Origin of the sequence: Nocardia sp. 852002-20019_SCH5090214 (assembly GCF_001665865.1) — a bacterium.
GTDB lineage: Bacteria > Actinomycetota > Actinomycetes > Mycobacteriales > Mycobacteriaceae > Nocardia > Nocardia nova.
The window spans coordinates 57672-113533 of sequence record NZ_LZMK01000028.1 but is presented as its reverse complement, the minus strand read 5'-3'; the positions used below and the strand labels follow the sequence as shown (position 1 = coordinate 113533).

Below are 55862 nucleotides of genomic sequence, written 5' to 3'. Positions count from 1 at the left end.
TCGCGGGCGGCGTCCAAAGCCGCTTGGACGTCGGGATGGATTCCACTCATGCGCTACCTCCGGATTGACTCGTGGTCGGGGTTGTCGTGGTGGTGACCGTCGTGGTGGGCGCAACACTCGTGCCGACAGCCTTGGTCTGGGTGGTCGTGGGGGGAGTTGTCGTGGTGCGGGCGGTTGTGGAGGAGGCGCCGGTACCGCTGGGGGTGGTCGTGGTCGGAGTGGCGCTGCCGGTGGTCGCGATGGGAGCGGCGGCGGTCGTCAGCGACGGTGGCGTGAACGTCGGGGAGATGCTCAATTGCAGCCCTTGGTTGGGCGAAATGCCTACGTCGAAGCCGCCTGCCACGCTGATCCCGCATCCGAGCAGGAATCCCGCCACCGCCTGGCCCGAGGTGATCGGATCGCCCTCGACGTTGACCGAGAAATTCCCGGACAGCTGCGCGGCATGCGAGAACGTCATGAGATAGTTCGGCGTCCGGTCACCGGGTGGGTTCACCCCGATGTTGTCCACCGACGCGGTCAGATGGACTCCCGAGCCGGTCACGTCCGTGCCGGGTGGCTGGGCGTGACTCGTTTCGCTTCCGCCGGTCCATAAGATCGACGCGACGGCGGTAACCGCGGCGATACCCGTCGCGGCGGCGATGAGAGGACGTCGCATAGCTAGATCCTGTTCCTCGGTGTCACGGCAGCAGTCCCCGAACAGCTATCGACCGGCAAGCATAATGCGCGAACCCGCACGGACCCCGGATTCGACGCGCGCCACGCCGCCCCCCTCGAGATTTCAAGCGGGGTAGACATGGATTTCGGTCGCCTTGACCGCGGCCCATACCCGCATACCCGGTTGAATGCGCAGGTCGGCCACCGCCGCCGCGGTAATGTCGGCGAGCACAGGTGGAGCTCCGTCGAGGCGGACGCGGGTGAGATTGGCGTGGTGTTCCAGGCCGCCGATGGTCACCGGCCAGGTGTTGCGGGGGCTGCCGCCGGGTTGCTGGGGATGCAGGCTCACCGCGGTAGGCGGGAAGGTGAGGAAGACGCGGCCCGTGGCGGGAGCGGCGACGGTGAGGTGCCCGCCGTTGTCGATCTCGACGCCGGTGCCCGCGGCGGTGCCGCGAAACAGATTGAGCCCCATCAGATCTGCGACATAGTCCGACCGCGGCCGCCGGGCGATCTCGGTCGGCGCGCCCTCCTGGACGATAGCGCCCTGTTCGAGGATGACGAGCCGGTCCGCCAGCACCATCGCGTCGAGCGGATCGTGGGTGACCACCACGGTATGGCCGCGATAGTCGCGCAGGTGGCGGGCCAGGTCGGCGCGCACCTGCACCCGGGTTCCGGCGTCGAGCGCGGCCAGTGGTTCGTCGAGCAGCAGCAGCTGCGGGTCGGTGGCCAGGGCGCGCGCGAGCGCCACTCGCTGCGCCTGTCCGCCGGAGAGTGTGCGCGGTGTAGCGTGTTCGTGCTCGGCGAGACCTACCCGGGCGAGCTGCTCGGCGGCGCGGGCCCGCGCCTGCGCGCGCCGCATGCCGCGGGCCCGCAAGCCGAAGGCGACGTTCTCGAGCGCCGAAAGATGCTGAAACAGCAGGTAATCCTGGAAGACGACGCCGACCTGTCGCTGCTCGGCCGGGACGAAAACTCGCGGCGGTTCGTCCCAGACCCGGTCGGCGACGCTGAGGCGTCCACCGGTGAGCGGTTCGAGTCCGGCCAGCGTACGCAGCGCCGTGGTCTTCCCGGCGCCGTTGGGCCCGAGCAGCGCCACCACCTCACCAGGTTCGACGGTGAGCGCCAGGCCGAGGCGGAAGCGCTCCCGCCGCACCTCGAGTTCGGCCCGCAGCGTCATACCGCTCCTCGAATCCAGCGCTCGCGCAACGACACCAGCACCGCGACCGACACCAGCAGCAGCACCAGGCTGAGCACGATCGCGGCATCGGGATCGGTTTCCAGCGCGAGATACACCGCCAGCGGCATGGTGGTGGTGCGGCCGGGGAAATTCCCGGCGAAGGTGATGGTCGCGCCGAATTCGCCGAGCGCCCGAGCCCAGCACAGTACGCCGCCGGCGAGCACGCCCGGCAGGATCGCGGGCAGGGTGACGCGGCGAAAGGTGTACCAGGGGGTCGCGCCGAGGGTGGCGGCGGCTTCCTCGTAGCGGGTGTCGGTACTGCGCAGCGCGCCCTCCACCGAGATGACCAGAAACGGCATGGCGACGAACGCCTCGGCCACCACCACTCCCGGCGTGGTGAACGGCAGCGAGACGCCGAACCAGTCGTACAGATACTGCCCGAGCAGCCCGCGGCGGCCGAACACCAGCAGCAGTGCCACGCCTCCGACCACCGGCGGCAGGACCAGCGGCACCGTCACCAGCGCGCGGATCACGCCCCGGCCCGGGATGTGCGCCCGCGCCAGCAGCCAGGCCAGCGGGATGCCCAACAGCAGGCAGATCACGGTCGCGCAGCTCGCGCAGATCAGCGAAAGTCGCAGGGCGGTACCGACTTCGGCGCTGAACAGCCGGTCGGTCAGGCTCGCCCACGGGGTGCGCACCAGCAGGCCGATCAGCGGAATCACCAGGAACGCCAGCGCGCCGAGCGCGGGCAGCACCAGCGCGACCGGCCGCCGTCCCGATACCGCCCGTCGCCGCGTTCCCGGCCTGCTCACGGGGTGTCGAATCCCGCGGCGGCGAACACCTTCTTCGCCGCATCGGAGTGCACGTAGCCGACGAAGGCGGCGGCCGCGGCGGCGTGCGGGGCCTTGGCGAGCGGTGCGATCGGATAGGTGTTGACCACCTTCGCCGATTCCGGGAATTCGATGCCCTGCACCTTGTCGCCGGCCGCCTGCACATCGGTGCGGTAGACCAGTGCGGCGTCGACCTCGTCCAGGGTCACCTTGGTGAGCACGGCCTTGACATCCTGCTCGCGGGTGTCGGGCAGCGGGGTGATGCCGGCGATCTGGAAAACCTTCTCCGCGGCCGCACCACACGGCACCTGCACCGCGCACAACGCGATCCGCGGCTCCGGTTTGCCGAAGTCGGCCAGTCCGGTGATCTTGCCCGGATTGCCCTCGGGCACCGCGATTTCCAGCCGATTGCTCACGAACGTCTCCGGTTTCGCGGTGACCTCACCGGCGTCGACCACCTGCTGCATATTGGCCGGGGCCGCGGAGGCGAAGACATCGGCGGGCGCCCCCTGCTGGATCTGCTGGGCGAGTGCCGAACTGCCGCCGAAGCTGTAGACGACCTTCACGCCCGGGTGGGCGGCCTCGAAGTCGTGTCCGAGCTTCGTGAACGTCTCGGTGAGCGAGGCCGCCGCGAAAACCGTGACCGTGCCCGAGAGCTGGTCCGTTCCGGTGGCGGACTTCGCGTCGTCGGAACCGCATCCGGCCAGGCCCGCGGTGACCGCCACGACGGCCGCCGCGGCGCCGATGGTGCGCAAGAGCTGCATTCTCGTCAACTTTCCGGAATTTCGACCACGACGTGGGTCGATTTGACCGAGGCGACGGCGATACTGCCGACCTCGAGACCGAGTTCGTCGACCGATTCCCGGCTGACCAGCGAGACCAGCCGGAACGGGCCGGCCTGCATCTCGACCTGCGCCATGACCGTGTCCTTGACGATGCGGGTGACGATGCCGCGCATCCGGTTGCGGGCCGAGGCGGCGACGGTGACACCGGGTTCGCGCGCCTCGGCGTGCTGACTACGCAGGACCTCGGCCAGATCCGCGCCGCGCACCCCCTTGCGGCCGCTGTCGAGCCGGATCTCCGGCAGCCGCCCCTGATCGATCCAGCGCCGCACGGTGTCGTCGCTGACCCCCAGCAGCGCCGCCGCCTCACTGATCCGCAAATTCGTCACAATGGGAAGCATATTGCCGTGAATGCGGTACACAAGCCCCGCGTGGTTGCGGACCGGTTAATTCTCACCGGGACGGGACGCATTCGTGCGGCCCGGCCCCTGGCGGGAACGCGAGGGCTGATGCATGCTCGGCGATATGGCCTCGCTCGCCGGAATCGTCTCCGCCACGACCCGATTCGCGAACTGCCGCGGCGTCTATGCCGGTCGGCGGGCAACGAAAGTCCATGTGGCGCTGTACCGATGCTCGGGCGGGCGGATCGGCGGGCGCATGCCGGGCCGTCGGCACGCGCGCATACTCCTGCTCGACCACGTGGGTGCGAAATCCGGCATTCCGCGAACCTCACCGCTGATGTACGTCGACGCGGGGGCCGCGGTGGCGATCGCGGCGTCGAAGGCGGGGCAGCCGCACCATCCCGCCTGGTATCACAACCTCCTCGCCCACCCCGACACCACGATCCGGATCGGAAGGCAAGTCCGCTCGGTGCGGGCGCGGGTCGCCACCGCGACCGAATATCGGGACCTGTGGCGTGAATTCGTGGCTATGACACCGGATTACGAGTTCTGTCGGCGCCAGGCGGGCGGGCGCACGATCCCGCTGATCGTTCTCGAACCGCGCTGAGCGTTCAGCAGTACAGGTCGACGAACCGGTCGAGTGAGCGTTCGATATCGCCCCGCAGCGCTCGTGCCACCGTCGCTCCGATCGGGCCGAACAGCGGTCGCCCACCCAGATCGATGTCGACGGTGACCGCCGAACCCGAGGCGTTCGGCGCGACCAGCAGCGCCAGTCCCAGTTTGGTGCCGCCTTTGCCGGCGCCGCTCAGCACGAGCCGGCGCGGTGGTTCGGCGGTGCGCACGGTCCAGCGCACGCGGTTGCGCAGACCCTTCACCGAGGCGATGCCCACCAGTTCGGTACCGGGAGTGAGCTCGTCGGGCACCCGGCCGCGCCACGCCTCGTGCATGATCAGCCACTGGTCGAGCTCGCCCAGATTCGCCGCGTGCGACCACGCCCGATCGGGGGAGATCGGAACGTCCACCGAGACCTTCAGTTTCGCCACGGGTGGATGGTAACCGCCGGTGATTCGGCCATCCGACCGTGGTTACGAGGCGAGTCCGGGGTCGGCGTGGATCGGCCGGTCCGTCGCCGAGAGCGGTTGCCCGGAACCGCCGCGGCGCACCGCCACGATCTCGGCGCCGATCGACACCGCGGTCTCCTCCGGTGTGCGGCCACCGAGTTCCAGTCCGATCGGTGAATGCACCCGGCGCAGCTGATCATCGCTGATGCCGTTGTCGCGCAGGTGTTTCCGTCGCTCTCCATCCGACCGCCGCGAACCCATCGCCCCCACATAGGCCACCGGCAGTCGCAGCGCTGTCGCGAGGACCGGCACATCGAATTTCGGGTCGTGGGTCAGCACGCAGATCACCGTGCGCGAATCGACGTGCGTACCGGCCAGATACCGATCGGGCCGATCGCGCACCACCTCGTCGGCCTCGGGCAGACGCGCCCGGTCGGCGAAGACCGGGCGCGGTTCGCAGACGGTGACGCGGTAGCCGAGCAGCCGCCCGACCCGGCACAGCGCGGTGGTGAAATCGGTGGCGCCGAAGACGATCATGCGCGGTGGCGGGGCGAAGGACGTCACGAAAACGGTGCGTTCACCCTCCGCGCATCCGATGGTGCGGACCGCGCTGGTGGCGGCCTCGAGCATGGCGCGAGCATGTGCGATCACCGCTGGGTCGGCGGGTCCTCCGATCGAGCGATCCGGTCGCACCGCGACGATCGCGCCGGATTCCAGATCGCGGACCAGGGCGACCGGCCGATCCGGATCCAGCGCGACGTCGATCGTCTCGTACTCGGCTGCGGTCACCCGGTGGATGAACACCTCCAGTTCCCCGCCGCAGGTGAGCCCGACCGCGAAGGCGTCGTCGGCGCTGTAGCCGAAGGTGCGCCGGACCGGCTCCCCGGATGCGAGCACCTGCAGGCATTCCTCGTAGACCGCGCCCTCCACGCAGCCGCCGGAGAGGCTGCCCCGCACCTGGCCGGACGCGGAGACCGCCATGGTGGTGCCCAATGTCCTCGGCGCGCTGCCGCGTACGCCGATCACGGTGGCCAAGGCGTATGTCGTTGCGGCGGCATGCCAGTGCCGCAGGTGCTCGCCGAGTTCCCGCACGCCGACCTCCGATGAGAATTACATTCTCCTTCTACTGTAGCGACGTACTCACTTTCGGCATATATTGTTAACCGACCGCGAGGTGCCGGTCCTTGTCCGACGGCGAACAAGAGGGGATCAGTCCGATGACCGCGATGCGAGCCGCCCGATGACCTCGACGACAACAACCGCGAGCGCCTCCGTGGTCGGCGCGCGGATCCCGCGCATAGAGGACGCGCGCCTGGTCACCGGCGCGGGAACCTTCGTCGACGATGTGACCCGCCCGGGCGCGGCGCACGCCTGCTTCGTGCGCAGCCCGCTGCCCCGCGCGACCATCGGCACGATCGACGTGTCGGCGGCGCTGGAACTGGACGGGGTACTCGCCGTCTACACCGCCGCGGACCTCAATCCCGGTGCGCACGAGATCTCCTACGACCTGGACATGGTCGGTATGCCGCCGGTGCCGCGCCCGCCGCTGGCCGAGGAGGAGGTCCGATTCGTCGGCGATCCGGTCGCGCTGGTGATCGCCGCCGACCGCTATATCGCCGAAGACGCCGCCGAACTGGTCGTCATCGACTACGAACCGCTGGACCCGGTGGTCGACTACACCACCGCGGAACAGTCGCCCAATCTGGTGCACGCCGGATTCGCCGGTAATTCGGCCGGGGCGATGGGCGGGCGTCCGGCCGCCGACCTGGCACCGCTGTTCGACTCCGCCGCACATGTGGTGCGCCAGCAGATCTTTCAGCAGGCCTATCTGCCGGTGCCGATGGAAACACGCGGCATCCTCGCCGAATGGTCGGCGTCGACGGCGGAGATGACGATCTGGATCGCCACCCAGTCGCCGCACGAGGTCCGCGCGTTCTGCGCCCGGCTGCTCGGCATCGACGAACACCAGGTCCGGGTGATCGCGCGCGACACCGGCGGCGGTTTCGGGCTCAAGCAACTGCCGCTGCGCGAGGAGACCTGCGTCATGCTCGCCTCGCGTGCGCTCGGCGCCCCGGTGAAGTGGATCGAGGACCGTCAGGAGAATCTGATGGCCTCGGGCCTGGCACGGCACGAGAACGCCGATGTGGCAATGGCATTCGACGCCGACGGCCGGATCGTCGCGGCCTCCATCGACCATGTGCAGAACGTCGGCGCCTACCCGACACCCTCGCCGATCACCGGTGGTGTGGTCGTGGGCATTCTCTTCCCCGGCCCTTACCGCATCACCGACGCCTCGTTCAGTTCGAAGTTTCTCTACTCCAACACCGTCGGGCGGGTCGCCTATCGGGGGCCGTGGCAGTTCGAATCCGTGGCGCGCGAGGTGCTGCTCGACCACGCGGCCCGGCAGATCGGCATCGACCCGATCGAGCTGCGCCGCCGGAACATGCTGCGCCGCGACGAATTACCGTGGGCCAATCCCAACGGCATGTCCTACGACAACATCTCGCCGATGGAGACGCTCGAGCAGGCGGTCCAGAAACTGGACTACGACGCCTTCCGCGCCGAACAGCGCGCCGCCCGCGCGCAGGGCCGCTACCTCGGCGTCGGCACCTGCACGTATGTGGAACCGACCACCGGCGCGAGCCCGTTCCTCAGCACCGAGGGCGCCACCATCCGCATCGAACCGAGCGGCAAGGTCAACGTCTACGTGGCGGGGGGTTCGGCCGGTAACAGCTTGGAGACCACCGTCGTTCAGCTCGCGGCCGACGCGCTCGGGGTCACGCTGTCGGATGTGCGGACCATTCAGGGCGATACCGCGGTGACGCCGTTCGGCGGCGGCACCGGGGGCAGCCGGTCCGGATCGATGACCGCGGGTGCGATCGGGCAGACCGCGGCCGTGTTGCGCGAGCGGATCGTCGCGATCGCCGCCCACCGCCTGGGCGTCGCGCCGGAGGAGATCGAGTTCGCCGACAGTCGAGCGAGCGTGCGCGGAGCTCCCGACAAGGGGCTGACGCTGGCCGAGATCGCCGATATCGCCTATTTTCAGGCCGACAGTCTGCCGCCCGGAGTACCGCCGGGGCTCGAGGCCAACGGCCGGCACAAGACCTCGCAGATGGCGATCTGGGCCAACGCCACCCACATCTGCACCTGCGAGGTCGACATCGAGACCGGAGCGGTGACGCTGCTGCGCTACATCGTCAGCGAGGACGTCGGCCCGATGATCAACCCCAATGTGGTGGAGGGCCAGATCTACGGCGGCACGGTGCAAGGCATCGGCGGCGCGCTCTACGAACATCTCGCCTACGACGAGAGCGGAAATCCGGTCGCGACGACCTTCCTGGACTATCTGCTGCCGACCGCGATGGAGGTTCCGGATATCGAGGTCGGCCACGTCGAGACGCCGAGTCCGGGGCCGGGCAGCTTCAAGGGCGTCGGCGAGGGCGGGGCGATCGGCGCGGCGCCGGCCGTGCTCAACGCCGTCGCGGATGCGTTGTCGCCGTTCGGGATCGAGCTTCGGGAGCTGCCGCTCGCACCCGCACGGATCGTGGAGATGGTGGAGCGGGCACGTGCCGCCGGGAAGGAATTGGCATGAAACCGGCCGCCTTCGACTATCACGCCCCCGGCTCGGCCGAGGAGGCGGTGACGCTGCTGGCCGAACTCGGTGACGAGGCCAAGGTCATCGCCGGCGGCCAGAGCCTGGTGCCGATGCTGGCATTGCGGCTGGCGGTCTTCGACCATCTCGTCGACCTGCGGCGAGTCGACGACCTGCGCGGTATCGAGGCCGGGGCCTCGACTGTGCGGATCGGTGCGGGGAGCACCCACGCGGCGGTCGGCGCCTCCGCGGAGGTCCGCCGGGCGGTACCACTGCTGCACCGGGCGACACCGCTGATCGGGCACTTCCAGATCCGCAACCGCGGCACCATCGGCGGCTCCATCGCCCATGCCGACGCCGCGGCCGAATATCCGGTGGTGGCCCTGACCCTGGACGCCGAGATCGAGGCGTTGTCACCGCGCGGACGGCGCACCCTCGCGGCCGCGGACTTCTTCACCGGCATGTGGACCACCGCGCTCGAACCCGACGAACTGGTCACCGCGATCACCTTCCCGGTCCGGTCCGGGCGCAGCGGCTTCGCGATCGAGGAATTCACCAGGCGCAGCGGCGATTTCGCCATGGCCGGGGCGGCGATAGCGGTCCGGCTGGACGGGGACTCCCGCATCGACCGCTGCGCGATCGGACTGTTCGGCCTCGCGCCGACCCCGGTGCGGGCGCATCGGGCCGAGGCCACACTGCTGGGCCGGCCCGCCGATGCGGTGGCGGCCGAGGAGGTCGGCGCCGCCGCGACCGCGGACCTGACCGCGATCTCGTCGGATGTGCACGGTTCGGCCGAATACCGCCGCCGGCTCGGTGCGGCGATGGTGGCGCGGGCGTGGGGCCGCGCGATAGAGGAGGCGAGCAATGACTGAGGTCGATATCGAGGTGCGTATCAACGGCTTCCGCCGCCGCGACGGCGTTGCGCCCCGGCTGACGCTGGCCGATTATCTGCGCGACCGCTGCGGGCTGACCGGCACCCACCTCGGCTGTGAACACGGCGTGTGCGGCGCCTGCACGGTCCTGCTCGACGGCGCCGCGGTCCGCTCCTGCCTGATCTTCGCGGTCCAGGCCGACGGCGCCGAGATCACCACCGTCGAGGGCATCGCGGGACCCGACGGGAAATTGTCGGCGGTGCAGGAGGCCTTCCGCGCCGAACACGGATTGCAGTGCGGCTTCTGCACGCCCGGCTTCATCGTGTCCGCGACCGCCTTCCTGCGGGAGAATCCCGACCCCACCGACACCGAGATTCGCGAGGCGATCTCGGGAAATCTGTGCCGCTGCACCGGATATCAGGGCATCGTGCGCGCGGTCCGTGCCGCCGCCGATGCGCGCGAGGCCGGTGCCGAATCGTCCACCGGCGACGAGGCGGCGGCCGATATCGCCGCACCCGCCGCGCGGCGGGCCTGATCCGACCGAGGACCTTCATGAAACTCGACAACACGTTCACCATCCCCGTTCCGGCCGCGCAGGCCTGGCCGGTACTGCTCGACATCGAACGCATCGCACCGTGTGTGCCCGGCGCGACCATCACCTCGCGCGAGGGCGACGATTTCCACGGCCGGATCAAGGTCAAACTCGGCCCGGTGGGGTTGAGCTACAACGGGATCATCAAGGTCGTCTCGCAGGACGAACAGGCCGGGGTCGCGGTGCTCGAGGGCCGCGGCCGTGAAGCGCGCGGCAACGGCACGGCGAAGGCGACCATCACCTGCCGATTGGTCGAGAACGACGGCAGCACAGACGTTTTCGTCGATACCGATCTGGCGATCACCGGTAAGCCCGCCCAGTTCGGCCGGGGTGCGCTGGCCGATGTCGCGGGAACGCTGATCGGGCAGTTCGCCACCAATCTCGCCGACGAGATCACCGCCTCGGCACAGCCGGTGGCCGAACCGCTACGCGCCGTCACGGAGTCGCCGGATACGGGCGCGGCCACTGTCACCGCGCCACGGCAGCGCAGCGTCGCCGCCGCGCCGCGGACCCCGGCGGAGCCGCTGGATCTGCTCGCGGCCGCGGGGTCCGGAAATCTGTTGCGCTACGGCGGATTCGCGGCGGCGCTGCTGATCGTGGTGCTGGTGGCCGCGCTCCGGCGGCGAGCACGACAGGGCTGACCGGGCCGCGTCAGCGCTCGAGGTCGCCGGGTTCGTCGATATCGCGGCCGGTGGCCAGATCACCGCATTCCACGGTCTGCGCGGGGACAGTGCGCAGATAGGCGGCGGCGCCGCGGTCACCGGACAGGGTCGGCAGCAGGTCGGCCCAGTGCCGGCGGGCGATCACCACGGGATGGCCGGGGCGTCCGGCGAAACTCGCGCGCGCGATACCGGACGGGTCGGCCGTCGCTCGCTCGATCACCCGGGCGACGACATCCGCGCCGACATCGGGCGTATCCACCACGTGCAGGGCGGCGTAGGCACCGTCGAGGCGCTGCGCCGCACCGATTCCCGTGCGCACCGACGCGCTCATTCCCTCGGCCCACTCCTGCGCCACCACCGTGGTGGTCGCGGGAACGGGTGGGACCTCGGCGGCGCCGAGCACCACCACGACCTCCGCGCAGCCGCCGTCGCGCAGTGCGTTCACCGCGGTGGTCAGCCAGTCGCCGACCGTGGCCTTGGGACGGCCGAATCGCCGTCCCGCCCCGGCGGCGAGGACGACTCCGACGACTCGATCCGACATGGTTGGCCTCTCGGTGGGGAAACTGCTGTGGCGCCAATGTAATAGCGGAAACGCCGGTCCTTTGTGGACTCGGCCAATTCGCCGTCGCAAGCCGCCGAACAGGCGAAATATCGTTCCCGGGCATCCTAGGATGAGCAACCGACCAACAGGCGCGAGATCAGGTAGGAGTGCGTGATGCCGTCCAAGGCGGTCGGTCAGCGTCGACGCCCGACGCAGGAGCGTGCGAAGGAAACCCGCCAGCACATCCTCGACACCGCGGCGCGGTTGTTCGGTGAGCGCGGGATCGAGAACACCTCGACCAACCGGATCGCCGCCGAGGCCGGTCTCAGCATCGGCACCGTCTACCGGTACTTCTCCGACCGCACGGTCATCGTCGAGGAATTGCTGGAACGACTGCTGGTGAGCATCGAACGCCGCTTCACCGAACGGCTCGATCGCGCGGACCGCTCGGTCGAGGATATGACCGCCGACATCCTCGCCGCCATCTGCGACGAACTGGTCGACAACGCGAAACTGGTTCGCGCCCTGGCTGCCGGAGTGCAGTTCTACAACAGCGGCATCCCCGAATTCGAACCCCGCCTGCGCCTGCTGGTGAAGGTCCTGCTGATCCAGATCCTCGGCCCCAGCGACGACCACGAACTCGACGTCATGGCCTTCGTCCTGGTGAACACCGGTTTCTCCGCGGTCCTGCGCGCCTCCGCCCTCGAGGTCGACCCCGAGGAACGCCGCGAAGCCATCGTCATGACCGCCCGCATGATCGGCGCCTGGAGCACCGCGGAAATCGAACGCCGCGCAGCGAATTCGGCCTGAGCGCTCCCTCGCGGCCACTGTCGTTCGACGAGGTGCTGAGCGCGTGCCGGTCCGGGAACACCGTGCCCGGATGACGATGATTCGAGCCGGTCGCGATCTCGCGGCGGATATCCGGGTGCGTTCGCTGTTGTCGGCGGCTGTGGGTGGCGCCTAGGTCCTGCTCACCACGACCTCGCTGGGGGAGAAGTATCCGGGCGTCGAGCGATTCCTGGTTCGCCTGGCAGTAGGTGATGACAGCGACTGACATCGAGGTGTAGCGTGATGGCAGTCGCTGACATCGGCGGCCGCCGTGCGAGAGGCGCGGCGTATTCCTCGCGGGAAGGTCTTTCCATGCGCGTATTCATCACCGGGGCGTCGGGACATGTGGGGTCCGCGGTCGTGCCCGAACTGCTGTCAGCGGGACACGAAGTGATCGGACTGGCACGATCGGATGCCTCGGCCGCGGCGTTGGAGGCCGCGGGAGCGCAGGTGCAGCGCGGAAATCTGGACGAGCCGGAGGTGCTGGCCGAGGCGGCGGCCGCGGCCGACGGCGTGATCCACCTGGCGTTCAAACACGAGAACATGATCGCCGGAGACTTCCTCGGTGCGGCGGATGCCGACCTCCGGGTCGTCCGGGCGTTCGGTGAGGCCCTGGCGGGGTCGGGTAAGCCGCTGGTCGGTACGTCCGGAACGGGTCTGCTCGCGGCTCTGGGCCGAACCGGCACGGAAGCCGACTCGCTGCCGGCCGGGCCGCGCATCGACTCCGAGAACGAGGTGATCGGATCCGCCGAGCGCGGAATCCGATCCAGCGTGGTCCGGCTGCCACCGACCGTGCACAGCACCCTCGACCGCCAGGGTTTCGTCCCCATCCTGATCGCCACCGCCCGCGAGAAGGGCGTGTCCGCCTACGTCGGCGAGGGCGCCAACCGCTGGCCCGCCGGCCACACCCTCGACGCGGCGAACCTGTACCGCCTGGCTCTCGAATCCGCCCCCGCCGGCACCCGCCTGCACGCCGTGGGCGACGAAGGCATCCCGCTGCGCCGCATCGCCGAGGTGATCGGCCGCCACCTCGACGTCCCCGTCGTGAGCATCGCCGCCGAGGATGCCCCCGCTCACTTCGGTTTCCTCGCCCCCATGGTCCAGCTGGACAACCCCACCACGGCCGAGGCGACCACGTCCCTGCTCGGATGGAAACCCTTGCACCCCAACCTCATCGAGGATCTGGAGGAGGGCCACTACTTCACCGGGCGATAACCCGGAAGCACCGGCGGCCCACACGAGCCGCCGGCGCTCACCGCATGCGCCGCTCACACTCCTCGAACGGTGTGCCGGCATTGAAGCAGTCGGCCAAACCGCTTTGGATGTCACCACTGGTCGGCGGCTCGCCGCAGAGAATTCCGCAGCGCTGATAGCCGGGGACGGCGGAACCGTCGGGGAAGTGGCAGCCGTTGTCGTCGCAGGTATAGCCCCGGGTATTGGGGTCGTGGTTGAGGGGTCCTCGCGAGTAGGACCACACGTAGGCGTCCGTGCCTTCGACCTGGGTGCAATAGACGGTGCGGCCGTTCGCGAGGTGGGCGCTGCCACCGTGGTCGTCACAGTAGGCATTGAGCTCGACCTCGGGGCCCGGAGCTGCAGTCGGCGACCCGGATCCGCTGCCGGGTGCAGGGACAGCACCGGCCGGCGCGACCATCAGAATGGTCGCGGCCGCGGCGCTCACGAATCCGACGGCACATCGTCCTGTGCTCCGGAAACGCTTCGATCGGATCATCGGCCCCACCCTTCGGTCCCTGTCTACGACAGGTCCGGACGATACCTATTCGCACCGACAGCTGTCGACGGCGCCCGGACGACCCCGTATCGATGCCGGTGAGGATGACGTCGACCGCGACTGCCCATCCCCGTACTACCCGACAGGGTCCATGCGCAGGGTGGTGTTCTCGGCGGCGGGGGCCAGCATGGGTTCGAGGGCGGTGGGCTGGTCGCGGTACTTCGACTCGTAGGCCTTGCGGACGCGGTCGTTGATGTAGGAGTCGGTGACCGGGTGCAGGGTCACGTCGGTTTCGACGCCGTGGGCGCGGATCCGTGCGCCGCGGGTGTGCATGGCGTGGCGGTACCAGCCGCCGGATCGACCGTAGGCGGAGCGGATGTAGAGATCGTTGTCGACGCGCACCACCCAGATGGTGGTCCAATCCCGCAGTGCGCCACTCTCGTAATAGCTGGTGATCTGCAGTTCCTCGGACGATTCGATCCGATCGAGCTGAGCGGCGGTCCAGGCCATGTCGTTACCTCCATCGATCGCGATGCAGTGGTTCGCCCAGGCTAGGCCGATTCCCGGCGGCGATGGGGCCTGCCTCAGCGCGGTTCGGGGAATCTTTCGGCGACCGCGGCGATCAATGCGCCGGCCCAGCGGTCGAGGATCCGCGCGCCCTCGGCGGCGTCGGCGGTGGTGGGATCGCCGAGTATTCCGTTGGCGCTCACCGCTTTCACCCCGCCGGACCGCAGCCGCGGCATCAACTCGCGCAGCGGCTGGGTGGCGCCGGGTTCGGCGCGGTGCATCGTCACCCGCGCCGGGACCAGGTGGAGCATGACCGAGGTTTCCCCGTGTCCGGCGTGGGTGTCGTCGGCCGGACCGGTCGGCGACCACACCAGCGTCGATCGGCCCTCCGCGGTGAGCAGGCGCTGGGCGGCCCGTAGTGGCTCGAGGTTTCCGCCGTGCCCGTTCACCAGGATCACGCCCGCGAATTCGTCTGCCGAGCGGATCAATTCGACGATCAGCAGTTCCAGGGCGCGGTGCCCGATCGACAACGTCCCCGGGAATCCGGCGTGTTCACCACTCGAGCCGTACGGAATCTCCGGCGCCGCAACGATATCCGGACGCGTGGCGACCAGGCGGCGGCACAGTTCCACCGCCACGGTGGTGTCGGTGCCCAGCGGCAGATGCGGTCCGTGTTGTTCGGTCGCGCCGAGCGGAATCGCCAGCAGCGGCGCGCGGTCGGCCTCGGCGAGGTCCGCCGAGGTCAGATCAGCCAGTCGCATCACTGTCTCCGTCGGTTCGATACAGCAGCGGCACCACCGGCTCGGCGGTCCCCGTCCGCAGACAGCCGGCCCACACTCCCGTCCCGTAGGCGAGATCGTCGGCGATGCGCAACAGTCCGGCCCGCGGATCCCGCCCGGCCGCCACCGCGCGGGCCACCACCGGCAGGTAGGCCGCGAGCAGCAACCGGCGGCCGCGGCGGCTGAACAACGCTGCCGGCCACCAGATTCGGCGCAGCGCATCCGCGAGCTGACGCACCGCGGACACTTCGGCCTCACCGACCACCGTCGCGGCCATCGACGCCGGCAGCCCGACGGTACGCAGCCGCCGCAGCTGCCGCACCGGTTCGACGGCCGTCACGATGCCGAACCACGGGCGGCCCAGCGCGATCGTGGCCCAGCGGAACGCGGTGCTGCGAGGCAGGCGCGCGCAATACAGGTGTCCCGGATGTCGCCGCGCCAGGACAGCGGCCGAGGTGCCGTAGTCGTAGCGCTGCCGCAGCCATGCCCGCAGCGTGGTGCGCGGCTCGTGCCGGACCACCGAATCGGGTTGATACCGAACGACTTTCCCGTCACTCACGAGCCGCCAGACCAGATCGACATCCTCGCCGTAGCGCAGGCTTTCGTCGAATCCGCCCGCTCGTTCCCACGCCGACCGTCGCACGACCAGCGCCGCGGTCGGGACGTAGGAGATGCGCCCGCCCGGCCGCACCACCGCCGGTTCGCCACCCATATCCAGACTCGACCGGTGGGCCTCGTAGCTGCCGAGCACACCGTGCTCGAAGGTCCGCACCCGAGGAGCCACGGCCGCGACCGCGGGATCGTCGAACAGCGGCAGGAGCGGGTCGAGCCAGCCCGGATCGGGCACGATATCCGAATCGAGAAAGGCGATCAGCTCGGTGGCGACCGCGCGGCATCCGCTGTTGCGGGCTGCCGCCGGGCCGCGCGCGGACGCGTGCCGGACGATCGTCACGGTCGGTGTTGCGTGCGTGCGGTCCCCGTCCTCGGCGACACCATCGGTGATCGGCTCGGCCGAACCGTCGTCGACCACGATGCGGGCGCTCACGTCACCGGTCGCGGCGAGCAGCCGGGTGAGTCCAGGGAGGTTGTCCTTGACCGGGATCACGACCGTGACATCGGCCGTGGTGTGGCGGCCCTGCCCGACTGCCGGGTGCGCGACGCCCGCCGCCAGCATCCGCTGCGCCAGCGCCTGCGCGCTCGCATCACTGCCGACCGGCTCGCCCGCGAACCAGGCCCGCACTCGGCGGGCGCCGGCGGGGGAGAGGCGCAGCATTCGTAGCGGACTGCCGCCCAGCAGTACTCGTCCGTCGGGCGAGAACCGCAACCGCGCGTCCGGACGCAGCGTGACGGTCACAACGGCACAACCTCCATCGCACGACCCGGCCGGCACCGGCCGCGTCCGGGAACGAACCAGACCAGGCTACGTGTGCCGCCGGAGGGCGTGGCCGGTGGATCTATTCGATGCCGAGTGTCACCTCGGTCGATTTGATCAGCACCTTGACCGTCGAGCCCTCGGTGAGGCCGAGATCGTCCACGGCATCGCGGGTGATCGACGAGGTGATCTCGTCCCCGCCGGTGAGGCGGACCCGCACGACTGCCATGGCCTCACCGCGAGTGACCGAGACGACGGTGCCGTCGAGTTGATTTCGGGTGCTCAGGCGCATGCGGCGACCATACGCCCGCGACCTGCTGCGGCGAGGGAGGGCGGAGTCGGCGCGTTCAGCCGATCTCGCCGAGGGCCGGCGCGATCGACACCAACTGCTCGATACCGGAGCCGAATTCGGTGCCGATCGGTGGCAGCAGCACCACATGGTCCGCCCCGGCGTCCAGATGGGAGCGGATCGTGGCCGCGATGGATTCCGCGCGGCCGTGGGCGACGAGTGCGTCCACGACCCGGTCACCGAGTTCGTCGATTTCGATTGCCGGATAGCCCAATTCGACGAGTGTGGCGCGAAACGACGGCCGGGCGGCCCACGTTCGCACCACCTCGCGGGCGGTCGCGCGGGCTCGCCCGCGATCATCGTCCACGACCACCGATTGGCCCACCACCAGCAGTTTTCCGGGGCCGAGCGCGTCCCGGGCGCGCGCGGTATGTTCCGCGGGCAGGCCGGCCGGCAGGGCGCCGTCGGCGATATCGGCAGCGAGGGCGAGCATCTTCGGACCGTTCGCGGCGAGAATGCGGGGATAGGACGTCTCGGGCGCGGGTGGCCAGGTTTGTGCGTCCATCCCCGCCACGTAGTCCCGCATGGTCGTCAGTGGGCTGCCGAATTCGCGGCCGACGCTGTCGGCTTGCTGCGGATACCCCACACCCAGGCCGAGCACGAATCGCCCCGCATATGCCTGGGCGAGGTAGGCGGCGGCGCCGTGCGCGGTCTGCGGTGCCCGAGCCCAGATGTTGGCCACGCAGGTTCCGGCCGTCATCCGTTCGGTGGCGGCGAGCAGAACGGCCAGGTGCGCGAAGGCGTCCTTGCCGATCACCTCGTTGGTCCATACCGCCCGGACGCCGGCCTCTTCCAACCGGCGGCCCGCGCTGCGTTGCTCCTGTGCCGAGGGCGTCCGGGTGAACGACACCGGGAGGGTGACGCCGACCGGTCCCAGCGCGCTGCGTGCGGCTTCCACGACGGTGTTGCTTGTCATCGATTGTCCCTCCTGGGATGTACGGAGATTCGTCGAAATGGGTTGTGCTGGTGAGGAATACGTAGGTCTCGACGAGTGTCTCGGGGTCGGCGGCCGGTAGTGCCAACCGGTGTCGCGAACCGGCGGCCGGTGGTGCAACCGGTGCCGCGGACCGGCGGCCGGTAGCGAAAACCGGTGCCGCGGACCAGCGGACGGTAGTGCAACCGGTGCCGTTGACCTGACGGCGCGAGAGCAGTGTCGTGAGGCGTCGGCGCGGGGTGGGTCCCGCTCCTGTCGACGCCGCCGCCGGATCTCCGCCGCCAACTCACTCTCGCACCGGCGACGGGCGCGCTGCCAATGAATCTTTCGTCTGACGCAATACATTTTCCGTATCGCCCCAGGTAGGCGCAGCTGAGTACTCGGGCCCCCGGCTAAGCTGGCGTCATGCCCGAGACGTCGCCCGTGGACCTCGATCTACGGCTGGTGCACTGTTTCACCGTGGTCGCCGATCATCGGCACTTCGGTCGCGCGGCCGAGTCGCTACACGTCACGCAGCCGTCGCTGAGTCGCCAGATCCACCGACTGGAACAGCAACTCGGCGCTCGCCTCCTGGACCGCACTCCGCAGGGAAGCCGGCTCACCGAGGCCGGTGAGGTGTTCCTGCCGCAGGCCCATGCGCTGCTCCGGGCGGCGGCCGCGGCGGTCGCCAAGACCCGCGCCGTCGCCCAGCCGGGGCGCCTCGCGGTCGGCTATACCAGCGGGCTGATCGTCACCCCCGCCGTCCGGGAACTGCGCCGCCGCCATCCCGATGCCGAGGTGCGCGCCCAGCACGTGCCCTGGAACGACGTCCCCGCCGCGCTGCTCGAACATCGCGTGGACGCGCTGGTCACCCGGCTGCCCTTCCCCACCGAGCGGCTGCACGTCACCGTCCTCTACGACGAACCGCGGGTGGTGATCCTGCCGACCTCCCATCGGCTCGCGGGCAAGGAATCGGTCACCCTCGCCGATATCGCCGACGAACCGTTGCCCCGGCTCCGCGATTCCGATCCGGCCTGGAATGCCTACTGGCGCATCGACCCTCGCCCCGACGGACGCTCCGCCCCCGACGGCCCGATCATCGACGCGATGGAGGACAAACTCGAGATCATCGCCGCCGGCGAGGCCGTCGCCATCGCCGCCGGCTTCCGAATTCACACTCTCCGCCCAGACCTCACCGCCGTCCCCCTCACCGACGTCGACCCGGCCCACGTAGTCCTGGCCACCCGCGCCGACGACCGCAGCCGCCTCGTCGCCGCCCTCCGCAAAACCGCGCAAACCGTCCTCACCGGCCCCACCCCGGAGAGCTGATCACGCCGGGATGCCGGTCGAGCGGCGCCGACGAGAAACGGTCGCTCTCAGTCGGCGCCGGGGACGAGGCGTACGGCGCGGCGGGCGTTCGCGATGGCGGAGACGGTGGTGGTGCCGAGGGCGCCGTCGCGATCGAACATCACCGCGGTGCCGACGGCGAGGCCGTGATGTTCGACGCGTTCGGTGAGGGCGAGGCCGATTTCCCTCTCGGCCGGCAGCCGGGTGATCGCCATCGTCACATCGGGATTGATGTATTCCAAGCCCGCGCTGCCGAGATTGGACACCATATTCGTGACGTCGGCGACCGAGGCCGCGAACTGGAACGGGGTCGGCTCCTCGCCCTCGACCACCGGAATTGCGAAGTGCCAGATGCGTTTTCGGGGGCTGCCGAGGAAGGCGTCGGACCACTCGCCCCAGCCCTCGGATTCGGCGTGGTAGAGCCGTTCCGGGTCGCGGGTAGCGCGCATGCCCGGATCGGGGGCGGTCGGGGTGGTGCCGCCGGACCACACCTGCCCGGGCGGGGCCTCGCTCGCTCGCAGGAACAGCGCACTCGCGCGAGCCGCCGGTTCGCCGTCCTGGCTCAGCACCGCGTCGACCAGGCAGAGGCGGGGACCTTCACGGACGATCGTCGCGGAGGTCACCGAGGGGCGCATCCGGACCGCGCGGAACAGATCGAGCGTCCACCGCACCGGCTGCAGATCCGGACGGCCCAGGGCCTCGACCGTCCGCTCGACCTCTCGCGCCAGCGCAGCGCTGACGGCCGGCCCGCGCATCTGGTCCGCACCCCAGCCGCTGCCCGCGCGGGGTTCGGGGTGCAGTTCCTCGGTCTCCTCGTGCTTGACGCGGAAGAACGCACTGTCCATGGCGCCGAACTCCTTCCTCACCGGCCGACGGCCGGGCACCCACGATCATCAACCGCCCGGAATCGACGATCACTTCCGGGGGGTAGGCGAAGCCGGGCCGGCAACCGAGGAGATCAGGGCGCCGGGACCCGGCCGGGGTGGACGAGACAACGCTCTTCGGACCCGAATACGTTGTGACAGAAGGTATCCCGCAGATCGGTGAGACGAATCACAACCAGGCCAGCAATCGACGCCACAGGCTGCGGCGCACGTGCGCTTCGGCGGTCATGGGCTGTGCTCGCGAGGGCGTGGGCGGAGCGGGCTCGCCGCCCGAGGCCGGATCCGGGACGGCCGGGGACTCGGCGTCGCCGTAGGGTCGGGGCGGCGTCGCGCCGGCTTCGGTCATCGGCGCCGGTTCCGCGCACGGAGCCTGTGACCAGGCGAGATGAGGCGGGGGATGGGGGCCGTCCGGCGGCATGAAATGGGTGAGGCGCGGCAGTTGCACGGTCGGGTCGTCCAGGTCCCGGCGCAGTTGGTTGCAGAACTGCTCGACCGAGCCGTAGCGATCGACGATCTCCTCGACCAGCAGAGCCGCCGACGGAGTTGTCGTGATCAGTTTGCCGCTCACCGTTCTCCTCACCTCACAGCCCGGACTCGATCTGCCGCATACCGGGCTCAACCGTCACATGTCTGCGAATAACCCCCAGCACATCCACGGCGAGTCGGGGAAATATCGGAATCGCTCCCGCTCGAGCGCTGTCCGCGCCGCGCCGTGGTGATCGTTCTGCGAGGCAGCCTAGTCAGAAACGCGGTTATCCGCAAACTTTCCGCGAGCTGGTCGCCGGCCCGAAACAACCTGGTGTCCAGTCGTTTTCGAATGGTAGTGTTCGTTCGGTGGAAATTCGGGGGATTCGTGGTGAGTAAGCTTTCCGGCTTCAGCAAATATCGAGCACATGCTTGGCTCGGTGCTGCCGGATTTGTCCGCCGGAATATCGGGGACGCCGAAAAATCTCCGGCGGCCATCGGGAATATCGGGGGAGGGCAGCCGGGTTGCCGATGGGGGTGAAGCGTAGGTGGTACGCGGAAGGCGGAAGGATACCCCCAAGGTGTGCAGGTCAACGGTGGGATAGGCTGGATCGGTCATGATGTCGGCTTTCCCGGGTCCGGTCGCAGCGGCGCCCAAGACGGTCTACCTCGATCACGCGGCCACGACACCCATGTTCCCGGCCGCCGTCGAGGCGATGACGGCTGTGCTCGGCACGGTCGGTAACGCGTCGTCCCTGCACGGCTCCGGCCGCACCGCGCGGCGATTGCTGGAGGAGGCGCGCGAATCCGTCGCGGCCGATCTCGGGGCGCGGCCCTCGGAGGTGATCTTCACCTCGGGCGGTACGGAAAGTGACAATCTCGCGGTCAAGGGCATCTACTGGGCTCGTCGCGACGCCGATCCGCGCCGCACCCGCATCCTGGTGAGCTCGGTCGAACACCATGCGGTGCTCGACGCGGTGGACTGGTTGCAGCAGCACGAGGGCGCCCAGGTCACCCTGCTCGACGTCGACTCCGAGGGCATCGTCTCGCCGGGGGCGCTGCGCGAAGCGCTGTCGGCGCACGCCGACGATACCGCCCTGGTCAGCGTGATGTGGGCCAACAACGAGGTCGGCACGATCGAGCCGATCGTCGAATTGGCTTCCGTCGCTCAGGAATTCGACGTTCCGATGCACAGCGACGCGGTGCAGGCGGCCGCCCAGCTGCCCATCGATTTCGCAACGAGTGGCCTGGCGGCGGCCAGTTTCGCCGGGCACAAGGTCGGCGGTCCGCACGGATGCGGGGTCCTGCTGCTGGGCCGGCAGGTCGGCTGCGTGCCGCTGCTGCACGGCGGCGGCCACGAGCGCGATCTGCGATCGGGCACCTCCGATGTGCCGGGCGCGGTGGGAATCGCCGCGGCGCTGCGGGAGACCGTGCGGGAAATGCCCGCGCGCACAGCGGAATTGATCGAGCTGCGCGATCGCCTGATCGCCGGCGTGCGCGACGCGATGCCCGGGGCCGTCCTCAACGGCGCTACCGGTGAGCGGCGCCTGCCCGGAAACGTCCACTTCACCTTCCCCGGTTGCGAGGGCGATTCCCTGCTGATGCTGCTCGACGCCGCGGGGATCGAGTGCTCGACCGGATCGGCGTGCAACGCCGGGGTGGCCGCGCCGAGCCATGTACTGCTCGCGATGGGGGTCGAACCGCGTCAGGCGCGCGGTTCCCTGCGGTTCTCGCTCGGTCACACCACGACCGCGGCCGAGATCGACAGAGTGCTGGAAGTTCTGCCCTCCGTGGTGGAGCGGGCCGAAGCGGCCGGACTGGCCGGTGCGAAAGGAGGTACGCGATGAGAGTGCTGGCAGCGATGAGCGGCGGCGTCGATTCCGCCGTGGCCGCCGCGCGTGCGGTCGACGCCGGCCACGAGGTGGTCGGAGTGCATCTGGCCCTGTCGGCCACCCCCGGAACACTGCGCACCGGGTCGCGCGGATGCTGTTCCAAGGAGGACGCCGGCGATGCGCGCCGCGCCGCCGACGTGCTCGGAATTCCGTTCTACGTCTGGGATTTCGCCGACCGCTTCAAAGAGGACGTGATCGACGACTTCGTCGCCGCCTACGCGGCCGGCGAGACGCCGAATCCGTGCCTGCGCTGTAACGAGAAGATCAAGTTCTCGGCCCTGGCCGACCGCGCCGCCGCGCTCGGATTCGACGCCGTGGTGACCGGCCACTACGCGCAGCTGTCCGACGGTGTGCTGCGCCGCGCCGTCGACGCCGACAAGGATCAGTCCTATGTGCTGGCCGTGCTCACCGCCGACCAGCTGTCGCGGGCGATGTTCCCGGTGGGTGACACCCCGAAGCCGCGCATCCGCGAAGAGGCCGCCGAGCGCGGTCTCGCCGTCGCGAACAAGCCCGACTCCCACGACATCTGCTTCATCCCCTCCGGCGACACCCGCGCGTTCCTCGGCGCCTCGATCGGTGTGCGTCCCGGCGCCATCGTCGACAGCGACGGCCGCAAACTGGCCGACCACGAAGGCGTGCACGGATTCACGATCGGCCAGCGCAAGGGGCTCGGGCTGCCCGGCCCCGCCGCGGACGGCCGCCCCCGCTACGTCACCGAGATCGACCCGGACTCCGGCACCGTCCACGTCGGGCCCGCCGAAGATCTGGACGTCTGGACGGTGCGGGCGGACCGGGCCGTGTGGACCTCCGGTGAGGTGCCGTCCGGGCCGTTCGACTGTGTCGTCCAGGTGCGTGCGCACGGCGGCATCGCCCCGGCCGTCGTGGAGGCGGTCGACGGCGGTCTGATCGCGCGGCTGCGCGAGCCCCTGACCGGCGTGGCGCGCGGGCAGGCGGTAGTGGCCTATCTGCCGGATCCGTTGGGAGACCGGGTGATCGGCAGCGGCACCATCAGCGGTACCGGACGTGAGCGCGCCGGGGAGCTGGTCGCGGATTCCGCGCGGTGAGCGCGGACGTCGTCCGGGTCGGGGGCCACTTCGGGGAGTACGGCCGGCTCCGCGTCCACGCTCGGATACGGTTGCGCCGTGCGTGACCACGTCATGCGGCCGCCGACGTTCGGCGCGGTGATCGAGATGGGTGACATATGACGAGCGAGAACCGATCCGACGCGCGGCCGAGCCTGCGGGGAGGTATCGCCACGGGTGTCGGTTCCTGGCCGGGCACCGACCCCCGCGAGGCCGCCGCCACCATTGTGGGGGAGCTCCCCGAACTCGCCCATCTACCCGAATTGCCCGGGCGCGGTGCGGGTTCCGATATGGTCGGGCGGGCCTCGGCGTTGCTGGTCGACATGCAGTTCGACACCACCACCCGCGGCTACCGCTTGAGCCCCCGCCCCGGAGCGACCGCGCGCCGCGCGCACGATCTGCTTCGCACCGATCTCGACGCGCTCGAAGAAGCCTGGGAGACAGCGGGTCTCACCGGTGCCGGCCGCACGCTCAAGGTGCAGTCGGTCGGACCGCTGACGCTCGCCGCGCAGGTCGAACTGGCGAACGGTCATCGCGTGCTCACCGACTCCGGTGCGGTGCGCGACCTGTCGGAATCATTGGCCGAGGGGCTGTCCGATCATGCCGCCGAGGTGGCCAAACGGCTGGGCGCCGATGTCGTCGTGCAACTGGACGAACCGTCGCTGGGGGCGGTGCTGGAGGGAAGTCTGCGCGGCGCCAGCGTGCTGAACACCGTGCGCCCGGTTCCCGAGCCGGAGGCGCTGCACATCCTCGACACGGTCGTCACGGCCCAGTCCGTCCCGGTGCTGATCCACAGCTGCGCCGATGCGCCGCCACTGTCGTTTCTGCGCGGAAGTTCCGCTGCCGCAGTAGGTTTCGATATGGCGGCCATCGCCACCGGCAACCTCGACGCCGTCGGTGAACTACTGGACGCGGGCAAATATCTCGCGCTGGGGCTGGTCCCCACCACGGCACCGGCCACCCCGCCCACCTGGCGGCAGCTCGCCGAACCGGGCGTGCGCCTCGTGGACCGCCTCGGCTTCCCGCGGCGCACCCTCACCGACCGCATCCTGGTCACCCCCGCGTGTGGCCTGGCCGCCGCCCCCTTGGCGTGGGCCCGCCGTGCGCTGGACCTGTCGTCCGACGTGGCCCGCGCCTACGCCGACGACCCGGATTCGCTCACCTTCGAATAGGGCGCGGCGGGGGGGCTGCGCCGGGATCACAATCCTGTGGACGGCCCCGGGTCGGGATGGCCGATCTGCCAGTGCTGAGGCTTACCCGGTGGATAGACGACGGGGAGGTCCTCACCGGGGAACGGCCACTGGTTGACGTCCCAGGCGAAGCGCCCGTACACGGTCTCGGCCGCAACACTCGGCCCCGAGATCGTGCCGGTGATCGTCACGAACTGCTCGCCCTGCGCGGCCGGGCGCGGGCTCACGCCGGTGATCCGCAGCGTCCCGGCCTCCTGCGCGCCGCGCTGGAAACCACCGAAACGACCCCGGCCGCGAAAGTTCATCAGCAGCGCGATCAGTGCGCCGGCGATCAACACGATGAACACGATCTGCAGCAGCATGCCTCCATGCTAGGCGGACAAACGGGACAGCCTCGATGTGCCGCCGTCACCGGGGCGCCAAGGCGATATCAGCCGGCGCTGAGCTCGCTGGTGCCGGCGGCGGTGCGGCGGACCTGCCACACCCGGGTGCGCCGAGACTGTGAGCGCCCGTTGCCGCGGTCGATGAGCGTGCGGTTGCGGGTGGTGAAGATCAGCTGCGCGCCCCGGGAGTTGGTCTCCGGATTCTGGAACAGCTGGATCAGCCGGTCGGCGGTGTCCCCGGTGAGGTGGGTGTCGACATCGTCGACCGCCAGCACCCGGCCGGTGTCGAGCGCGTCGAGCACGGTCGGCAGCAGGCGCAGCAGGGCCAGTGTGGCGGTGGATTCGTCGGCGATGTCGAAGGCGGCGTCGATGCCCTCGTGGACCACGCCGAGCCCGACCCCGCGGCGGGCGACCATGCGCGCGTAGAGGGTGTCGCGGGCCGCGCGCAGATTGCTCAGTTCCCGCTCGAGGGCGACGGGTTCCACGCCGAGGGTTTCGCGCACCCGCAGGGCGTGCGCGGGCGAGGCGGCGCAGGCATCCAATTCCTTTGCCATCCCGGCGATTTCGCCGTCGATATCGCGCAGGTAGTCGGCGTACATCGGATCGTTCTCGGCCAGGAGCAGATCCTCGATGCCCAGTTCGGCCGAGCGCAGCAGCATCAGCAGCCGCGCGGCGTTGTCGGCGGAGCGCGAGATGTGCCCGCCGAGGCGCTCGGCGATGCTGTGCGGGTCGGCGGGCCCGCGCTGGACGTCGAGCTGCGCGGAGAACCAGCGATAGGCGGGCACCAGCGCCTCGGCGTACATCTGCCCGGTCAGGCTGAGCAGCAGCGCATTCGGCCGCACCAGCGGCACCAGTGCGGTGATGCCGAAGCGCACCGGTTCGAACATCGGCCCGATCCGGATCTGCTCGCGCTCCCGTTCGAAGATGACGCGTTTGCGGTTGTGCGGATGCGTATGCAGCCATTCGGCGGTGACATCGGCGTTGTCGAGGCGGAACCCATAGGTGTAGGGGGTGCCCTCGGCGACGAAGGTGGCGACGAATTCCGAAGGCCGGTCGGCGAATCCGAGATGCGGCGTGCGCACCGGCCCGGCGTAGGGATCCCAGCCGGTCACCGAATGCAGGACCGCGTCGCGCATGTGGGCCAGTGCGTCGACGAGACCGGATTTCCCGCTCGCCGCCGCGCCGTGGACGGCGGTGACGGGAGCGGGCAGCGCACCGGCCCGGCTCGACACCAGGCGGAGTTCCTGTGGTTCGGCCAGGGAACGGTGATTGGTCACCTGAAAACTACGCAGCACCCGAGCCATCCTGCCGTCCGCCGGGCGGCGCCGCGACATCAGGTGCGAAGTTCGCTCCGGTACAGCGAGACCAGACAGACCACGAGGGTGACGATCTCGGCGACGACCGCGACCATCGCCTGCGGTGCCGGCTGCCAGCCGGTTTCGGTGAATCCGAACAGGCCGCTCGTTCGCGACAGCACGAAGCCGGCCAGGGAGGCGGCGCTGAGCACCGCCGCCGCCGCGCGCAGGCTCCAGGGGCCGACGAGAACCAGTGCGGCCAGCGCGAAGGCGGCGGCGGCCTGGATGGCGAACGACGGGCCCACGTAGTCGATGTAGCGATAGCCCCGGCCGTAGAGCTGGGTGTGCACGACACCGGTCGTGACGAGTCCGGCGCTGATCGCCAGGCGCGCCGGGAACCGCGACCGTGCGGTAGATAGCGTGTTCATCGCAGTGTCTGCTCCTTGATCGCGAGCATCTGCCGGCCCTGCTGGTAGCTCACTTCCCGGATCCCCAGGGCGTCGTGGAGCTTTCCGGCCGGCAACGTCACCGGTTTGGGCGCGGGCCCGTCGCCGGGATGCGGCAGGGGATAGGCGGTGGTCGTCCCGCTGAAGAAGGTGATGTTTCCCTCGGTCTTGGTGAAGAGTTGATGCACATGGCCGTTGAGGCAGGTGACCGAGGAGAACCGCCGCAGCAGGCTCAGTACTTGCGCGGCATCGTCTGTGCCCCAACCCCATTGGGGATACATCGCGAACAGCGGGATATGGCTGAAGACGATGATCGGGGTGTCGGCGGACAATCCCGCCACGTCGGCGCGGACGAAGTCGATCTGATCCTGTCCGAGATGGCCCAGATTCTGCGCGTTGAGCGTATTGACCAACCCGATGACGTGCACTCCCGCGATGTCGAAGCTGTACCACCCGTCACCGCGGGTGCCCTTGCCGAACACCGAGCGGTAGCGCTGTCCGCCGTCGTCGGTCGAATCGTGTTCGCCGGGCACGGTGAAGATGTGCGGTGTGGACAATCCGGACATCATCTGGCGGACCTGATCGAATTGCGCGGGTGTGGCGAGGTGTGTCAGGTCACCGGTGTGAATGACGAAATCCGGTGTGTATCCGAGGGTATTGACCTGATCGATCGCCTCGGTGAAGGTGTCGGTGACATTCGCGTTGGCGGTGCCCTGGAATCCGATGTGGCTGTCGCTGATCTGCGCGAATCGCAGGGTGGGGCGTTCGGCAGTGGCCGGGACCGCGCCCGCCACATGGGAGATGACCTCGCCGCCGACCACGGTCAGGCCGACGGCCGCGCCGAACCAGGCGCTGTGGCGTAGCAGCTGGCGCCGGGTCATGGCGTGCGGATCGCGCGGATCGGTGTGCCGTGGGAATTGTTCGGTCACGGGGTCACCACCACTGTCGCGTGCATGAAGGGATGGATCGAGCAGAAGTAGGCAAAGGTGCCCGGCTGGGCGAAGGTGAAGCTGAATGTGGCCCCCGTGCCCATTCCCGGGGAGTGGAACGAGCCGTCGCGCGCCACCACCGTATGCGGTTCCTCGTCGCGATTGGTCCAGGTCACGGTGGTGCCGGCCCTCACGGTCACGGTCTGCGGGCCGAAGGCGAAATTGTCGATGGCGACGGCGTTCGGTCCGGCCACGGCGGCCGGCGTGCGAGGCACATTCGACATTCCGGGCATATTCGGCATCGGTTCCGGGCCGCCCGGGGTCATACCCAGACCGGGGTCCTCGGAACGGACGGTGGGAGCGGGTGGGCTAGCCCCCTTGTCGGCGGGGGTCGCGCACGCCGACAGTGTGATGACGCCGAGGGCGACCGTCGCGGCGGCGGTGAAATTCAGAACGAGGTGTCGTGGCATCGGATCCGGCCTCCATCCGGACCCCGCGGAGTGCGGGGCTTCACCGACAGATAGGCGACCGGGTTACAGGCCGAGGTCGATATTCAGTTCCGACGCCGCGCGCAGCGCCCGATGCTGCAGCACCTTCGCATTGGCCACGCTGATGCCGAGCGCGGCGGCCGATTCGCGCACCGACAATCCCTGCAGGAAACGCAGTTCGAGAATTTGGCGGTAGCGTTGCGGGAGTTCGCCCAAGACCGCGCGGACGTGTTCGGGTGCCCGCGACGCGGCGGAATCGGTTGGCGCCGAAGCGGTCTCGTCCGGAATGTCGTCGTCGATGACCGTGATCTCGCGGCCCATCCGCGATCGCCAGTGCGCGGCGAGCACCGTGCGAGCGGTGGTCCGCAGATAGGCGCGCACCTCGGCGACGCTCGCGGTGATCCGCAGCGGTTTCAGTGCGGCCACGAACACCTCCGCGGTGAGATCCTCCGCATCCGGTTTGTTGCCGACCTTGCCGAAGATCAGCGCGTAGACCCAGCCGACGTTGTCCCGGTACACCTCTTCCCAGCTGGGATAGCGATCTTGCGGTACCAGTCGCAGGTCGCGGCGCCGGGGCTCCTCCGGCGATCGCGACCCGGCCGTGGATCGCCCTGCCATCCCAACCACCCTCCTGCAGCCCGGTGACGCACGCGCCTGTCAGGGATAGATACGGGATGTGGTTACATGCGGTTCGGTGCGCGCCGTCAGGCCGGCTTCTCCGGTGCGAACACCTCGATCGAGCCGTTCGCTTCACGGACCTGCAGCCGCGGCAGGGGGGCGGGCGTGCGGGGCAGCTCGTGGGTCACGACCTCACCCTCGAAACCGAAGGAGGTCGAGTGGCACGGGCAGCGCAGCCGAGCCGCCGCCGCGTCCAGCCACAATTTGCACCCCTGATGGGTACAGATTCCCGACAGCGCGTAGACGACCCCGTCGCGGCGGCGGAGGAAGCCGTTGACGGCGCCGAGATCGAACGGTGTGGTCGCGCCGTCGGGCAGCTCCGCACTGGCGAGGACCGGCTGCCAGGTTCCGTGCGACGGCACCAGGGTCTGCTGTGCGGCAGGAACTTTCGGCTCGCCGGATCCGCTCAGCACCGTGTGGTCGATCACCCCGCCCGCCGCGGCCGCGGCCGCCACCGACGTGCCGATCAAGACCGCGCGCCGGGTGGGACGCCGCGTGCGCGCACCCGGGTCGGCGGCGGGCTCGTCGAGGTCCTCGGACAGGCGGTCATGCAGTCGGGCGATGAACTCCTCGTCGGGACTGCCGGCGCCGGTCCGGGCCGCCCGCAGCGCGATCGCGGCGCGGATCTGGGCGGCGTCGTCATCGTCGGGCCGGAAACCGCGCGGGCTGCGGCCGGCGAGGATGTCGTCGACGTAGCGCTCCACATCTTTGCTGCTCACAGCGAGCCTCCTGATCCGGGACGGGCGGCCGATCGCAGCGCCGAGCGCTGGCGTGCCTCGGCCTCGGGAACGCTGACACCGAGCCGCGCCGCTGTGTCGGCCATCGAAAGTCCTTGCAGGAAACGTAATTCCAGGATCCGCCGATCGGGTTCCGGCAGTTCGGCGAGCAGATCGCCGAAGGTTGCCGGCGTGGTCGAGGTACTGCCGGGCGGCTCGGTGTCGATCACGGTGATCTCCCGGCCCACCCGGGAGAGCCAATAGCGGGCCAGGACCGCACGCGCGGTATGTCGCAACAGTGCCGGAATCTCCGATGGTTCCGCACCGAGGGGCGATGGCTCCAGCGCCGTCATGAACACCTCCGTCGTCAGCTCTTCGGCATCGGGCGCGGCGCCCACCTTCGCGAGCATCAGCGCGTATACCCAGCCGACATTGCCGCGGAAGATCTCCTCCCAGTCGGCGTAGCCGTCCCCGGATGGCGGCGCCGGTGTGGGCGCCGACTCGGGCTGCCCGCTCATCTGCCGCCGCCCTCCTCTCCGGTGCCGCCGCACTCGAGTCCCTCTCGGGCCGATCGGGTGTGCGGACACTGTGCCACCGCCGTCGAAAACTGTGCCGCCATCAATTAGATAGCAGGGCGGTTACACAGACCACCGGTTACGCGCCACGAGCCGGGCGGAGCGCCGCGCCGCGTAACCCGCGCTCCTATCTGCAGGCACAACGACTGCGAGGAGTGAAGAAGATGAACGTGGCATTCGGGGTGCAGTGGGCACGAGTAGTGGCGGCCGGCGTTGCCCTCGCCGGTGCGATCGCGGCGGCCGCACCCGGTGGCGCTGCCGGGGCGCCGGACCATGCGGCCGTCGATCCGGTTGCCACGCAGTGTCTTTGGGCCGACACCGCGCATCCGCGCGGAGAGACCGTCACGGCGGGCGGGTGGAGTTACAGCTGCGGAACCGACGCCGCCGGCGCACCTCGGTGGATTCGCGGGGCGGCGGCGATGGGGTCGAGTACGGTGCCCGATCCGGGGGCGGCGAACGCGCCCGCCGGACATTTCAGCGCGGGAGCCCGGCAACCCGGCACCGAATACACCGATTACTGCGTGGGCGACCAGTTGATCGAAGGGCGCGACAATGTCTACGAAGTCACGCCGAGCGGGGACGGTCTGCTGTTCTGGCGGCCCGCCGCGGCCGTGGACTCGTGGACGTTCGACCCCGGCAGCCATCCGGCGCCGCCCTCCGCGCGCGGCCCGAGCCTCTGCCGGGACAGTCAACTTCTCTGAATTCGGGCCTTCCCGGCGTCGCCCGACCATGGGCCGCGGCACATCGGCGAGTGAATCACCGGCGGACGGGTAATCGCACTGCCGAGCGAAGTTGTCGCGGTGCGGCGCCCCGGGTGCGGTGGTCGCGACGGTTTCGGTGCGAAAGTGCGGCGGCCGGGCGGTGACGTTCGTCCGGTTCGTGTCGGTGGGACAGGAATCGGCGTGTTCTCCGTAGGGTCGCCGGTGTCGAGGAAAGGGGCCGTCCGAATGTTCGAGCGGGTAGTGCAGAAGTCGGTGGAGACGTTCGTGCGGGCGGGGACGGGGGTGCAGGAACCGCTGGCGGCGAAGTACGTCGGCCGGTTGCGGCGCAAGCATCCGGAGCGGACGCCGGAGGATATCGAGCGCGGCCTGCGGTGGCGCTATCTGGGCGCGGTGACCGTCAGTGGCACACTCGCGGGCCTGTCGGCGGCGGTGCCCGGAGTGGGCACGATCATCGGACTGGCGGCCAGCGGTGTGGAATCGGTCTTCTTCATGGAGGCCTCGGCGTTCTACGCCGTCTCGGTGGGCGAGCTGCACGGGATGCGAACGATGTCGCAGCAGCAGCGCCGGACGCTCGTGGTGGCGGTGGTCCTCGGCGAGGGCGGGGCGCAGTTGCTCGGCAAGGGCGCCGGGCAGTCGGCCAAGGATTGGGCCTCGGCGGTGGCGGACAAGCTTCCGGTGGTCCGCTCGATCGACAATCCGATGGCCCGCAAATTCATCGTCGGGTTCATCGCGAAGCGCGGGGCGTTGCTGTTCGGCCGGGCGCTGCCCGCCGGCCTCGGTGCGATCATCGGCGGCACCGGCAACTACGCGCTCGGCCGGGCGGTACTCGCGAACGCCGATCGCACCTTCGAATCGGCGCCCAAGTCCTGGCCGGACGATGTCCGGGCCGCCGTCAACGCCTGATTCCGACGTGCCCGAAGGGTCCGCGAGCATGTCGGTGGGCTGGGCTAATGTGCCAGAGGTGAGCGAAACCGGGATCGAGGACGCACGTGCCGCCGAGGCGGCCGACACCGCCGAGGCGGCGACGGGCGACGAGCGCACCGAATGGCAGCAGCTGGCCGAGGAGGTCCGCGAGCACCAGTTCCGGTACTACGTGCGCGATGCGCCGATCATCTCCGACGGTGAGTTCGACAAGCTGTTCCAGCGCCTGCTGGCGCTGGAGGAGGCGCATCCGGACCTGCGCACACCGGATTCGCCGACGCAGCTGGTCGGCGGCGGCTTCGCCACCGATTTCACCGCGGTCGACCATCTCGAGCGCATGCTCTCGCTGGACAACGTGTTCGACGAGGACGAGATGCGCACCTGGATCAGCCGGGTGGTCGCCGAAACCGGGGCCGATACGCACTTCGTCTGCGAGGTGAAGATCGACGGCGTGGCGTTGAACGTGGTCTACGAGAACGGCCGGCTGGTGCGCGGTGCCACCCGTGGCGACGGCCGCACCGGTGAGGATGTCACCCTCAACGCGCGCACGATCGAGGACATCCCCGAACAGCTCACGCCCACAACGGAATTCCCGATTCCGGAGCTGCTCGAGGTGCGCGGTGAGGTGTATTTCCGGCTCGAGGACTTCGAGAATCTGAACGCCGCGATCGTCGCCGAGGGCAAACCGCCCTATGCGAATCCGCGCAATACCGCCGCCGGATCGCTGCGGCAGAAGGATCCGGCGGTCACCTCCCGGCGCCGGCTGCGCATGATCTGCCACGGCTTCGGCCGCATGGTCGGATTCAGCCCGTCCTCGCAGTTCGAGGCCTATCGGGCGCTGGCGGCCTGGGGCCTGCCCGTCTCGGCGCACACCGTGCGCGTGCAGGGCGCCGACGCGGTGGTCGAACGCATTCGGTACTGGGGTGAGCACCGCCACGACATCGAGCACGAAATCGACGGCCAGGTGATCAAGGTCGACGACTTCACCCTGCAACGCCGCCTCGGCAGCACCTCGCGCGCCCCGCGCTGGGCCATCGCCTACAAGTACCCGCCGGAGGAGGCCACCACCCGCCTGCTCGACATCCAGGTCAACGTCGGCCGCACCGGCCGGGTGACGCCGTTCGCGGTGATGGAACCGGTCACCGTCGCCGGCTCCACGGTCGCGATGGCCACGCTGCACAACGCCTCGGAGGTCGAGCGCAAGGGCGTGCTGATCGGCGATACCGTCACCATCCGCAAGGCCGGCGATGTCATTCCCGAGGTCCTCGGCCCGGTGGTCGACGTGCGTGACGGCAGCGAACGGCGCTTCGTCATGCCCACCCACTGCCCGGAATGCGGCACCGAGCTCGCTCCCGAGAAGGAGGGCGATGCCGATATCCGCTGCCCGAACCAGCGGCATTGCCCCGCGCAGCTGCGGGAGCGGGTCTTCCACATGGCCGGGCGCGGCGCGTTCGACATCGAGGCGCTGGGCTACGAGGCCGCGATCGACCTGCTGAAGTCGGGCGCGATCGCGGACGAGGGCGATCTGTTCGACCTCACCGAGGAAAAACTGCTCGGCACAACGCTTTTCGTCAACAAGAGCGGCACCCTCTCGGCCAACGGCAAACGCCTGCTGCAGAATCTCGACAGCGCGAAGGACCGTCCGCTGTGGCGGGTGCTGGTGGCACTGTCCATCCGCCACGTCGGGCCGACCGCCGCGCGCGCCCTGGCCGCCGAACTGGGAAGTATGGCGGCGATCGAGGAGGCGTCGGCCGAGGCGCTGGCGGCCGTCGACGGCGTCGGCCCGACCATCGCGGCCGCGGTGAAGGAATGGTTCACCGTCGACTGGCACCGCACCATCGTCGGCAAGTGGCGTGCGGCCGGGGTGCGGATGGAGGACGAGCGCGACGAATCCATCGAACGCAACCTGGAAGGGCTGTCGATCGTGGTCACCGGCTCCCTGCAAGGATTTTCCCGCGACGAGGCCAAGGAAGCGATCCTGGTGCGCGGCGGCAAGGCGGCCGGATCCGTGTCGAAGAAGACGGCCTTCGTGGTGATCGGTGATTCCCCCGGGTCCAAGGCGGCCAAGGCCGAGGAACTCGGTGTGCCCATTCTGGACGAGGACGGGTTCCGCACGCTGCTGGCGGAGGGGCCCGATGCGGTGCGGCCGGAGTCGGATACCGAGGACGAATCGGACTGAGGATGGATCAGCTGGATACGGGGGTGCGGATTCGTCCCGCCGGCCCGGACGATTTTGCGGCGATCGCACTGCTCACGGTCGACACCTACGTCGGCGAGGGGCATGTGCATTCCGAAAGTCCCTATGTGGCAGAACTTTCCGATACCGAGACCAGAGCGCGCGAAGCCGAGGTCCTCGTCGCGGAGCGCGACGGGGACCTGCTCGGTTCGCTAACCATCGCGCGGCCCGGCACCCCGTACGCCGATATCGCGGGGTCGGGCGAACTGGAGTTCCGCATGCTCGCGGTCGCCAAGCGTGCCCGTGGCGCCGGTGTCGGCACCGCTTTGGTCCGGACCGTCGTCGAGACGGCCCGGGCGGAGAGTTTCGCCGCCGTGGTGCTGACCACGATGCCCGGGATGGCCGACGCACGCCGCATCTACGAGCGGCTGGGATTCGTCCATGTGCCGGAACGGGATTGGCACACCGACGCCGGGCTGCCGCTCACCGTGATGCGGCTGGAGCTCACGCGAGGCGCTTAGGCGCATCCGGCGCGAGGCGGGCAGGGGCGGGCACCGCGCAGGTGCCCACCGCTGCTCGTCGCCGAAATGTGCTGCGCCGCAAGCGGTTCAGCTCAGCACGGTGGCGATGATGCCCGCCAGATAGCCCAGCCGCGCGATCTCGGACGGACGGAAATCCGGCCCGCCGGGGCGGCCCAGCAGCAGCGCCTTGCCGGTGTTGCCGAGCGGGGCGGCCGCGAGCTTGGTGTCCATGTCCCGCCAGATCTGCGGGACCCAGTCGGCCTCGGGATCGAGGGCGGTCGGCTTCTCGAGCGGCATCCACGGCACACTGCCGGCCTGCGTCTCGGGTGCGCTGGTGCTGCCGACCAGACGCTGGCCGCCGCCGTGCGGGCCCAGATCCATCACGGTGCTCCATCCGACCTGCAGGACGCGCGGGACGCCGTCGACCAGCACTTGCAGCCGGTCGTCGCGGGCGGTGGCGACCTGGTCGATCAGCTCCAGCTCGCGATGGGTGTCGAGAATGCCGGAATACGGACGCAGCGAATCGACCCGCACATCGGCGAGCGATTCCGCCGCGGTGATCAACGTGTCGGGCAGCGCGCCCGACGGAACTTCCACCACCAGATCGTCGATCGCATATCCTGCGCCGCGTTCGACGACATCCAGCGAGAGGATGTCGGCGCCGACGGAGCCCAGCGCTACTGCGAGTGAACCGAGACTTCCTGGGCGATCCGGAAGCTGCACGCGAAGCAGATATGACACGTGCTTGCCTTCCTTTCCTGTGCGACCGAGACTTTCGGACGTATACCCGAGTCTCGCAATACTTACACCCACTGCTTCCGGCAAACGATTCCACGCGGGGGCAGTGAGGTACGCCACATTCATTGTCGGCCGAACCCCCGGTGCCGTGCCAGTGCCGTTCCGATGACGTTGTGATGTCAACCGTGTGTCCGGCGCGCACCGGAACGAACAGCGCAGCCCGACCGTGACCGGATGGCTACAACACGCACCCATTAGGCTGTGTTGTCCGAGCCTAATGGGGAGGCCCTGCGTGGTTACGCATCCGCTGCCGCCTCCGGGCCTCGACCCCATTAGGCTGTCCCATGCGCAGCACACTGCGCCATCGACACGCACCAACCTGCCGAAAGGGGATTCGCGGTGTCCGCCATCTCCCGCGACGAGGTCGCACACCTCGCCCGGTTGTCCCGGCTCGCCCTCACCGACGAAGAGCTCGATCTGTATGCCGGTCAGCTGGATTCGATCCTGAGTCACGTGCAGGTCATCACCGAGGTCGCCGCCGACGTACCGGCCACCGCGTCGCCGAACCCGACCGCGAACGTCACCCGCCCGGATGTGGTCGTTCCCGGGCTCAGCCCGGACGAGGCCTTGTCCGGCGCCCCCGCGGTCGACGAGCAGCGGTTCATGGTTCCGCAGATCCTGGGAGAAGGCGAGTAATGAGCGGCGATCTGACGAAACTGTCCGCGGCCGAGCTGGCGGAGAAGATCCACGGCCGCGAGGTGTCCTCGGTGCAGGTCACCGAGGCGCATCTGCAGCGCATCGCCGAGGTCGACGGTGAGCTCAACGCCTTCCTGCACGTCGCCGGCGAGCAGGCGCTGGTAACCGCCGCCGAGGTCGACGCCGCGATCGCCGCGGGCACCGTGGCCTCGCCGCTGGCGGGAGTTCCGTTGGCGCTCAAGGACGTTTTCACCACCACGGATATGCCGACCACCTGCGCGTCGAAGATTCTCGAGGGCTGGGTGTCGCCCTACGACGCGACCGTGACGGCCAAACTGCGCGCCGCAGGCATCCCGATCCTGGGCAAGACGAACATGGACGAGTTCGCGATGGGTTCCTCCACCGAGAACTCGGCGTACGGCCCGACCCGCAACCCGTGGGACACCAGCCGCATCCCCGGCGGGTCCGGCGGCGGTTCGGCGGCGGCCCTGGCCTCCTATCAGGCGCCGCTGGCGATCGGCACCGACACCGGTGGTTCCATCCGTCAGCCCGCCGCGGTCACCGCGACCGTCGGTACCAAGCCGACCTACGGCACCGTGTCCCGCTACGGCCTGGTCGCTTGCGCGTCGTCGCTGGACCAGGGCGGCCCGTGTGGTCGCACCGTGCTCGACACCGCCTTGCTGCACGAGGTGATCGCCGGTTACGACCCGAAGGATTCGACCTCGCGCGATGTGCCGGTGCCGGCGCTCGTGGAGGCCGCTCGCGCGGGTGCGCGCGGCGATCTGACCGGCGTCAAGGTCGGCGTGGTGAAGGAGCTGCATTCCGACAGCTATCAGCCGGGTGTGCTCGCCTCCTTCGACGCCGCGGTGGCGCAACTGAAGGATCTGGGCGCCGAGGTGGTCGAGGTGTCGTGCCCGCACTTCGAATACGCGCTGGCGTCCTACTACCTGATCCTGCCGAGTGAGGTCTCGTCCAATCTGGCTCGCTTCGATGCCATGCGGTACGGCCTGCGCGTCGGCGACGACGGCGCCCACTCCGCGGAGCAGGTCATGTCGCTCACCCGCGAGGCGGGGTTCGGCCCGGAAGTCAAGCGCCGCATCATGATCGGCACCTACGCGCTCTCGGCCGGATACTACGACGCCTACTACGGTCAGGCGCTGAAGGTGCGCACCCTGATCGCGCAGGACTTCGACAGGGCCTACGAGACCGTCGATGTGCTGGTCTCGCCGACCAGCCCGTTCACGCCGTGGAAGCTGGGGGAGAAGGTGAACGATCCGCTGGCGATGTACCTGTCGGACCTGTGCACCCTCCCGACCAACCTGGCCGGGCACTGCGCGATGTCGGTGCCGTCCGGGCTGTCAGCCGACGACGGCCTGCCCGTGGGCCTGCAGATCATGGCGCCGGCGCTGGCCGACGACCGGCTCTACCGCGTGGGCGCCGCCTACGAGGCCGCGCGCGGCCCGATCGCCTGAGCGCACGCGATCGGCGAGCTCGTTCCGGGGGCCCGGATGCGTGGCGGCGTACCCATCAGGTGACGCCGCCGCGCGGGCCGGACGACAGGCGCGCGTTTCGGATCGTCGATACGCCGATTACGGCCGCGGCCACGGGCGGCCGTCGAGCCGCTCGATATCGGTGTTGAAGCGCTGCAGATAGTCGGCGAAGCGCGCGACGTCGTCGGGAGACCAGCCCTCGAGCACGCGGCCCAGACCTTCGATATTGGCATTGCGTTCGGCGTCGAGGTTCTCCTCGCCCGCCGGTGTGATGCGGAATTTGCGGGCCATTCCGCCCTCGGGATCGGGGATGCGCTCGACGTGTCCGGCGCGCAACAGCGCCGCGGTCTGCCGGTTGAGGGTGGAGGCATCGAGACCGAACGCCTCGCTGAGCTGGCCGATCGACATCGGGCCCTCGATGGCGAGCCGGCTGAGCAGCAGGTAGGCGCTGCGATCGAGACGGGTGCCGTCGCGGCGATAGCGCGGGTGAATGGTGTAGCGGCCGAGCAGCATGGTCTCGAATTCCACCAGATTCGTGGGCTTGTCCATGCCGTCCTTCCGCCGATTTACAGTTCTGACCTGCGAGAACCGGTATAGCACACGGCTGGGGCCGGGCGGGCACGGTGGTCGGCTGGGTGGGAGCCGGCGGCGCGGCCGCCGCGGCTGCCGCACTCGACGTCAGCAGCTCCCGAGGGCGGTGCCCTGGTCGGATCCGTAGCGGTGGCCGTGGCCGGGGCCCGGGGCGAGGGCGGAGAGCAGATCCGCGGTGGTCTGCACCCAGCTCAGTCCCGGCAGCCACATCGGATGGGGTGCGTCGTGGCGGGTTCCGGTGAGATCGGGTGCGCGCCAGAGCAATCGGGGCGACCACTGCACCACGGGATCGGAGGAGTTGGCGAGGACGGTGGCCCCGCCGCGGTGCACGGCCGATGCCGGTGGGCCCGCCCACAGCGCGGCGCAGACCCGCGCGCTTTCGTCCCGGTCGTCGGCGAAGATCGCGCTGCCCGCGGTCGCGCCCAGGCTCTGGCCGTAGACGTAGAGCTTCGGCGGATGGGCCAGGGCGGCCAGGCGTCGTTCGATGCCGGTGAACAGTGCCCGTGCCGAGCGTTCGGCGTCGGCCCGGGCGAACAGGAAGGTCGCCCAGCTGGGAGCCTGCGAATATTGCATGCCGACGAGCGTCGCATCGCCGTCGAACCGTTCGTCCAGGCCGCGAGCGGCATTGGCGTCGAGCCAGCCCGATCCGGTCGGCACCATCATCACGAGGTGGGTGCGGTCGAATCCGCCGGATCGTTCGATCTCCCGAATCGCCAGCGCGACACGGGAATCGAGATCCGGCGCCGAGTCCAGACCGATGTAGACGCGCACCGACCGGCCGCGTTCGGCGACGAATTTGCGCCCCTCCGCTCCGAGCGAGGCCCAGCTCACTTCCGAATCCGGGCTGCCCGAGCGGGTGTAGGAGACCGGTCGCACGACGCCGGGATCCATGGCGGCGTCGGCCGAGGCGAATGCCGACCGCTGCCAATTCACGACTGCCGGAAGCAGGGCGAACTGGCAGGCCAGGACGGTGGCGGTGACCAGTGCCGTCGCCCGCAGTCCTCCCACATACCTTGCCGCCCAGCGCAATCCACGCCCGACGAGCACGATCGGAACGACCACCGCGACGACGCCGATCGCCCAATGCAGCCAGTACCGCACACCGACCGGCGGAAAATCCATGGCCGCCCGCAGCCGGTTCTGCCAGTACCAGGCATGGATCAGCGCGGCCCCGGCCACGGCGCACGATGCGATCACGATCGCACTCCGGAACCGCCTCGTCCGCACGTGCATATCGAACTTCCAGTGCCCCAACACCTTCCGCCCTAGCCCCGCCACACCCAGCGCGATGAGTACCAACAGCGCGGTGAGCAACGCTTGCGCGATCGAGGTGCGTGGAAGTAGGCCCGGCGCCAGCGAGGCGGAAATCCCCGCCGCCGCAGCCACCAGTGTCCCGGTCCGAGGCGTGCCGATGGTGACGAGCCGCCGAATCGTCGCGCCGAGTGCGTGCCGCGCCCGCTCGGACGCACGGGGAGGCAGCGTCGTGGGAGTTGGTTCGCCGAGCGAGGGTGGTGCGAAGCATGTCCGTACGGTGGCATCGGAGTCGGCTGCCGACGAATTGCCCTGCGTGCCAGTTGAATCTGCAGGACGGTGCGAGTGCTTCGGCGTCGATCGGTGATTACTGTTCGTGCCAGTGCCAGTGCCAGTGCCAGTGCCAGTGCCAGTGCCAGTGCCAGTGCCAGTGCCAGTGCCAGTGCCAGAGCCAGAGCCAGAGCCAGAGCCAGAGCCAGAGCCAGTGGCAGAGCCCGTGCCCGGCGTCACCGTCCTTCGTAGGTTGCTCGCCGGTTGGGTGCACGAAACCTCTCGCCCCCCAACCGGCCGCTGGAATGGTGAAAGTTCCAGCGCCGTAACGGACATCCGCGCCCGATCCGGTACCCATCCGCCGGCGCCGCCTCCCGCCGCCGCTGTCACCGGAGTGCCGAGCCACAGGCCGATCCCGTCGACACCCCGCACCGTAACGCTGCGGAGCTGAATAGCCCTGCGCGACAGCCACTCGCGTGCTCCTCGTGCGGCCTGCGACGCCGCTGCACCGATGCGTGCGGCGGGGAGAACGCGCCGGTCACGATCGCCGGCACTCCCACCCCGGCGCCCGCTCCATCCGCGCCCGGCCGGTACACCGCGATTCGAATCCGACCACGGCGACCACCGATTCGCCGGTGCCGCCGTACGTTGCCCTCCCCGTCGCGGCCGGATGGTTCGGCGCACGATGGCGAACAACGCCGCCACCATCAGCAGCACCATGGCGAGCCGGACGAGCACGTGGGCGATCTGCGGTCCGAGCTCCGTTCCGGAAAGCTGCCGGCCGAACAGGTATTCGGGCATCGGCGCGGCATAGTTCTGGCGGCGGGAGTTCAAATCCACCGCCGCGGTGGCGACGGATGCCATCGTGGTGCAGCGAGCGCGGGCGAGCAGATCGCCGCGCGTATCGCAGGCGGCGAACATCCGTATTTCGAGGGCGTTGTCGACGGCTCGGCGGGCCCATGGACCGAGGGGATGGCCGCGATCTGCGGCGTAGCGCAGCAGGTCGTAGCCGAGGTCGTGGGCCTTGCAGGCGGTGTCGAATTCGGTGGGCAACGGAATCGGCGAGGAGCACTCACCGGACGGATCGACCGGCATACCTGCCAGCTGAACCGGCCGATACCCCTGTGTCGCAGCGAAATCCGCGGGCATCACCGCCAGCTCCGGCCGGTCACCGGTCAGCGCCCGCACCGCATCGCGCGCGGCCGCATTCTCCGGCGCGGGTCCGACTTCGGCCGCCCCCGCCCCCGGCGATGACGACACCAGAATCGCGATCACCGCCGCGACGAGGGCGACGAATCCGGCGATCACGCGCAAAGGCCCACGCCGCCAACGCTTTACACCGCACCTGCGCGCCCCGCCCCGACTTGGCATCGCGGCCGACAGCGTACCGTCGTGCCCGCGCCGCGCACATCGGCCGTCGCGTCCCGGCCCGGCGTCGACCACTGTGGTCCCGCCGGCCCCGTCCCCCGACCCATCCGCAATTTCGCTCATGGCGGTCGAAGGTAGGAATCGGGAACCGGCGCGCACCTCACGCTGCGGATCGATTTCGGCACCGCTACCGGGGTGCGCGCGGTCGGCCGTCTCATACCCCGGTAGGGGGCGAGATGTCGATCCCGGGGGTGAGGACGGATCGCCGGGAAATTCCTAGGCTCGTCACCATGAGACGGGCGATACGAGTGGCGCGGCAGGCGCGGGCGGCGGCGCGAACTCCGGGCCGGGCGCGGCTGTGGTTCGACATGGCGACGGTGGTGGTCGTGGGAACGCTGTTCGCGGTCGGCTGGCCGACCCTGCACCTCACCCATCAGGTGCCGGCCGCCGCACAGCCGTTCATCGCCGCGCTGGCGGTCTTTCCGCTGGCGTTGATCCGCGTCAACCCGGCGCTGGGCTGGGCCATCTCGGCCGGTGCGGCATTGCTGATCGCGCTGGCCATCCCGCATCAGCCGGGCAACGATCTGCCGTACCAGGTCGTGCACATTCTGGTGTTGTTCGCGTTGCTGTTCGCGGTGGCGGTGCGGGCGCCCATGCAGATCGTGCTGATCGCGTGGATCGCCTCGTCACTGCTGTTCGCGACCACGATGGCGGGCACCAGCTCGTTCGCGGAGGCGGGTTTCGGCTGGCCGCTGGCGATGACCGGGCTGGTCGGATTCGGTCTGCTGGTGCGCTGGCTGGTGCTGTCGCGGCAGGCGCTGGTGCGGCAGGAGGAACAGAACGAACTGGAACGGGCTCGCCGCGCGATCCTCGAGGAGAAGGCTCGCATCGCGCGCGATCTGCACGACGTGGTCGCCCACCACATGTCGATGGTCGTGGTGCAGGCACAGACCGCGCCCTATCGGGTGCCGGACGTGTCGGACGCGGCCCGTGCGGAGTTCGACTCCATCGGCGCCTCCGCCCGGGAGGCGCTCAACGAGATCCGCAGTATGCTCGGCGTCCTGCGCAGCGACGGTCAGCTGCCCGAACACGCGCCGCAACCGGTCGCCGCGGACGTGGTGTCGGTTCTGGACGGCGTGCGCCGGGCGGGTGTGCGCATCGACTGGACCATCGACGGTCCGCTCGCCGCGGTCCCCGATACCGTCGGCCTCGCGCTGTACCGGATCGTGCAGGAGTCGCTGTCGAACGTCTCGCGGCATGCGCCGGGCGCGGCGGTCACCGTGACGTTGACGGTGGCGGTGCAGGCGGTGGAGGTGCTGGTCGCCAACGATGCCGGGACGGGCGGGGTGCCGGTGGTGAGCTCGGACGGCAGCGGTATCTCCGGAATGCGGGCCCGGGCGGAATCCATCGGCGGCATGCTGGCCGCCGGCCCGCGCTCCGAAGGTGGCTTCCAGGTGTACGCGCGGTTACCGATCCTCGTCGCGGAAGGAACCGTCGAGGCACCCGCCGCGGCTGCCCTGCCGGGCGCGCGGAACTGAGCGCGCGGTCGTGTAAGACTTAGCGGCGATGCTCACCTATTTCCAAGCCATCGTGATCGGCGCGCTGCAGGGCGTCACCGAATTGTTCCCCATCTCGAGCCTGGGCCATTCCGTGCTGGTGCCGGCCTGGTTGGGCGGCAGCTGGGAGAAGCTGGTCACCGAGGGCGACTCCGACAACGGCACCCCGTATCTGGCCTTCGTGGTCGCCTTGCACGTGGCGACCGCGCTCGCACTGCTGGGCTACTACTGGCGGGATTGGCGCGACATCATCATCGGCTTCGTGACCACGCTGCGCACCCGGCGCATCGAGACCTCGTCGCAGCGGCTGGCCTGGCTGATCGTGCTGGCGACCATTCCCGTGGGCGTGCTCGGCCTGCTGCTGGAACATCCGCTGCGCACGTTGTTCGCGACGCCGATCTACGCGAGCATCTTCCTCACCCTCAACGGCGTGGTGCTGATCGTCGGCGAGGGCCTGCGCCGGCGCAACGCGCCGTCGCTGGCCGAATACGGTCGCCGCTTCGCCGCGGACGAGGCCCGCGCCGACGCGCAGGCGCGCGGTGTGGCGCTCCAGGAGGATCTCGAGGTCCCCTCCGACGAGCGGCTGGCGGCGCTGTCGGTCAAGGACGCGCTCGGCATCGGCCTGGCCCAATCCGGTGCGCTGCTGGCCGGATTCAGCCGCTCCGGCCTCACGATGGTCGGCGGTCTGCTGCGCGGACTCGACCACGAGGACACCGCGAAATTCGCCTTCCTGCTCGCCACCCCGGTCATCCTGGCCGCGGGCGTGCTGAAGCTGCCGGAGCTGGCCGGTCCGCAGGCCGCCGGCATCCACGGACAGGCGCTGGTGGGGGCGATCGTCGCCGGCATCGCGGCGTGGCTGGCGGTGCGATTCCTGGAACGGTTCTTCAAGTCCCGCACACTGCTGCCGTTCGCGGTCTACTGCTTGGTCGCGGGGCTGCTGTCGATCATCAGATTCATCTGAGGCGGGTATGCCCATCACCGTATTGATCGCCGACGATCAGGCGATGGTCCGGCAGGGGTTCGGCGCGCTGCTGGCCGCCCAGCCCGATATCAGCGTCATCGGCGATGCGGCCAACGGCGCGATCGCGGTGGCCGAGGCCAAACGGCTGCGACCCGATGTGGTGCTGATGGATGTGCGCATGCCGGAGATGAACGGACTCGAGGCGGCGCGCGCCATTCTGGCCGCCGGATTCGATCCGCCGGTGCGCGTGCTGATGCTGACGACCTTCGATATCGACGACTACGTGTACGAGGCGTTGGGCCTGGGCGCCAGCGGATTCCTGCTCAAGGACGCGCCCGCCGACGAACTGGTCCGCGCGGTGCGGGTGGTCGCCGAGGGACAGGCGCTGCTGGCGCCGACGGTCACCCGCCGCCTGATCGCCGATGTCACCCGTCGCCGCGCGCGCCCGAAACCCGCTCCCGCCCTGAACGCGCTGACCCCGCGTGAACGCGAGGTCCTCGAGCTGATCGCCAAGGGCATGTCCAACACCGAGATCGCCGAGGCACTGTTCGTCGCCGAGCAGACCGTGAAAACCCATGTCTCCAAGGTGTTTTCCAAACTCGATCTGCGTGACCGCGCGCAAGCGGTGGTGATCGCCTACGAATCCGGCCTGGTCACGCCGGGCTGAGCGATCCGGGTAGGATCCCCACCTGGTACGTCGCCGGAAGGGGGAACGTAGGTGTTGAACAACGGTGACGTGTTCGCCGGCTTCACCGTGGAGCGACTGCTCGGTCAGGGAGGGATGGGATCGGTCTATCTCGCGCGGCATCCGCGCCTGCCCCGGCTGACCGCGTTGAAACTGCTGAATCGCGAGCTGTACACCGATGCCGAGATTCGCGCCCGTTTCGAACGCGAGGCCGATCTGTGCGCACAACTCGATCATCCCGGCATCGTCGCCGTCTACGACCGCGGCGTCGAGGACGATCAGCTGTGGATCTGCATGCAGTATGTGGACGGCGTCGACGCCGCGACGGTGAATCCGCTGACGCTGCCGCCCGAGCGCGCGGTGCAGATCATCGAAGGTGTCGCCGACGCATTGGATTACGCACACGGCAACGGTGTGCTGCACCGAGATGTGAAGCCCGCCAACATCTTGCTGGCCCGGGCGGTGAGCGGCAAGGGAGAACGTGTTTTCCTCACCGACTTCGGAATCGCCCGCCTGCGTGAGGATTCCACGCACCTCACCCAGGCCGGCATGTTCACCGCCACCCTCGCCTACGCCTCGCCGGAACAGATGACCGGTGTCGAACTCGACCACCGCTCCGATCAGTATTCGCTGGCCTGTGCCCTGTACTGGCTGCTCACCGGAACCGGGCCGTTCGACTCCGAACATCCCACCGAGGTCATTCGCGGCCACCTGCAACTGCCGGTCCCGCCGGCCAGTGCGCGGCGCGCCGGACTGTCCCCGGCGATGGACGCGGTGATCGCCCGCGCCATGGCCAAGCGAGCCTCCGAAAGATTCAGCAGCTGTACGGAATTCGCGGCCGCGGCGCGAGCGGCGCTGACCGCGCCCGCGGGGGCGCCGCCGGTGAGCGGTGCGGCTCCGACGCTGATCCGTCCCGGCGGGCCGTCGCTCGTGCAGCCGAACTCGGCGCGAGTTTCCGGCGGACCGCATCCTGGTACCCACACGCAGGGATACCCGCCCGCGAACGGTGCAGGCATGCCCGCCGGACCGCACCCCGACACCCATACGCAGGGATATCCGCCGGCGAACGGTGCTCGCGTGCCGACCGTGGTTCCCGTTGGGGGACAGCAATATTCGTCGGCCGCGAATACCGGCGGCCCGGCGAATGCCGCGTCCGCTCGGGTGCCGATGCCGGCCGCGACACACTCTCCCGCAGCACCTCCTCCCGGGATGCCATCGCCCGCAAGGCCCTCTCCCGCAGGGTATTCCGCGCCGCCGCCCGGCTACCCGCCTGCCCCGGGATACCGGCCGCGGCCCCCGAAGCGCTCGGGCGCGATGGTGGCCGCGATCATCGTCGCCGTGCTGGTGGTGGTGGCCGTCGTCGTCGCGATCGTGGTGGTGGTGCTGCAGAAGAACTCGAAGGGCAATGATTTCGCCGCTCTGAAGTCGACGTTCCCGCAGCTGGTGAAGCCCTCGGGTGTGGGAAGCAGCGGCACCGGATACGACGGCCAGTCCTGTTTCCGCGAGACCGACGGCAAAACCCTGCGTACGCCGGGTGACGCCGCCGATCTTCGTTTGGGTTCGTGGACCGCCGCGTGGGACTGCTGGGGAGCGGTGGACAAGCCTGAATACGCGGTCCTGTCCTACGACTCGTCGTCGGATGCGCAGCGCGTGGTCGCGGGGTTGCCCGCCAACCGGAAGGGGGCGGGCGTCACGGGTAGCGACGTGAAATACGACAGCTACATGTGGAAGTCGGCGGACTCCGCGATCCCCAACGAATTCTGGAAAGTCATCGCGTTCCGGGACTCGGCGCGATCGCGATATCTGATCGTCGCACACGGTCAGTACTGGCCCGGTTTGCAGGAGGGCAAGACGTACCAGGAGTTCGATACCTGGTGCAACGACATGCCCATGGCATAGGGCCGCGCCGCCGGCGCGGCGCCGGCCTCCCTCACCCGAAGAACGCGGCGGCCTCCCCATGCCGATCGGTCGGTACCAGCTTGAGCTGTTTGGTGGCCTCCGCCAGCGACACCAGGCCGATCTCGGTGCCGTGCAGCGCCACCATCTGACCGAACTGGCCGGCGTGGACCGCTTCGGCGGCGTGCAGGCCGAAGCGCGTCGCGAGCACCCGGTCGTAGGCCGTCGGCTTGCCGCCACGCTGGACGTGGCCCAGCACCGTGGTGCGGACCTCCTTGCCGATGCGGCGTTCGATCTCCACGCCCAACTGGTGGGCCACCCCGGTGAACCGCTCGTGGCCGTATTCGTCGACCCCGCCCTCGCGCAGATGGAACGAGCCCTCGGCGGGTTTCGCGCCCTCGGCGACCACGCAGATGAAGTGTGAATCACCGCGCTGGAAGCGGCGTTTGATCATGGTGCACACCTCGTCGACGTCGAAGGGCACCTCGGGGACGAGGGTGAGGTGGGCGCCGGAGGCGATGCCGGAATTCATCGCGATCCAGCCGGCGTGGCGGCCCATCACCTCCACCAGCATGACGCGCTGATGCGATTCCGCGGTGGTGTGCAGCCGGTCGATGGCGTCGGTGGCGATGGTGACGGCGGTGTCGTGGCCGAAAGTGGTGTCGGTGCAATCGATGTCGTTGTCGATGGTCTTCGGCACGCCGACCACCGGCACACCTTCGTCGGAGAGCCAGTGGGCGGCGGTGAGGGTGCCCTCCCCGCCGATCGGGATGAGGGCGTCGATGCCGTTGTCGTCGAGGGTGCGTTTGATTCGCCCCAGTCCCTCGAGCAGCACGTCGGGATTGGTGCGGGCGGTGCCGAGCATGGTGCCGCCCTTGGTCAGCAGCCGGTCGGTGCGGTCGTCGTTGTGGATGTGGATCTTGCGATCCTCCAGTAACCCGCGCCAACCGTCCTGGAAGCCGACGATCGCGTCACCGTAGCGGCCGTTCGCAGTGCGAACGACAGCTCGGATGACCGCGTTCAAGCCTGGGCAGTCCCCGCCTCCGGTCAAGACTCCGATGCGCATGCCGCTATCTTGCCGCGCCCGGCCGCGCGGCGCAGCCCCGCCCCCGTTAACCGGCGGTTACAGCAACCGGCTACCACAGGCAGCGGACATTGCGGGCGCGCGGTGAGGTCGTCGCGGGGCCGCGCGGTGGTGTGAATGCGCGGCCGCGCGGTGGCGTCACTGCGCGGGCGCGCAGTGGCCGGCCGGAAGGTCGTCGAGATGTTTCGTGATCAGCCCCGCCATCTTGTTGAGAATCTGGGTGCCGTCGTCGAAGGTGCCCGATGTCGCCTGTGCGGCAAGGGAAATGGCGACATCGCCGTTGGGTGTGGTCAGCAGGCCGAATTGGCGGACCAGGTAGTTGCCGCTCGGATCGGGGCCCCAGCCGCCTTTGAAACGGGTGTTGTCCAAATGTCCGAGGCCCCACTGCTGGCCCCAGACCACCTTGCCCATCAGCGTGGTGACGGTGTCGGCGTCGGGCAGGCAGGGCAGTCGCGATGCCCAGCGCACCTGGTCGGCCAGCGACCAGTCGGCCTGGCCGAACGCCGAGTACTCGGCGCGTGAGCGGGTCGCGGGGACGGTCGTGGTGGTGTCACCCCCTTCACGCAGCACCGCCTGCACCGCCTTGGCCGCCGCATCGGGGGCGCCCAGCGCCTGCCACAGTCCGTCGGCTGCGGAGTTGTCGGACTCGGTGATGGCCGCCGACATCTGATAGGTGCTGGTGTTGCCGTTGGTGCGCAGAACGGCAAGTGTCAGTGGGACTTTCATGGTCGACCAGGAGGGGCCGGTGGTCCAATCGCCCATCTGCGCGGTGCGCTGGCCGCCGACCGCCATGATCGCCATACCGGCGTGCCCGTCCAGACTCGGCCGCAGCGCGGTGAAATCGGCTGCCAGCGAACCCGGCAGCGCGAACATCGTGACGGGGGCGGACGAGGTGCTCGCCCTGGTCGTCGTGGTCGGCATGCTGGTCTCGGAGGCGTTCGAGCAGGCCACCGGGCTCAGTAACAGGCCCGCTCCGAGCAGCGCCGCCGCACAGCGAACAGCGCGAAAAGCCATGGCCCGCTTCGTGCTCGGCCGGAGTGGTGCGTGCACCTGTTCACCTCCACATCATGCGGATGGCCCCGCACGGCACCATCCGTCAGACGAGGAATTGTGTGCGGTCGCGGCCCGCCGGTCAAATGCGCCGACCGTCGACGGCGCATATGAGACGACTGCGCAATCACCGCTCGCATTCTCCGCCGTGCAGTTCGTGCACGTGTTCGGACAGCAGTGCCGACATCCGGTTCATCATTTCGACCGCGTCATCATAGGAGCCCGAATCCGGTTGCGCCGCAAGGGCTACCGCGAGCTGACCGGACCACGTCGGCACCAGTCCGAACTGGCGGACCAGATACGCTCCGGTGTCGTCGTCGGGTCCCCAGCCGCCCTTGTACTCGGCGCCGACGAACGAACCCAGGCCCCAGCTCTGGCTGTCGGTGATCTGCTGCATCAGATCCACCACCCGCGAAGCATTGTGCAGGCACGGCAGCCGGGCGGCGAAGCGCAGCTGATCGACCAGACTCCACTGGGTGGCGCCGAAGACCATGGGGTCGTCGATGGATTGGCGCGCATCCGGATTGTGCCGGTCGGCGACATCGGTGGTGGTGTCGCCGGCCTCGCGCAGCACCGCCTCGACCGCTTCGGCCGCGGGTTCACCGCCACCCAGCGCGATCCAGAGTGCTTGGGCCGCATCGTTGTCCGAGGCGGTGATGGCGGCCTGTGCGACATCGGCCAGCCCGACCGGGTCCCGGCGCAGCGCCGCGAGGGCGAGTGGCACCTTGATCGTCGACCAGGCGACTCCCGTGGTCCAGTCGCCGAGCGTGATCACGCGGTCGCCGCCCACGGCCATCACCGCCAAGCCCATCCGGCCGGGTAACTGCGCGCGCAGGTTGGCGAAGCCGGCCACCAGACCGCTGGGCAGGCTGGGCGTCGAGTCGGGAACGGGCGCCGGACGCACCATGTCGGCGGGCGGCCGGGACAGGCCCGGCTCGGTACTGACCGCGGCACCGTGCGCCGCGCACGCCGAAACGAGAAGTGGGACAACTGCCAAGAACAACCGCCGCCGACCCTGGCGCCCGGTGGGCGTCGGGTCAGTAGACATAGACCACCGCGTTGTCACCGCCCGTACAGGTGACGACCTTGCCCGAACTGGTGCAGGTCATCGGATAGGACCGGCCCGTCACCGGACTCACCGCGATGATCGAGGTGCTGGCCTCGGCGGTGGCCGCACTGGTCGCGCCGTGGGATTCGGCCGCTTGCGCATACGCCTTGCGCACCGCTTCCGCGAAACCGCAGGAGGTCACCGAGGAACCGGTCGCGGTCTTGGCGAACGAACCCTGGGTTGTCGAGGTCTGCGAGCACGGGGTCGCGCCGACCGGAAGATTGGCCGGCGTGCCGGTCGTGGTCGGCGCCGCGGTCGTGGCCGGCGCGGAGCTGGTCGCCGGTTGCTGGGCGGTCACCGCCGGGGCGGCCGGGCCCGCCGCGGTGGCCGGGTGGTCGTTGTTCGACGACGAGCCGAAGACCTGCCAGCCGACCACGCCGATACCCGCCAGGACGGCCGCACCCAGCACACCGAGGACGACCGGAACCGCGACCGATCGCGAGCGCTTCGCGGGGCGCGAATCCTGCGAACCCGTTGCCGCCACGGCGTATTCGTCATCGAAGTACTCGTCGTCGGCATAGCCGTCGTCGTAGCCGTCGTCCTCGTACCGGACGTCCTCCTCGTAGCGAGGGTCGTCGCGGTAGCGCAGATCGTCGTCGTAGCGGGTGTCGTCGTACCGGGCGTCGTCGTAGCCCTCGTCTCCGGCGACATCGAGGAACTGCGTATCGCCCGCTGCCTTCGCGGCGGTGCCGAACTGCGAGACATCGAGGAACCGGGTGTCCTGGTCGCGGGGCGTGCGATCGGTGCCGCCGGTGCGGAACTGCGAGATGTCGATCAGTTCGGTCTTCTCGCCGGGCTGCAGGTCGGCGTCGGAGAGGTCGGCATCGGAGAGGGCGGCGCCGGATCGCGCGTTGGCCTCGGGACGGGTGCTGAACTGCGTCGGGTCGAGCAGTTGGGTGCGGTGTTCGGAACCCGGTGCCGAATCCTGCTCGGCGTCGGAATGTTCGGCGTCGGAGTGGTCGGCGCGGTCGCGAACCTCTTCGCTCCCGGGCACGCCGTACGCGCGGGTCGGTACGGCCGCGGACCGCCGGGCCGGCTCGGCCGCGCGCGGCACGACTGGTTCTGCGACCGGCCGTGCCGATCCTGCCGCGCCCGACGCGGGTGGCTTGCGCATCGGCAGGCTCGGCAAGGTCGTCGGTTTCGGCTCCGCCGCAGGGGTTTCGGCGGTCAGCGTGAAGTGGAACTCGCCCGGTTCGACCAGCGTCGGATCGGCGGGGCGGATGACCGGCAGATCGCCGGACGTATCGCGCTCGTCCTTGCTCGGCGGCGGGATGATGCGCAGCGTGCCCGTGGTCTCGTACGCGCGCGACGTGGCCGCGGGGGCGTCGGTGCCGGCGGCCCGGTCCGCACCGGCCGCGTCGTTCGGAGCCGGGGCGCCTGCCGATGCGGCTGCTGAAACAGGCTGCGCGGCACCGGCATTGGCCGTGTCAGCAGCTGCGCTCGCGGCGGTGTCACCGGCGGCGACGGGGCCGCGTGGCTGGAAGTTTGCCGCAATCGTCGGTCCGTCCGGTCCGAACGGCTGGAACGTCGTCGGTTCCGGCGTGCGGCGGTAGTCGTTGTCCCGCGCCGCCGCCACGTCCACCGGGCTGGGGCCGGAGGGCGTGTCCCCGCCGCGCGGGGTGTTCGCGAGCAATTCCGCGCCGAAGACCTTCGGCGTCCCGGAATCGAACGGCGTCCCCGCGGTACTCGACTCGGCGGGCATCCGTCCGCCCAGTCCCAGCGCGGCGCGCGCGGCGGCTGCGAACTGTCCGGCGGTCTGATACCGGTCCGCCGGCGCCTTCGCCATTGCGCGCGCGATCACCCCGTCGATGGCCTCGGGCACGCCGGCCCGCGCGGCGCTGGCACGCGGGGGCGGTTCCGACAGATGCGACCGGATCAGCACACTGACGCTCTCGGCCGGGAAGGGCGTCGCGCCGGTCAGGCATTCGTGCAGGACGCAGGCCAGCGAATAGATGTCGGCACGGGCGGTCACGGGCCCCGAGTCGAATCGCTCCGGCGCCATATAGGTGTAGGAACCGGCGGCGTGGCTGCCCGTGGTGTGCGGGTTGTCGCCCTCGTCGCGGGCGATGCCGAAATCGGTGAGATACGCGAAATCGGCCGGGGTGACGAGGATGTTGCCGGGCTTGACATCCCGATGGACCAGCCCCGCGGCGTGTGCCGCATCCAGTGCGGCGGCCACTTGCTCGACGATCGCCACCGCGCGGTCGGCATCGAGCTTTCCCTGCCGGCGCAGCAGCGTGCGCAGGTTCTCGCCGCGCACCAGGCGCATATCCAGGAACAGGGAGCCGCCGGTCTCACCCCAGTCGTGAATCGGGATGATGTGCGGTTCGGCCAGCCGGGCCGCCGCCTGCGATTCGCGGCGGAAGCGTTCCTGATACGTCGCGTCTTGCGCGAGCTGTTCGGGCAGGATCTTGAGCGCGACGACGCGATCCCTACCGGTATCGAACGCCTCGTACACCTCGCCCATACCACCGCGACCGAGCAGCGAGCGCACCTCGTACGGGCCGAATCTGGTGCCGACCCGTGACCTCGGCACTTCCACCGGTGAACCTCCAACTCCTGGGCAAGGTGGCCAACCTGCCCGGCGCCGCACCGGGTTGCCTGCCCCTCAGAACGCCGATTCTCCGGGTGCGACCACGCCGTGGTCAAACGCGAAGACGATCGCGGCCGCCCTGTCTCGTAACCCTAGCTTGCCGAAAATGTGTCCGACGTGGCTCTTTACCGTTACTTCGGAGATGCCGAGTTCGCCGGCGATCTCGGAGTTGACCCGCCCGCGGCCGATCAGTTTGAGCACCTCGAGTTCGCGAGCGGTGAGCTCCGCCATGCGGGAGCGAGTGTCGGTGGGGACCGGCCGCGCCGTCCGGTAGGCCGACAGCACCCGGCCGGTGACGGACGGATCGAGCCAGGAGCCGCCCTCGGCCACGGTGCGCACCGCCCGGATCAGATCCTCGGCGGGGGAGTCCTTGAGGATGAAGCCCGCCGCGCCTGCCCGCAGCGCACCGGAGAGCAGATGGTCGTCGTCGAAGGTCGTGAGCACCAGCACCGGCGGCGCGTCCGCGCGGGTCCGCAGTCGCCGGGTCGCGTCGATGCCGCCGACCCGCTTCATCCGCAGATCCATCAGCACCACGTCCGGCCGGTATTCGGCCAAGGCGGCCGGCACCTCGTCACCGTCGCCGCATTCGGTGACCACGAAGCCGTCGCGGCGGCGCAGGATCCGTCGCAGCCCACCGCGCACGAGTTCCTGGTCGTCGACGACGAGCACGGTGGTGGTCGCGGTATCGGTGTCGGTGAGCGGACTCTGACCCGGATTCACGTGCCCTCCTGCGTTCTACGGGACACCCGCACCCGGTCGGCGCGGGTATGTCTCACCGATCCCGGTGCCCTGCGGGACACCCGCACCCGGTCGGACGGGTTGGCGGACGCGCCGGCATGTCTCACCGCTCCTCCTGGCGTTTGCGGGTGAGCGAGGTGATCGCGTCACGCACCTTCGTCAGGGGATCGTCGAGTCCGCTCACCGGGCACACCTCGTCGGGAGCGAGCGGGATGCGGGCGCGCACCTGCCAGTACTCGCCCGATCGGCCGGCCGACAGATTGCCGTTCAGGGTCGCCGTGCGCTGGCGCATGCCGTTGATCCCCATTCCGCGGCCGGTGCGCGGCGCCGGGCCCTGCGGCAGCGTATTGCGCACGCGCACGGTCACTTCGGCGGGGGTCACGGCGATATCGAGGGACGCTTGCGCACCCGGCGCGTGCTTGGCGATATTCGACAGCGATTCCTGACTGATCCGGTACAGCGCCAGACCCGTCGACGCGGACACCGCCGCGGTGTCGCCGGTGAGGTGGTAGGTCACCGACAGCCCGGCGCCGACGAAATCGGCGACCAGGTCGGCGATGTCCTCGAGACCCGGTTCGGGGGTCATCGCGGACGGGCGCTGATCGAGCAGGCCGACGGTGTGCCGGATATCGGCCATCGCCTGGCGGCCGAGGCGTTCGGCATCGCCGAGTGCGTCGATGGCCTCGTCGACATCGCGATCGGTCTCCAGTGCGTGCCGGGCCGCGGTCAGGTGCAGCAGCGTGACGCTCAGGGAGTGGGCGATCACGTCGTGGACCTCGCGGGCGATCCGGCGGCGTTCGTCGTCGGCCGCCTGCGCGGAGCGAATCGCCTGATTCTCGCGCTCCTGATCGAGTGACTGCCGCTGGAATTGCAACATCAGGCCGACCATCCAGCCCAGCACGATCGCGACCACGTACACCTGCACCAGTTCGGCGGAGCCCAGGGCGTAGAAGACGACGATCTCCGCGACGGCGGCGATCATCCAGAACAGGCTGACCCGTTTCGGCGCGATCGCCCCGATCATCCCGACCATCACGGTCAACACCAGCGGAGAACAATCGGGTGAGACCGGCTGCAGCAGGAACAGCGCCTGGGCGGTGAGCGCGGACAGGCCGAACACGGCCGGTTTCGGCGGCAGGTCGAACAAGAACAGCAGCGGATAGCAGGCGAACAACAGCGCCACCGCGAGGAAGGGCACCCCGGTCGAGAAGTACTGGCTGCGCAGCGCCGCGGCCGCGACCGCCGCCACCACGACCGCGATATCCGCGGTGACGACCACCGAGACGGGATAGCCGTAGGACATCTCCTCGACCCGCCGCCGCAGCGTACCGGCCGGATCGTGCACGAGGTCCAGGAGACGACGCGCGACCCGCCCCAGTGCCAGGCGGGTCCGGCCCGGGCGCCGCGGCGCGCGCGACAATACCTCCGCACGGTCGTCTGCGCTGGTCAGGTCCATAACAGTCAGGCTAGTCGCCGACGGGTGGTCGCTGCATCGTTCCCGGAAAGGGCCCGCGCTCCTACCGTGGTAGGACCCGAAGTCTCGTCTGCGGCACGACGTATCCGCCGGGCGGCGTCCGTAGCGTGAGTCGCACAGTGTCCGGCGAAAGGCCCGGACACCCGGCCCGAGGAGATGGGTGCGATGACTTGGCAAGACCAGCACGCTCGTACCGACATCCTGCACGAGGTGCTCGCCCGCGCGGCCGTCGATCCGGCCACCCCGGGACTGTTCTACGACCTGCCCGACTGTGATCGGCTCTTCGGCGGACCCGCCGGAGTGCTTGCCGCCCTGCGGTATCGGTGGGACAACCATCTGCACGCCAAACTCGACCAGGCCCAGCTGCAGGGCCAGTCGCCGGGCGAGGCCTACCTGGAACTGGCCGCGGAACAACCCGTACTGCGTGCCGTACTCGACGCGCACGAGGTCCGGCATTGGCATCGCGAGCCGGCCCTGGCACGCTGAGCGACGATCCGACCCGGTTGCGGCGCAGTCGAACCCGCGCCGTCACCGCAACCGACAGCAGAAAGAGGGTGGGACGACCGCCATGTTGGAATTGACCGACGTCGTCAAGGAATACCGGGTGGGTGAACAGCGGGTTCGCGCTCTCGACACCATCAGTCTGCGCATCGAGGCGGGGGAATTCACCTCGATCATCGGCCCGTCCGGATCCGGTAAGAGCACCCTGCTGCATCTGCTCGGCGCATTGGATTCACCGGATTCGGGTTCCATCACCTTCCAGGGCGACGAGATCGGCTCCCTCGACGACAACCGGCAATCCGAGTTCCGCCGCCACCGCGTGGGTTTCGTCTTCCAGTTCTTCAACCTGCTGCCGACGCTCTCGGCGTGGGAGAACGTCGCGGTGCCGAAACTGCTGGACGGCACCGGATTGCGCAAGGCCAAGCCGCGGGCGCTGGAACTGCTCGACCGCGTGGGCCTGTCCGATCGCGCCGAGCATCGCCCCGCGGAACTGTCCGGCGGTCAGATGCAGCGGGTGGCCGTCGCTCGCGCGCTGATCATGGATCCGCCGCTGATCCTGGCCGACGAGCCCACCGGCAATCTGGATTCCAAGACCGGCGCCGCCATTCTGGAACTGCTCGGCGACATCTGCGGCGCGGGCAATTCGGTGGTGATGGTCACCCACGACATGGGCGCCGTCGAATACTGCGATCGCGTGATCACGCTGCGGGACGGGCGAATCGGTTCCAACGAGCTGGTGTCCGCGCGCCGCGGCGAGGTTCGCGACGGCGACGAGGTGGTGCGCGCGTGATCACAGCCGGCTGGGATCGGTTGCGGCTGTTCAACATCGGAGAGCTGTTCACTCACAAGGGCCGCACCGCCATGTCGATGGCGGTCATGGGGGTATCGGCGGGGCTGCTGGTGGCGGTGCTCAGCATCTCCGGTTCGGTGACCGGCTCGGTGGACCGGCTGACCTCGGCGCTGGGCGGTAAGGCGCAACTCGAGATCTCCGGCGTCACCGAGAGCGGATTCGGGCAGGACCTGGTGCCGCAGGTGCGCGCGGTCCCCGGAGTCGAGGCCGCGGTGCCGATGATCCGCACCGGGGTCGGCAACCCTGCCGACCGCACGCTGCTCATCGGCGCCGACGCGTCGGTATCGGCGCTCGGCAGCGATCTGAACGGGGCGCTGAGCGGGCAGGCGGCGAAACTGCTGTCGGTGCCGGGTGGAGTCCTCGTCGGCGCGGGGCTGGGCCGGCACGAGGGCGAGACCTTCACGCTGGGCAACCAGCAGGTGACCGTGGCCGGAGTGCTCGACGACGCCACCTCACACAAACTCAACAGCGGGCACATCGTCATCGCCACCCTGCCTGTCGCCCAGCAACTCGCCGGCCGGGCGGGCATGGTCGATTCCGTCCAGATCGTGCCGAAGCCGGGAACCGATGTGGGGCAACTGCGTTCGGCGCTGACCGCACTGGTGAACGGCCGT

At 69.6% G+C, this 55862-nt stretch carries 57 protein-coding genes (1 of these 57 only partly in view); 24 read left to right on the top strand and 33 right to left on the bottom strand.

Annotated features, from left to right (window positions below; genetic code table 11):
* Positions 1-46 precede the first annotated feature (46 nt).
* From A5780_RS03885 to A5780_RS03865, 5 genes are all read right to left on the bottom strand, one after another.
* Positions 47-655, bottom strand: coding sequence for an MspA family porin (locus A5780_RS03885; protein ID WP_064907722.1), 609 nt, complete (start codon positions 653-655; stop codon positions 47-49).
* 123 nt (positions 656-778) lie between these two features.
* Positions 779-1828 carry an ABC transporter ATP-binding protein gene (locus A5780_RS03880; protein WP_064907721.1) on the bottom strand — a complete coding sequence of 350 codons (1050 nt, stop codon included), beginning with the start codon at positions 1826-1828 and terminating at the stop codon, positions 779-781.
* Positions 1825-2640, bottom strand: a complete 816-nt coding sequence (gene modB / locus A5780_RS03875; RefSeq protein WP_063014651.1) for a molybdate ABC transporter permease subunit — start codon at positions 2638-2640, stop codon at positions 1825-1827. Before modB ends, A5780_RS03880 begins: the two co-directional genes overlap by 4 nt.
* Positions 2637-3422, bottom strand: coding sequence for a molybdate ABC transporter substrate-binding protein (gene modA, locus A5780_RS03870; RefSeq protein ID WP_064907720.1), 786 nt, complete (start codon positions 3420-3422; stop codon positions 2637-2639). Before modA ends, modB begins: the two co-directional genes overlap by 4 nt.
* 5 nt (positions 3423-3427) lie before the next feature.
* Positions 3428-3829 (bottom strand): molybdopterin-binding protein, encoded by a 402-nt coding sequence (locus A5780_RS03865; protein WP_063014721.1) that lies wholly within the window; start codon positions 3827-3829, stop codon positions 3428-3430.
* A 136-nt stretch (positions 3830-3965) separates the two neighbouring features.
* Here A5780_RS03865 and A5780_RS03860 point away from each other — a divergent pair, with 136 nt between their 5' ends.
* A complete protein-coding gene (locus A5780_RS03860) occupies positions 3966-4448 on the top strand; it encodes a nitroreductase/quinone reductase family protein (protein ID WP_064907731.1) in 483 nt (160 codons plus the stop codon).
* 4 nt (positions 4449-4452) lie between these two features.
* Here the strand turns inward: A5780_RS03860 and A5780_RS03855 are convergent, their stop codons facing one another.
* Both A5780_RS03855 and A5780_RS03850 read right to left on the bottom strand, forming a co-directional pair.
* Positions 4453-4884 carry an SRPBCC family protein gene (locus tag A5780_RS03855; protein ID WP_063014655.1) on the bottom strand — a complete coding sequence of 144 codons (432 nt, stop codon included), beginning with the start codon at positions 4882-4884 and terminating at the stop codon, positions 4453-4455.
* A gap of 42 nt (positions 4885-4926) precedes the next feature.
* On the bottom strand, positions 4927-5994 hold the full coding sequence (locus tag A5780_RS03850; protein ID WP_064907719.1) for an XdhC/CoxI family protein: 1068 nt from the start codon (positions 5992-5994) through the stop codon (positions 4927-4929).
* A 148-nt stretch (positions 5995-6142) separates the two neighbouring features.
* Between A5780_RS03850 and A5780_RS03845 the strand changes: the two genes are divergently transcribed.
* The 4 genes from A5780_RS03845 to A5780_RS03830 are packed head-to-tail and all read left to right on the top strand — an operon-like array spanning position 6143 to position 10599.
* The gene (locus A5780_RS03845) at positions 6143-8494 is read left to right on the top strand and encodes a xanthine dehydrogenase family protein molybdopterin-binding subunit (RefSeq protein ID WP_064907718.1); all 2352 of its coding nucleotides are present in this window, start codon (positions 6143-6145) and stop codon (positions 8492-8494) included.
* Positions 8491-9366, top strand: coding sequence for a xanthine dehydrogenase family protein subunit M (locus A5780_RS03840; RefSeq protein WP_064907717.1), 876 nt, complete (start codon positions 8491-8493; stop codon positions 9364-9366). Before A5780_RS03845 ends, A5780_RS03840 begins: the two co-directional genes overlap by 4 nt.
* Positions 9359-9901, top strand: a complete 543-nt coding sequence (locus tag A5780_RS03835; protein WP_064906527.1) for a (2Fe-2S)-binding protein — start codon at positions 9359-9361, stop codon at positions 9899-9901. The genes A5780_RS03840 and A5780_RS03835 overlap by 8 nt, the downstream gene beginning before the upstream one ends.
* Positions 9902-9918: 17 nt before the next feature.
* The gene (locus A5780_RS03830) at positions 9919-10599 is read left to right on the top strand and encodes an SRPBCC family protein (RefSeq protein ID WP_064907716.1); all 681 of its coding nucleotides are present in this window, start codon (positions 9919-9921) and stop codon (positions 10597-10599) included.
* Positions 10600-10609: 10 nt separating this feature from the next.
* Here the strand turns inward: A5780_RS03830 and A5780_RS03825 are convergent, their stop codons facing one another.
* A complete protein-coding gene (locus A5780_RS03825; RefSeq protein WP_063014670.1) occupies positions 10610-11161 on the bottom strand; it encodes an NTP transferase domain-containing protein in 552 nt (183 codons plus the stop codon).
* 174 nt (positions 11162-11335) lie between these two features.
* Here A5780_RS03825 and A5780_RS03820 point away from each other — a divergent pair, with 174 nt between their 5' ends.
* Both A5780_RS03820 and A5780_RS03815 read left to right on the top strand, forming a co-directional pair.
* Entirely contained in the window at positions 11336-11971 is a 636-nt protein-coding gene (locus tag A5780_RS03820; RefSeq protein WP_064907715.1) for a TetR/AcrR family transcriptional regulator, read from the top strand.
* Between the two features lie 330 nt (positions 11972-12301).
* Positions 12302-13204, top strand: a complete 903-nt coding sequence (locus A5780_RS03815) for an SDR family oxidoreductase (protein WP_064907714.1) — start codon at positions 12302-12304, stop codon at positions 13202-13204.
* 37 nt (positions 13205-13241) lie between these two features.
* On the opposite strand, the gene A5780_RS03810 is transcribed toward A5780_RS03815, so the two are convergent.
* The 6 genes from A5780_RS03810 to A5780_RS03785 all read right to left on the bottom strand — a co-directional run bounded on the left by A5780_RS03810 (position 13242) and on the right by A5780_RS03785 (position 17641).
* Positions 13242-13667 carry a hypothetical protein gene (locus A5780_RS03810; protein WP_146098624.1) on the bottom strand — a complete coding sequence of 142 codons (426 nt, stop codon included), beginning with the start codon at positions 13665-13667 and terminating at the stop codon, positions 13242-13244.
* Positions 13668-13853: 186 nt separating this feature from the next.
* Positions 13854-14228, bottom strand: coding sequence for a DUF2255 family protein (locus A5780_RS03805; RefSeq protein ID WP_064906519.1), 375 nt, complete (start codon positions 14226-14228; stop codon positions 13854-13856).
* A 74-nt stretch (positions 14229-14302) separates the two neighbouring features.
* Positions 14303-14986 (bottom strand): mycofactocin biosynthesis peptidyl-dipeptidase MftE, encoded by a 684-nt coding sequence (gene mftE / locus A5780_RS03800; protein ID WP_064907713.1) that lies wholly within the window; start codon positions 14984-14986, stop codon positions 14303-14305.
* The gene (gene mftF, locus A5780_RS03795; RefSeq protein ID WP_064907712.1) at positions 14973-16358 is read right to left on the bottom strand and encodes a mycofactocin biosynthesis glycosyltransferase MftF; all 1386 of its coding nucleotides are present in this window, start codon (positions 16356-16358) and stop codon (positions 14973-14975) included. The genes mftE and mftF overlap by 14 nt, the downstream gene beginning before the upstream one ends.
* Before the next feature lie 100 nt (positions 16359-16458).
* The gene (locus tag A5780_RS03790; protein ID WP_030512908.1) at positions 16459-16668 is read right to left on the bottom strand and encodes a molybdopterin-binding protein; all 210 of its coding nucleotides are present in this window, start codon (positions 16666-16668) and stop codon (positions 16459-16461) included.
* A 55-nt stretch (positions 16669-16723) separates the two neighbouring features.
* The gene (locus A5780_RS03785; protein WP_064907711.1) at positions 16724-17641 is read right to left on the bottom strand and encodes a TIGR03620 family F420-dependent LLM class oxidoreductase; all 918 of its coding nucleotides are present in this window, start codon (positions 17639-17641) and stop codon (positions 16724-16726) included.
* A gap of 423 nt (positions 17642-18064) precedes the next feature.
* Here A5780_RS03785 and A5780_RS03780 point away from each other — a divergent pair, with 423 nt between their 5' ends.
* Positions 18065-18967, top strand: a complete 903-nt coding sequence (locus A5780_RS03780) for a LysR family transcriptional regulator (RefSeq protein ID WP_064906513.1) — start codon at positions 18065-18067, stop codon at positions 18965-18967.
* Positions 18968-19014: 47 nt separating this feature from the next.
* Here A5780_RS03780 and A5780_RS03775 read toward each other — a convergent pair whose 3' ends face one another.
* The gene (locus A5780_RS03775; RefSeq protein ID WP_064906511.1) at positions 19015-19830 is read right to left on the bottom strand and encodes an acyl-CoA thioesterase domain-containing protein; all 816 of its coding nucleotides are present in this window, start codon (positions 19828-19830) and stop codon (positions 19015-19017) included.
* 208 nt (positions 19831-20038) lie between these two features.
* A complete protein-coding gene (locus A5780_RS03770; RefSeq protein ID WP_064907710.1) occupies positions 20039-20437 on the bottom strand; it encodes a hypothetical protein in 399 nt (132 codons plus the stop codon).
* Between the two features lie 514 nt (positions 20438-20951).
* Here A5780_RS03770 and A5780_RS03765 point away from each other — a divergent pair.
* The 3 genes from A5780_RS03765 (at position 20952) to A5780_RS03755 (ending at position 24480) form a co-directional block, all read left to right on the top strand.
* Positions 20952-22181 carry a cysteine desulfurase family protein gene (locus A5780_RS03765; protein WP_064907709.1) on the top strand — a complete coding sequence of 410 codons (1230 nt, stop codon included), beginning with the start codon at positions 20952-20954 and terminating at the stop codon, positions 22179-22181.
* Complete coding sequence (mnmA, locus tag A5780_RS03760; RefSeq protein ID WP_064906505.1) at positions 22178-23290, top strand: tRNA 2-thiouridine(34) synthase MnmA; 1113 nt, start codon at positions 22178-22180, stop codon at positions 23288-23290. Before A5780_RS03765 ends, mnmA begins: the two co-directional genes overlap by 4 nt.
* A gap of 137 nt (positions 23291-23427) precedes the next feature.
* Positions 23428-24480: a methionine synthase gene (locus A5780_RS03755; RefSeq protein ID WP_064907708.1), complete on the top strand. Its 1053-nt coding sequence runs from the start codon at positions 23428-23430 to the stop codon at positions 24478-24480.
* Between the two features lie 26 nt (positions 24481-24506).
* On the opposite strand, the gene A5780_RS03750 is transcribed toward A5780_RS03755, so the two are convergent.
* The 8 genes from A5780_RS03750 to A5780_RS03715 all read right to left on the bottom strand — a co-directional run bounded on the left by A5780_RS03750 (position 24507) and on the right by A5780_RS03715 (position 29951).
* The gene (locus A5780_RS03750) at positions 24507-24860 is read right to left on the bottom strand and encodes a hypothetical protein (protein WP_063014696.1); all 354 of its coding nucleotides are present in this window, start codon (positions 24858-24860) and stop codon (positions 24507-24509) included.
* A gap of 68 nt (positions 24861-24928) precedes the next feature.
* Positions 24929-26176: an ATP/GTP-binding protein gene (locus tag A5780_RS03745; RefSeq protein ID WP_064907730.1), complete on the bottom strand. Its 1248-nt coding sequence runs from the start codon at positions 26174-26176 to the stop codon at positions 24929-24931.
* Positions 26177-26214: 38 nt separating this feature from the next.
* Positions 26215-26604 (bottom strand): hypothetical protein, encoded by a 390-nt coding sequence (locus tag A5780_RS03740; RefSeq protein ID WP_063014698.1) that lies wholly within the window; start codon positions 26602-26604, stop codon positions 26215-26217.
* Positions 26601-27503 carry a metallophosphoesterase gene (locus A5780_RS03735; RefSeq protein WP_063014730.1) on the bottom strand — a complete coding sequence of 301 codons (903 nt, stop codon included), beginning with the start codon at positions 27501-27503 and terminating at the stop codon, positions 26601-26603. Before A5780_RS03735 ends, A5780_RS03740 begins: the two co-directional genes overlap by 4 nt.
* A gap of 44 nt (positions 27504-27547) precedes the next feature.
* A complete protein-coding gene (locus tag A5780_RS03730) occupies positions 27548-28021 on the bottom strand; it encodes a cupredoxin family copper-binding protein (RefSeq protein ID WP_082976267.1) in 474 nt (157 codons plus the stop codon).
* 63 nt (positions 28022-28084) lie between these two features.
* Positions 28085-28657: an RNA polymerase sigma factor gene (locus A5780_RS03725; RefSeq protein WP_064907707.1), complete on the bottom strand. Its 573-nt coding sequence runs from the start codon at positions 28655-28657 to the stop codon at positions 28085-28087.
* Between the two features lie 86 nt (positions 28658-28743).
* Positions 28744-29436, bottom strand: coding sequence for a Rieske (2Fe-2S) protein (locus A5780_RS03720; RefSeq protein ID WP_064907169.1), 693 nt, complete (start codon positions 29434-29436; stop codon positions 28744-28746).
* Complete coding sequence (locus tag A5780_RS03715) at positions 29433-29951, bottom strand: RNA polymerase sigma factor (RefSeq protein ID WP_063018719.1); 519 nt, start codon at positions 29949-29951, stop codon at positions 29433-29435. The genes A5780_RS03720 and A5780_RS03715 overlap by 4 nt, the downstream gene beginning before the upstream one ends.
* A 221-nt stretch (positions 29952-30172) precedes the next feature.
* Here A5780_RS03715 and A5780_RS03710 point away from each other — a divergent pair, with 221 nt between their 5' ends.
* The 4 genes from A5780_RS03710 (at position 30173) to A5780_RS03695 (ending at position 34348) form a co-directional block, all read left to right on the top strand.
* Positions 30173-30709: a hypothetical protein gene (locus tag A5780_RS03710; RefSeq protein ID WP_146102128.1), complete on the top strand. Its 537-nt coding sequence runs from the start codon at positions 30173-30175 to the stop codon at positions 30707-30709.
* A gap of 246 nt (positions 30710-30955) precedes the next feature.
* Positions 30956-31633, top strand: a complete 678-nt coding sequence (locus A5780_RS03705; RefSeq protein WP_064907705.1) for a hypothetical protein — start codon at positions 30956-30958, stop codon at positions 31631-31633.
* A 58-nt stretch (positions 31634-31691) separates the two neighbouring features.
* Positions 31692-33830, top strand: coding sequence for an NAD-dependent DNA ligase LigA (gene ligA, locus A5780_RS03700; protein ID WP_255407229.1), 2139 nt, complete (start codon positions 31692-31694; stop codon positions 33828-33830).
* 2 nt (positions 33831-33832) lie between these two features.
* Complete coding sequence (locus A5780_RS03695; RefSeq protein ID WP_063018713.1) at positions 33833-34348, top strand: GNAT family N-acetyltransferase; 516 nt, start codon at positions 33833-33835, stop codon at positions 34346-34348.
* 87 nt (positions 34349-34435) lie between these two features.
* Here A5780_RS03695 and A5780_RS03690 read toward each other — a convergent pair whose 3' ends face one another.
* Entirely contained in the window at positions 34436-35089 is a 654-nt protein-coding gene (locus tag A5780_RS03690) for an amino acid-binding protein (RefSeq protein ID WP_030512928.1), read from the bottom strand.
* Positions 35090-35485: 396 nt separating this feature from the next.
* Between A5780_RS03690 and gatC the strand changes: the two genes are divergently transcribed.
* Positions 35486-35782 (top strand): Asp-tRNA(Asn)/Glu-tRNA(Gln) amidotransferase subunit GatC, encoded by a 297-nt coding sequence (gene gatC / locus A5780_RS03685; RefSeq protein WP_036503944.1) that lies wholly within the window; start codon positions 35486-35488, stop codon positions 35780-35782.
* Positions 35782-37254, top strand: coding sequence for an Asp-tRNA(Asn)/Glu-tRNA(Gln) amidotransferase subunit GatA (gene gatA, locus A5780_RS03680; RefSeq protein WP_064907171.1), 1473 nt, complete (start codon positions 35782-35784; stop codon positions 37252-37254). Before gatC ends, gatA begins: the two co-directional genes overlap by 1 nt.
* 117 nt (positions 37255-37371) lie before the next feature.
* Here the strand turns inward: gatA and A5780_RS03675 are convergent, their stop codons facing one another.
* Positions 37372-37821 carry a MarR family winged helix-turn-helix transcriptional regulator gene (locus A5780_RS03675; RefSeq protein WP_036503940.1) on the bottom strand — a complete coding sequence of 150 codons (450 nt, stop codon included), beginning with the start codon at positions 37819-37821 and terminating at the stop codon, positions 37372-37374.
* Positions 37822-37950: 129 nt separating this feature from the next.
* Positions 37951-39249, bottom strand: a complete 1299-nt coding sequence (locus A5780_RS03670) for an alpha/beta-hydrolase family protein (protein WP_231982836.1) — start codon at positions 39247-39249, stop codon at positions 37951-37953.
* 1793 nt (positions 39250-41042) lie between these two features.
* Here A5780_RS03670 and A5780_RS03665 point away from each other — a divergent pair.
* Genes A5780_RS03665 through A5780_RS03650 form a run of 4 tightly spaced genes read left to right on the top strand, consistent with a single transcriptional unit; the run spans position 41043 to position 45853 of the window.
* Positions 41043-42290, top strand: coding sequence for a sensor histidine kinase (locus tag A5780_RS03665; protein ID WP_082857434.1), 1248 nt, complete (start codon positions 41043-41045; stop codon positions 42288-42290).
* Positions 42291-42318: 28 nt separating this feature from the next.
* The gene (locus tag A5780_RS03660) at positions 42319-43269 is read left to right on the top strand and encodes an undecaprenyl-diphosphate phosphatase (protein WP_063018709.1); all 951 of its coding nucleotides are present in this window, start codon (positions 42319-42321) and stop codon (positions 43267-43269) included.
* A gap of 7 nt (positions 43270-43276) precedes the next feature.
* The gene (locus A5780_RS03655; RefSeq protein WP_036503935.1) at positions 43277-43936 is read left to right on the top strand and encodes a response regulator transcription factor; all 660 of its coding nucleotides are present in this window, start codon (positions 43277-43279) and stop codon (positions 43934-43936) included.
* 51 nt (positions 43937-43987) lie between these two features.
* On the top strand, positions 43988-45853 hold the full coding sequence (locus A5780_RS03650; RefSeq protein ID WP_064907704.1) for a serine/threonine-protein kinase: 1866 nt from the start codon (positions 43988-43990) through the stop codon (positions 45851-45853).
* A 31-nt stretch (positions 45854-45884) separates the two neighbouring features.
* On the opposite strand, the gene A5780_RS03645 is transcribed toward A5780_RS03650, so the two are convergent.
* From A5780_RS03645 to A5780_RS03620, 6 genes are all read right to left on the bottom strand, one after another.
* Complete coding sequence (locus A5780_RS03645) at positions 45885-46916, bottom strand: ATP-dependent 6-phosphofructokinase (RefSeq protein WP_030512937.1); 1032 nt, start codon at positions 46914-46916, stop codon at positions 45885-45887.
* A gap of 156 nt (positions 46917-47072) precedes the next feature.
* A complete protein-coding gene (locus tag A5780_RS03640; protein WP_063018705.1) occupies positions 47073-47948 on the bottom strand; it encodes a hypothetical protein in 876 nt (291 codons plus the stop codon).
* Positions 47949-48111: 163 nt separating this feature from the next.
* Positions 48112-49032, bottom strand: a complete 921-nt coding sequence (locus A5780_RS03635; RefSeq protein ID WP_051755103.1) for a hypothetical protein — start codon at positions 49030-49032, stop codon at positions 48112-48114.
* Positions 49022-51634 carry a protein kinase gene (locus A5780_RS42945; RefSeq protein WP_369829506.1) on the bottom strand — a complete coding sequence of 871 codons (2613 nt, stop codon included), beginning with the start codon at positions 51632-51634 and terminating at the stop codon, positions 49022-49024. The genes A5780_RS03635 and A5780_RS42945 overlap by 11 nt, the downstream gene beginning before the upstream one ends.
* A 66-nt stretch (positions 51635-51700) precedes the next feature.
* A complete protein-coding gene (locus A5780_RS03625; RefSeq protein WP_063025578.1) occupies positions 51701-52354 on the bottom strand; it encodes a response regulator transcription factor in 654 nt (217 codons plus the stop codon).
* A gap of 172 nt (positions 52355-52526) precedes the next feature.
* Positions 52527-53879 (bottom strand): sensor histidine kinase, encoded by a 1353-nt coding sequence (locus A5780_RS03620; RefSeq protein ID WP_064907175.1) that lies wholly within the window; start codon positions 53877-53879, stop codon positions 52527-52529.
* A 183-nt stretch (positions 53880-54062) separates the two neighbouring features.
* Here A5780_RS03620 and A5780_RS03615 point away from each other — a divergent pair, with 183 nt between their 5' ends.
* The 3 genes from A5780_RS03615 to A5780_RS03605 all read left to right on the top strand — a co-directional run.
* Complete coding sequence (locus A5780_RS03615) at positions 54063-54383, top strand: hypothetical protein (RefSeq protein WP_051755193.1); 321 nt, start codon at positions 54063-54065, stop codon at positions 54381-54383.
* A gap of 82 nt (positions 54384-54465) precedes the next feature.
* Positions 54466-55188 carry an ABC transporter ATP-binding protein gene (locus tag A5780_RS03610; RefSeq protein ID WP_063015142.1) on the top strand — a complete coding sequence of 241 codons (723 nt, stop codon included), beginning with the start codon at positions 54466-54468 and terminating at the stop codon, positions 55186-55188.
* Positions 55185-55862 carry the beginning of an ABC transporter permease gene (locus tag A5780_RS03605; RefSeq protein WP_064907702.1) on the top strand. 1815 nt of this gene lie beyond the right edge of the window, so only the first 678 of its 2493 coding nucleotides appear in the window; its start codon is at positions 55185-55187; the stop codon falls past the right edge of the window. Before A5780_RS03610 ends, A5780_RS03605 begins: the two co-directional genes overlap by 4 nt.

Bases quoted from the DNA above. Each gene is read 5' to 3' on its own strand.
- A5780_RS03885 (WP_064907722.1), bottom strand. From the start codon at position 655: ATGCGACGTCCTCTCATCGCCGCCGCGACGGGTATCGCCGCGGTTACC.
- A5780_RS03880 (WP_064907721.1), bottom strand. From the start codon at position 1,828: ATGACGCTGCGGGCCGAACTCGAGGTGCGGCGGGAGCGCTTCCGCCTC.
- modA (WP_064907720.1), bottom strand. From the start codon at position 3,422: ATGCAGCTCTTGCGCACCATCGGCGCCGCGGCGGCCGTCGTGGCGGTC.
- A5780_RS03860 (WP_064907731.1), top strand. From the start codon at position 3,966: ATGGCCTCGCTCGCCGGAATCGTCTCCGCCACGACCCGATTCGCGAAC.
- A5780_RS03845 (WP_064907718.1), top strand. From the start codon at position 6,143: ATGACCTCGACGACAACAACCGCGAGCGCCTCCGTGGTCGGCGCGCGG.
- A5780_RS03840 (WP_064907717.1), top strand. From the start codon at position 8,491: ATGAAACCGGCCGCCTTCGACTATCACGCCCCCGGCTCGGCCGAGGAG.
- A5780_RS03835 (WP_064906527.1), top strand. From the start codon at position 9,359: ATGACTGAGGTCGATATCGAGGTGCGTATCAACGGCTTCCGCCGCCGC.
- A5780_RS03830 (WP_064907716.1), top strand. From the start codon at position 9,919: ATGAAACTCGACAACACGTTCACCATCCCCGTTCCGGCCGCGCAGGCC.
- A5780_RS03825 (WP_063014670.1), bottom strand. From the start codon at position 11,161: ATGTCGGATCGAGTCGTCGGAGTCGTCCTCGCCGCCGGGGCGGGACGG.
- A5780_RS03820 (WP_064907715.1), top strand. From the start codon at position 11,336: ATGCCGTCCAAGGCGGTCGGTCAGCGTCGACGCCCGACGCAGGAGCGT.
- A5780_RS03815 (WP_064907714.1), top strand. From the start codon at position 12,302: ATGCGCGTATTCATCACCGGGGCGTCGGGACATGTGGGGTCCGCGGTC.
- A5780_RS03805 (WP_064906519.1), bottom strand. From the start codon at position 14,228: ATGGCCTGGACCGCCGCTCAGCTCGATCGGATCGAATCGTCCGAGGAA.
- mftE (WP_064907713.1), bottom strand. From the start codon at position 14,986: ATGCGACTGGCTGATCTGACCTCGGCGGACCTCGCCGAGGCCGACCGC.
- A5780_RS03790 (WP_030512908.1), bottom strand. From the start codon at position 16,668: ATGCGCCTGAGCACCCGAAATCAACTCGACGGCACCGTCGTCTCGGTC.
- A5780_RS03785 (WP_064907711.1), bottom strand. From the start codon at position 17,641: ATGACAAGCAACACCGTCGTGGAAGCCGCACGCAGCGCGCTGGGACCG.
- A5780_RS03780 (WP_064906513.1), top strand. From the start codon at position 18,065: ATGCCCGAGACGTCGCCCGTGGACCTCGATCTACGGCTGGTGCACTGT.
- A5780_RS03775 (WP_064906511.1), bottom strand. From the start codon at position 19,830: ATGGACAGTGCGTTCTTCCGCGTCAAGCACGAGGAGACCGAGGAACTG.
- A5780_RS03765 (WP_064907709.1), top strand. From the start codon at position 20,952: ATGATGTCGGCTTTCCCGGGTCCGGTCGCAGCGGCGCCCAAGACGGTC.
- mnmA (WP_064906505.1), top strand. From the start codon at position 22,178: ATGAGAGTGCTGGCAGCGATGAGCGGCGGCGTCGATTCCGCCGTGGCC.
- A5780_RS03755 (WP_064907708.1), top strand. From the start codon at position 23,428: ATGACGAGCGAGAACCGATCCGACGCGCGGCCGAGCCTGCGGGGAGGT.
- A5780_RS03750 (WP_063014696.1), bottom strand. From the start codon at position 24,860: ATGCTGCTGCAGATCGTGTTCATCGTGTTGATCGCCGGCGCACTGATC.
- A5780_RS03740 (WP_063014698.1), bottom strand. From the start codon at position 26,604: ATGAACACGCTATCTACCGCACGGTCGCGGTTCCCGGCGCGCCTGGCG.
- A5780_RS03735 (WP_063014730.1), bottom strand. From the start codon at position 27,503: ATGACCCGGCGCCAGCTGCTACGCCACAGCGCCTGGTTCGGCGCGGCC.
- A5780_RS03730 (WP_082976267.1), bottom strand. From the start codon at position 28,021: ATGCCACGACACCTCGTTCTGAATTTCACCGCCGCCGCGACGGTCGCC.
- A5780_RS03725 (WP_064907707.1), bottom strand. From the start codon at position 28,657: ATGGCAGGGCGATCCACGGCCGGGTCGCGATCGCCGGAGGAGCCCCGG.
- A5780_RS03715 (WP_063018719.1), bottom strand. From the start codon at position 29,951: ATGAGCGGGCAGCCCGAGTCGGCGCCCACACCGGCGCCGCCATCCGGG.
- A5780_RS03710 (WP_146102128.1), top strand. From the start codon at position 30,173: ATGAACGTGGCATTCGGGGTGCAGTGGGCACGAGTAGTGGCGGCCGGC.
- A5780_RS03705 (WP_064907705.1), top strand. From the start codon at position 30,956: ATGTTCGAGCGGGTAGTGCAGAAGTCGGTGGAGACGTTCGTGCGGGCG.
- A5780_RS03695 (WP_063018713.1), top strand. From the start codon at position 33,833: ATGGATCAGCTGGATACGGGGGTGCGGATTCGTCCCGCCGGCCCGGAC.
- gatA (WP_064907171.1), top strand. From the start codon at position 35,782: ATGAGCGGCGATCTGACGAAACTGTCCGCGGCCGAGCTGGCGGAGAAG.
- A5780_RS03675 (WP_036503940.1), bottom strand. From the start codon at position 37,821: ATGGACAAGCCCACGAATCTGGTGGAATTCGAGACCATGCTGCTCGGC.
- A5780_RS03665 (WP_082857434.1), top strand. From the start codon at position 41,043: ATGAGACGGGCGATACGAGTGGCGCGGCAGGCGCGGGCGGCGGCGCGA.
- A5780_RS03660 (WP_063018709.1), top strand. From the start codon at position 42,319: ATGCTCACCTATTTCCAAGCCATCGTGATCGGCGCGCTGCAGGGCGTC.
- A5780_RS03655 (WP_036503935.1), top strand. From the start codon at position 43,277: ATGCCCATCACCGTATTGATCGCCGACGATCAGGCGATGGTCCGGCAG.
- A5780_RS03645 (WP_030512937.1), bottom strand. From the start codon at position 46,916: ATGCGCATCGGAGTCTTGACCGGAGGCGGGGACTGCCCAGGCTTGAAC.
- A5780_RS03640 (WP_063018705.1), bottom strand. From the start codon at position 47,948: ATGGCTTTTCGCGCTGTTCGCTGTGCGGCGGCGCTGCTCGGAGCGGGC.
- A5780_RS03635 (WP_051755103.1), bottom strand. From the start codon at position 49,032: ATGTCTACTGACCCGACGCCCACCGGGCGCCAGGGTCGGCGGCGGTTG.
- A5780_RS03620 (WP_064907175.1), bottom strand. From the start codon at position 53,879: ATGGACCTGACCAGCGCAGACGACCGTGCGGAGGTATTGTCGCGCGCG.
- A5780_RS03615 (WP_051755193.1), top strand. From the start codon at position 54,063: ATGACTTGGCAAGACCAGCACGCTCGTACCGACATCCTGCACGAGGTG.
- A5780_RS03610 (WP_063015142.1), top strand. From the start codon at position 54,466: ATGTTGGAATTGACCGACGTCGTCAAGGAATACCGGGTGGGTGAACAG.